Genomic DNA, 56,826 nt, shown 5'->3' on the forward strand with positions numbered 1-56,826 from the left:
GCAGGGGGGACCCTGTGGGAGAGTAGGACACCGCCGGACTTCTTCGATGAAATGGCCACCCCAACGCAGGGGTGGCCATTTCGCGTTAACACGGTCGCCGAGCATCCGGTGCCGTCCTTCTGCCAGCTAAGCGATGCCGAGATCTACAGCAGCCTGCGCTCGAACGTCAGGTGAGTGACACCGCTGGGCGCCGACACCACCTCGACGTCGTAGTCGGCCTCGAGCCCCTCAAGCCCTTCCCACACGCGCACACCCCGGCCCAGCACGATCGGCACCTGAACCAGGTGCAGGTGGTCGACGAGGCCCGCCGCGAGGAAGTCCCGCACCACCGTCGGACCACCCCCGATACGGATGTCGCGGCCGTTCGCGTACTCGCGGGCGGCGGCCAGCGCATCCGCCGGCGACGCCTCCACGAAGTGGAAAGTCGTGCCACCCTCCATCTCGATCGGCGGCCGTGGGCGGTGAGTCAGCACGATTGTGGGGGTGTGGAAGGGTGGGTTCGAGCCCCACCAGCCCCGCCAGTCGGGATCGTCCTGCCACCCGGGCGGGCCGAACTTGCCCGCGCCCATGATCTCCGCCCCGATGCCCGGCTCGTGCTGCTGGGCGAAGGAGTTGTCGACGCCCGAGGTGCCGTCATTGCGCCCCATGATGGGCGCACCGAAACGGGTGGCGATCATCCACTCGTGCAGACGGTGGCCGGCATGGCCGAACGGCTGCTCGAGCGACAGCCCCTCTCCCGTGCCGAAACCGTCAAGGGAGATCGAGAAGTTGTGGACGCGGGTGCGGCTCACGTCACCGCTCCGCCCACACGCCCAGCTCGTTGCCGCTCGGGTCGGCGAAGTGCAGGCGGCGGCCGCCCGGGAACTCATACGGGCCCTGCGTGATGTGGCCGCCCGCTTCCGTGATCGCCTGCGCCGTGGCATCCAAGTCGTCGGAGAACAGGATGACGAACGGTCCGCCGGCGGGGCGCGGCTCGGTGGCCGGAGCCAGTCCGCCTGCCTCGCCCACGCCGTCGGCGGCGACGATGCCCGCGTACTCGGGACCATAGTCGTTGAAAGACCAACCGAACGCCGACGAATAGAACGCCTTGGCGGCACCCAAATCGGTGACGGTCAGCTCGATGTAATTGATGGAATGGTGCAGCGGCTGCGGCGACATGGGAGCACGGTAGCAGCGGCATCCGACAGTGGCTAGAGGTGGGGCCAGACACTGTTGCGTTCCGATGTCGGATGCCGCCGCTAGCCTTCTTCTAGGCGTCACACGAGGCGCCAAAGAGAGATACGGATGTTCCTGACCACCGCCCCCGACGGCCACACGGTCGTCTACACGAGCGCGAGCGACCTCACCGCTGCATCGAAGTGCGAGTTCGCCTTCGTGCGTGCGCTCGACGCCCGGCTGGGGCGCATCGAGGAGCTCGACGTCGAGCCAGACGCGATGCTCGAGCGCACGAGCACGCTCGGTGACCAGCATGAGGCGCGCGTGCTCGCCGCCTACAAAGAGGAGCGCGAGGTCGTCGAGATCGCGCGGGTCAACGCACGCTCCGCTGAGGAACTGGATGCCGCGGCATCCGCCACTCTGGGCGCCTTCCAGGGCGGCGCTGACGTTGTCTTCCAGGCGACGTTCCACGAGCGCGGGACGCCTGTCGAGGGTGTCGAGATCGCCTTCCTCGGGTTTGCGGACTTCATCGTGCGCGGCGAGGACGGCCGCTACATCGTGCAAGACACCAAGCTCGCCCGCAGCGCGAAAGTGACCGCCCTGCTCCAGCTCGCCGCCTACGCGGAGCAGATGGCGCGCATCGGCGTGCCCGTGAGCGACACGGTTGAGCTCATCCTCGGCGACGGGCGCGTCAGCCCGCACAGCGTCGCCGACATCGCCCCCGTGTATCGGAGGCGGCGGGAGCGGCTGCACAGGATCATCCGAGAGCGGATGGCCGCAGCATCCGCCGTCGAATGGGGTGACCCCGAGTACACGATCTGCGGGCGCTGCGACGTGTGCGACGCCGAAGTGCAGGCGAGCCGCGACGTGCTTCTCGTCGCGAACCTTCGCGTCACGCAGCACGTGCGCCTCGCGGAAGCCGGCATCCGCACGATCGACGAGCTCGCCGCCAGCACGGGTTCCGTCGAAGGAATCGCCGACAGCACGCTGGCAGGGCTTCGTGCGCAAGCGCAGCTGCAGCTGCAGGCGATGGACGACATAGCCGAACACGCGGCCCCGCCGTTTAAGGTCGTCGACCCCGCAGCCCTCTCGGCGCTCCCCGCTCCCGACCCCGGCGACATCTTCTTCGACTTCGAAGGCGACCCCCTCTACACGGAGGGCGACAGCAGCCGGTGGGGGCTCGACTACCTCTTCGGCTACGTCGACAGCGCGGGCGAATTCACCGCCTACTGGGCGCACGACTTCGCGGAAGAGAAGCAGGCGCTGCGGGCCTTCCTCGAAGACGTAGCTGAGCGCCGCCGCCGGAACCCGGGCATGCACATCTACCACTACGCGTCCTATGAGCGCACGCACCTCGCCCAACTCGCCGCGCGCCACGGCAGCGGGGAAGACGAGGTCGACCAACTCCTGCGCGAGCACGTGCTCGTCGACCTGTACCCGATCGTCAGCCGTGCCCTCCGCGTCGGCAGCCGCTCCTACTCCATCAAAAAGCTCGAACCGCTCTACATGGGTTCGGAGTTGCGTGACTCAGAGGGGGTCACCAACGCGGCCGACTCAATCGTCGAATACGCTGCGGCCGTCAAACTTCGCGACGCGGGCGACGACGCGGGATTCGCACGCAAGCTCGAGGACATCGCCGACTACAACCGCTACGACTGTGTCTCCACCCTCCGCCTGCGCGACTGGCTGCTCGGGCTCGCCGACGAGGAACACATCGAGCCAACAGTGGATGCCGCCACCCCCGAACTCCTCGAGCTTGAGCCCTCCCCGCTCCACGACGCCCTCATGCGCCTCGCCGGTGACGGCCACCACGAGCGCACGGCGGACGAGCGAGCCGCCGCGTTCGCCGCCGCCGCGATCGACTACCACCGCCGCGAACAGAAGACCTTCTGGTGGGGCCACTTCAGCCGTCTTGTCGCCCCCATCCAGGAGTGGGCTGACACCCGAGACGTCTTCATCGTCGACCGGGGGAGCGTCGAGACGGACTGGTACCGCGAAGGGCGGCAGCGCACCGACCGCCGCGTCGTCCGCCTCCACGGCACGTGGGGCCCCGGCTCGAGCGTCAAGCCGGGTGGGATGAGCGGACCCTTCGCCCTCTACGAGCAACCCGCCCCCTTCACCGACCCCCGGGCCGAACCGGGCGCCCGCAGCGCCAAGCAGGTGACCGTGCTCGAGGTTGACGACGACAGCGCGCTAATCCAAGAAACCCTCCGCGCGGACTGCCCCCGGTACGACGTGCTCCCCGTCGCCCTCACACCCGGCACGCCGCCGCCCGCAGGCCAACAGAGACCAGCGATCGAGGAGTGGGCGCAAGCGATCGTCGACTCGCGCGGCACCGACGGCGACGGGCCCTGGCCCAAAGACGCGGCTGTCGACATCCTGCGCCGCACCCCGCCCCGCACGGTCGCGGGCACGCTGCCCGACGCGAGTGACGAAGACTACATCCGCGCCGTCACCGCCGCCTGCCTCGACCTCGACGACTCCTACCTCGCGGTGCAGGGCCCGCCGGGCACGGGCAAGACCTATCTCGCCTCCCACGTCATCGCGGAACTCGTAGAGAAGCACGGCTGGAAGATCGGCGTCGTCGCCCAATCCCACGCCGTCGTCGAGAACGTGCTCAGCGCCGTCGTCTCAAAAGCCGGCCTCGACGCCTCCCGCGTCGGCAAAGTCACCGAACGCGAGGACTGCCCCTTCACGGCCCTAGCCAAAGAGGGCCACCTGCTCTTCGCCGCGAGCAACCCCCGCGGGTACGTCATCGGCGGTACCGCCTGGGATCTCGCCAACCCGGCCCGCATCCCGCGCCGCTCCCTCGACCTGCTCGTCATCGACGAGGCCGGCCAATTCTCGCTCGCCTCGACCATTGCCGCCAGTGTCGCCGCACACAACCTGCTCCTCCTCGGCGACCCGCAGCAGCTGCCGCAGGTCAGCCAGGGCACCCACCCCGAACCGATCGATGGCTCAGCCCTCGGCTGGATCAGCGACGGCCACGACGTGCTCCCCGCCGAGCTCGGCTACTTCCTCGCCGCCAGCCGCCGCATGCACCCCGCCGTCACCGCCCCCGTCTCCACGCTCTCCTACGCGGGAGCGCTCCACTCCCACCCGGATGCCGCGGCTCGCCACCTCGACGGAATCGAGGCAGGCCTCCACCCCGTGCCCGTCGACCACTGGGGCAACGCGGTCGAGTCGGGGGAGGAAGCATCCGAAGTCCTGCGCATCGTGGAACACGTGCTCGGCCGCACCTGGGCGGACGGTGACCCGCGCCCGCTCACGCAGGACGACGTCATCGTGGTGTCGCCCTACAACGCGCAGGTCGCACTCGTGCACGGGGTGCTCGCGCGGGCAGGCTACGGCGACGTGCGGGTCGGCACAGTCGACAAGTTCCAAGGCCAGGAGGCGGTCATCGCGATCGTCACCCTCGCGGCATCCTCACCGGTCGAGGCCCCGCGCGGCATGGCGTTCCTGCTCATGCGCAACCGCCTCAACGTCGCCATCTCGCGCGCACAATGGGCGGCCTACCTCGTGCACTCACCGCACCTCACCGAATACCTGCCGGCCACCCCCCACGGGGTCGCCGAGTTGAGCGCGTTCATCACGCTCGTGGAATGACCCCTCGCTCCCGCACAAGCCCCACAGGCGACAACAGCTCCGCCGAGGAGACCCGCCTTTTCCGTATGCCACTTGCGGCTTGCAGAGATTCTCTGCAAGGTGACCCAGCCGGTGCTCTGTTGCCACCTGTCACACTGGGAACACCATGAAGACCATCCTGAACGTGATCTGGCTGCTGCTCTCGGGTCTCTGGCTGTTCCTCGGCTACGCCCTCGCGGCCGTGATCATGTGCGTGCTCATCGTCACCATCCCGTGGGGGATCGCCTCCTGGCGAATCGGCGTCTACTCCCTGTGGCCCTTCGGCAAGACAGTCATCGACAAGCCGACCGCCGGTCTCGGCTCCCTGCTCGGAAACATCGTGTGGGTCATCCTTGCGGGCATCTGGATCGCCATCGGCCACATCGCAAGCGGAATTGCTCTCTGCCTGACCATCATCGGGATCCCCTTCGGAATCGCGAACTTCAAGATGGTTCCCGTCGCCCTCATGCCGCTCGGCAAAGCCATTGTCGACCGGTAGAGAAGCGTCAGCCGCACACTGACACGGAGCCAGCCGACGGCCAAAAAACCGTCCGCATAAGGAATATCCAAGCGTCCCTGGCGTTGACTTGAGTCGAAGGCACTCAACCCCAGCCAGGAGGAAACCTTGCCTACGTACTTCGGAGGACCTGTCGACAGTGACTCGTTCAACGAGTTCCTTGCCGCATACCTGAACGGCCAGCGCGCCAACGCCGGTCGCCCCATAGACATCACCCGCCTGCTCAGTCGACGCACGAGCGAGCTGCTCACGCGGGCCACCGGATTCGCAGGCAAGCACGGTCACCGTGAGCTGGACGCCCTGCACATCCTGCGCGCCCTTGCTGACGAACCCGCCATTCAAGAGGCATTCCACGCCGTTGGAGCGAGCAGCATCGACATCGTCGACACGCTCGAGCAGCGCCTCCCCGCCGACGGGCCCGCCATCACCCCGGCGGATGCCCCGACCCTGACGCCGTCCGCCCAGCGGGCGCTCCTCGAAGCCCACCAGGCCGCCCGCGCCTTCGGCTCCACCTACATCGACCCCGAACACCTCTTCTTCGTCATGGTCGCCGCCCAGGACGCGGCCGCCGGCCAAGTGCTCGCCCGGAACGGCGTCACCCCGCAGTCGCTGCGGGAGACCGCCGCAGCATCCGAAAGCCACACGGCGAGGCAGACCGCGCCGAAGACTGCGGCGAACAACGCTACGGAGAGCGCCACGCCCACGCTCGACGAGTACTCGATCGACCTCACCGAGCGCGCCCGCATGGGCGGCCTCGACCCGGTCATCGGCCGCGCCGACGAGATCGAGCAGGTCATCGAGATCCTCTCCCGCCGCACAAAGAACAACCCCGTGCTGATCGGGGAGGCAGGGGTCGGCAAGACGGCGATCGTCGACGGGCTCGCCCAAGCCATCGTCGACGGTGGCGTTCCCGAGCAGCTTCGCGACCGTCGCGTCGTCAGCCTCGACCTCGCAGGCATGCTCTCCGGCACCCGCTACCGCGGCGACTTCGAGGAGCGGCTCACGAAGATCATGGACGAGATCACCGCCAACCCCGACCTGATCGTCTTCATCGACGAGTTGCACACGGTCGTCGGCGCGGGTGGCAGCGGCGACGCCGGGGGAATGGATGCGGGCAACATCCTCAAGCCCCGCCTCGCCCGCGGGGACCTGCACATGATCGGTGCGACGACGCTCAGCGAATACCGCCGCATCGAGAAGGACCCGGCCCTCGCCCGCCGCTTCCAGCCCGTCCACGTCGGCGAGCCGAGCGTCGAGGATGCCGAGCAGATCCTCCTTGGCCTGCGCGGGCGCTACGAGGACCACCACGGACTGAGGTACACGGATGCCGCAATCCGCGCCGCCGTCGAACTCTCGCACCGCTACCTCACCGAACGGCAGCTGCCCGACAAGGCGATCGACCTGATCGACCAGGCGGGGGCACGGCTGCGGCTGCGCAGCGGGGCGCTCCCCGCGGAGACGCTCGGCGAACTGGAGGCAGCCAAGGACGCTGCCGTCGAGGAGGAACGCTATGAGGAGGCATCCGCTCTTCGCGACCGGATCGCCGAACTTCGCGACGCCCCCGAGCCGGTGGTGACGGAGACCGAGATCGCGGAGGTCATCGCCCGCGCAACGGGCATCCCCGCGTCCCGCCTGACCGAGAGCGACCGCGGCCGCCTCGCCCGCCTCGAGGAGGAGCTGCACGAGCGTGTCGTGGGCCAGGATGATGCGGTCGCCGCGATCGCCCGCGCGATCCGCCGTAGCCGCACCGGCATGGGCGACCCGAACCGGCCGGTGGGCAGCTTCCTGTTCCTCGGCCCGACCGGTGTGGGCAAGACGGAGCTTGCCAAGTCGCTTGCTGCGTCGCTGTTCGGTGACGAGTCGCGCATGCTGCGCTACGACATGAGCGAGTTCGGTGAGCGGCACACCGTCTCCCGCCTCGTCGGCGCCCCTCCCGGCTATGTCGGCTACGACGAGGCCGGCCAGCTCACGGAACACGTGCGCCGCAACCCGTACTCGGTCGTGCTTCTCGACGAGATCGAGAAGGCACACCCCGACGTCTTCAACCTGCTGCTGCAGGTGCTCGACGACGGACGCCTCACCGACGGGCAGGGTCGCACGGTCGACTTCCGCAACACGGTCATCGTAATGACCTCGAACCTCGGCTCCGAGTTCCTTGCCTCCCGTTCGGGAACGATCGGCTTCGCCGCCCCTGGGGAGGAGTCGATGGATGTCAGGGCTCGCGTCATGGGCAAGGTTCGCGAGGCGATGCGCCCCGAGTTCATCAACCGCATCGACGAGATCGTGCTGTTCCAGAAGCTCAGCCGGGAGCAGCTGCACGAGATCGTGCGATTGCAGCTCCAGGCGACGGATGCTCGGCTCGCCGCGCAGGGCATCGAGCTGTCGGTCGCGCCCGACGCCGTCGACTGGATCGCCGACACCGGCTACGAGCCGGAGTACGGTGCGCGGCCGTTGCGCCGCGTCATCCAGCGCGAGGTGGAGGACCGCATCGCCGAGCTGCTCGTCGCGGGCACCCTCAGCGAGGGCGACACAGCGACGGTCGGCCTCGACGACGGGCAGCTCATCGTCACGGGGGAGCGCGCACCCGTCGCCGCCTAGTCGCACCCGTCCGCGTGACACGGCCCTTCCCGGCTCCCGGGGAGGGCCGTTTCGCGTCCGCCGAAGATCGTCCGTATGCAGAGAAACTGCACGCCAGAAGAACGTTCCGGAGAATGCTTGCGTAGACCCTCCGACATCCGCTAATCTCGTGCTTCGCGTCGCCTAAAGCGAGCGCAGCACAATCATCCACGTCGCGAAGCCGGCCATTCCCCGTGGTCGCACGAGAAGAGAGAAAGGAGGGGAAGCACATGTTTATCGAAGCGAAGATCTGTGCCCGACGACCCCTCCCCACAACTCCTTCCCCCCGCTAGACGCGCGCCTCATCAGGCGCCGCAGCCGCCACGAACGATGAGGTAACAGATTGTCCAGCCAGCACGTCTCCAATGAGACCAGCCTTCCCATGACCGGGTGGAGCGCCGACCAGCTTCCGCCCTTCAGCATTCCCGCCCGGGTGCTCCGCGTCGACGGCGCGATCCTTCGTGTCATTACCGCAGAGGGGCCCCGCACCATCCGCAACCGCAGCGGTGCCGCCATCGCGGTCGGCGACTGGCTCGCGCTCGACGCGGGCTACCCGCACATCATCCGGGGCACGCTCCCGGCCCGGGACGACCGCTACGAGGTCGCGCTCGACGCCGAGCTGGAGCGGGTCCGCGCCGAGGTGGAACGCCTCCGGGGCGAACTCGATCTCGTGCAGGGTCTCGTGCACAGCCTCGTTGCGCAGCTCGGCGCAGAACCGGTCGACGCGCGCTGAGCGTGGGTGGCACCGCTCCGCCGGGGCGGCGCCACCCACGCGGGTGGTCTCGCTCCGTCACAGCGGTGCCATCCACGCGGGCGGCGCCACCCGCGCAAGCAGGGCGTTCCCGTCAGTTCCCGCGGGCCGACGACCAGTTCGTCAGGGCGGCCGCGACGCTGTCCGTGAGGCGGGTGAAGCTCTGCTCCACGTTGACGGGGAGTTCGAACGCCCCGCCCGTCTCGAGCGCGACGAAACCGTGCAGTGCCGAGCGGAGGAAACGCGTAGCATCCACCGCATCATCCTCACGCAGCCCGTAGCCGGCGAGCACCGCGAACACGACCTCGAGGATCGCGGATGACACGGCCGCGTCGTCCTCGTCGCCGGGCCGGGGCGCCCGCACCGTCAGCGGGTACTGGCCGGGGTGCGCGAGCGCCCACTGTCGGTAGGCGCCAGCCAACTCCCGCACGGCGTCATCGCGAGAGAGGCCCACTGTGGCGCGGCCGAGCTCCTGCGCGAGTTCCTCCTTGGCGCGCAGCATGATGGCCCGGCGCAGGGCGGGCAGTCCGTCGACGTGGCGGTAGAGCGAGGGCGGCCGCACACCGAAGCTTTCCGCGACGGAGGCGAGGCTCAGCTCTCCCGCGCCTGGGTCGTCGAGCATCTGGGCAGCCCGCTCGACGACCGTCGCAGTATTCAATCCGGCCCTAGGCACGCTGACCTGCCAGCGTGCGGAGGAAGCCGAGAACCGCGGATGCGACCCGCTCCGGTTGCTGTGCGTGCGGGTAGTGCCCCGCCTCCGGCGCCATCGCGACCTCACCCCGCAGGGCTGCCGCAACCCACTCGGCTTCGGCCCGCGGGTTGGGAAAGTCAGGATCCTTCTCACCCATCACAACGAGGGTCGGCGCGCTCACGGCGGGCAGCTTCGCTTCCGCCGTGGCGTGCTCGGTGCGGGTGGTGAGGCTGAATGCGCGCGCGTAGCCGGGGCGACGCATGCTGGCCACGACCGCGTCGCGATATTCGTCGAAGTCCGCAGGCTGTGCCCCCGCGTAGAGGGTGGGCAGGTAGGCCTTCCAGGCGGCGACCGCCCACGGGCGCGCCATCAGCAGCCGGAAGAGCAGCGTCTTGACCACACCGACGCCGGGGTCGCGCACGAAGGGGCCGACGAGCACGAGGCCGCTGACCAGTTCCGGATGCTCGGCCGCCGCGATCACGGCCGCCCCTGCCGCCATCGAGTTGCCGACGACGACGGCGGGCCCGCCGAGCTCGCGGATCAGGTCGGCAATGTCAGACGCGGTGGCGATGTCCCCATAGGCGGGGAAGTGTGCCTCGCTGTCGCCGTGCCCGCGCAGGTCGGTCGTCGCGACTCGATAGCCGGCGGCGACGAGCACGGGGGCGAGGAAGCGATAGGTGCCGCGTAGGTCGCCCATGCCGGGCACCAGCAGGAGGAGGGGGCCCTCGCCCTGCACGTCGTAGGCGAGCGCGCCGAGTCCGTCCCGGCGCAGATGCTGTGTCTCAGTCGTCATGGAAACTAAGCTACATAGCGAATCAGCTAAGCACAATAGTTTTATTCCATCAGCCACCGAATGTCCTCCGCCGTCAGCCGGTCGGAGAAGGCCTCTCCCGCATCCACGACCGAGTCGAAGAGCGCCGCCTTGCGTCGCGAGAGCGCGAGCACCTTCTCCTCGATCGTGTCGGCGGCGATCATCCGATACACCATGACATTGCGGCGCTGCCCGATGCGGTGTGCCCGGTCGATCGCCTGGTTCTCCGCCGCCGGATTCCACCACGGGTCGAGCAGGAACACATAGTCCGCCTCCGTGAGCGTCAGCCCGAAACCGCCCGCCTTGAGGCTGATGAGGAACACGGATGCGTCGCCCTCGCGAAACCCGTCGACCACCTCGCCGCGGCGGCGCGTCGCCCCGTCCAGGTACGAGTGGCGGATGCCCGCAGCATCCAGCCGGGCGGCGACGATGCCGAGGTAGGAGGTGAACTGGCTGAAGACGAGCACGCGGTGCCCCTCGGCCGTCGCCTCCTGCAACTGCTCGAGCATGACCTCGAGTTTGCTCGACGGGATTCCCGCGTGAGCGGGGTCGATGAGGGTGGCGTCGAGCGCGAGCATCCGCAACAGTGTCAGGGAGCGGAAGATGATCATGCGGTTGCGGTCGACGTCGTCGATGAGCCCGAAGAGCTTCTGCCGCTCACGCTGCAGCACGGTGTCATAGAGGTGGCGGTGCTCGGGTTGCAGCTCGACCGTGAGCACCTGCTCCTGCTTCTCGGGCAGGTCGGCGGCGACGAGGTCCTTCGTACGGCGCAGCATGAGGGGGCGGATGCGGCGGCGCAGGCGCTCGAGTCGCTCCCGCTCTCCGCTCGCGATCGGCCGCACGTACTCTTCCGCGAAGCGCCGCGCCGAGGGGAACAGCCCTGGCGCAACGATCGCGAAGAGCGCCCGCAACTCCATGAGGTTGTTCTCGAGCGGGGTGCCCGTGATGGCGAGCTTGAAGGGAGCGACGAGGTCGCGCGCGCAGCGGTGCACGAGGGCGGCGTGATTCTTGACGAACTGGGCTTCGTCGAGCACGAGGCCCGCCCACGTCACGGAGCGGTAGGTGAGGAAGTCCATGCGGAAGAGCGCATACGAGGTCACGACGATGTCGGCATCACCGAATGACGCGCCCGTCGAGTCGACCGCCTGCACGCGTAGACCCGGGGCGAAGCGCGCCGCCTCGGCGACCCAGGTCGACACGACCGAGGTCGGAGCAACCACGAGGAACGGGCCGTCGCCCCGGGCGTGCTCGAACAGGGCCAGCGTCTGGAGCGTCTTGCCGAGACCCATGTCGTCGGCCAGCACGCCGCCCATTCCATGCCCGTAGAGGAATGCGAGCCAGTCGAGCCCCTCCTGCTGGTAAGGGCGCAGCTCCGCCTTGACGCGTGGTTCGACGCGCGGGATGGCCTCCGCATCGAGGAGACCGCGGGCGGCGGCCCGCCACTCGACCGCCTCCTCCGTCTCGTCCGCGAGATCCTCGAAGTCCGACCAGAGGCTCGCCTGGTAGCGGCTGATGCGCGGGGCGACTTCCCACTCCGCGACATCCTGCGCCTCGCCGATGAGCTCGCGCAGGCGGTCGAAGACGGGCAGACGCAGGTTGAGGTGCGTGCCGTCGACGAGCTTGTACTTCGTCTGCCCCTTCGCGAGGGCCTTGAAGAGCGGCCCGAACGGAATGTCGTACTCGCCCACCCGCACGATGATGCCGAGGTCAAACCAGTCGGGCTGGTCGGTCGGCACTGTCTTGACGATGAGCTGCGGCGGCTCAGGGTTCTCGCGTTCGCCCGTGACCCGCACAGGCTCGGCCGGCGCCGGCACGGGCACCGTCGCATCCGTGCTCGTCACCCCAACCCGCCGCTGCAGCTCGGGCAGGTAGTCGGCGATCGACCCCGCGGATGCCGCGGGCACGACGATCACGTCCTGCCCCAGCAGCGCCTTCCGCTCGGGGGTCAGCAGCCGGTCGAGGGGCGCGAGCTCGAACCGTGGCGGCGACAGCTCGTAGCGGTAGAGACCATGGTCGCCCACCGTGCCGATGCTCGAGGCCTCCACCTCGACGCCGTCGAAGTCGACGCGGGGCCGCAGGCTCAGGCCCCCGTCGGGCCCGGCGGAGGCGTCGAGTGCGAGTGAGCACGAGCCGTCGAGGTGGACCTCGGCGCCCCGGCTGCCGCCAGAACTGCCCACAAAAGCGATGCCGAGAGCCGCGGCATCCGCTAGCAGGTGCCAGAGGAGGGGGCTTTGGAAGTCGTCGAGGTGCAGCCAGTCCCCGTCGCGGCCCGTGTAGACCTCGCGGACGGGCCGGTGCAGGGCGGCGAACTGCGAGAACCAGGCGTGGTGCGCCTCGTCGAGGTTGGCGGCGCTCGCCTTGAACGGCAGGTTGCTCCACGAGAGCTCGGCGCGCGTCCAGTTGCCGCTCGTGCTGCGGGCGACGGGCCGCACCGCGAGGCGAACCTCGCCCACGATGGCCGCGTCTTTCGTCACGGTGCGCGCGGTGGCACCGCCCCAGCGGCGCACGGCAGGAGGGATGATTTCGCGCAGCTCGAACTGCAACGCCATGGCGCGACCCTCCTCGGGGGCGGCGGCACCGAGGAGTGCCTCAAGGCGGTCTCGCCAGGCGTCGTCAGGCGAGGTCAGCGGGGGCACTCCCCGAGTCTGTCACGAGCATCCGACGCCAGGGTTCAGGCGTCTGCCGCTCCGTCACCACAACACGATGATGGGACCCGGGGGCAATCTGTTCGAACAGTGCTCACCTCGCCGTCGCCTCGGGTGCCCGCCGCGCCGATAGAGTGCGAGCATGAAACGCATCGACTACTACGGCCGCTCCTTCACGGTCTCCGACCGCTACGCGGAGGCCTTCATCGGCTACGTGAACCACCTGGTGGAGTCGGGCCGCCCCTTCGGCGAGTTCTTCACGGTGCGCTGCTACACGAACGACCCCGAGATGCTCGTCGATGTGAGCATCCAGCTGGTCGCTGGTGTGCCCGTGCTGGTCTACCCGGCGGGGCCGGAATATGTCGACGCGGTCGAGCCCTACGATGACGCGAGTGTCATCGAGCACCTGAACCGGCGCGACTGAGGTGGCGGGGGTAGCGGCCGTCCTCATCCTGGTCATCCTCGCGGCGCTCGCCGTGTTCCAGCTCGCCCTCATCGCGGGCGCACCCCTCGGGCGCTTCGCGTGGGGCGGCCAGTACCGCGTGCTGCCGACGAAGCTCCGCGTGGGCAGTGTCGTCTCGATCGTGCTCTACGTGCTCTTCGCGGGGGTCGTGCTCGACAAGGTGGGCGTGATCGATGTGTTCGCCGATGCAGTGGCGGATGTCGCGATGTGGGTGCTCTTCGCCTACTTCACTCTCGGCATCCTGATGAACGCCATCTCACGCTCGAAGCCCGAGCGCTACGTCATGACGCCCGTCTGCGTCGTGCTGGCCGCGGCGTCTCTCGTCATCGCGCTGTCGTAGCGTCCGCAGCATCCGGGGTCTCGCGCTTCGTCCACCAGCGCGTCGCGAAGTAGAGCACAACACCGACCCCCAGCAGGATGAGTGAGCGCAGCCACACCTCGCCGCTCTGCTGCGTCATGAGCCCGATGCACGAGAGCACGGCGAGCACGGGGATGACGCGCCACACGGTGAAATGCTTGTGCTCAACCTTGTCGCGGCGCAGCACGAGTACCGCGACGTTGGTGCTGAGGAACACGAAGAGCAGAAGTAGCACGACCGTGTTGGCGAGGGTCGACAGGTCACCGGTGAACGTCAGCGCCATCGCGACGATCGTCGTGACGATGATCGAGACCCAGGGCGTGCCGCGACGGGGGAGCACCCTGCCGAGCGGGGCCGGAAGCAGGTGCTGCTTGGCCATGCCGTAGGTGAGGCGGCTCGCCATGATCATCGTGAGGAGGCATCCGTTGGCGACCGCGATGAGGGCGATCGCGCTGAACAGCCACGAAGGCATCGCGACCCCCGTCTCCTCAACGACCGCGAGGAGCGGGCCCGTGGAGTCGGCAAGCTCCTCGGGGGCGAGCGTGATGGTGGATGCCGCGGCCACGAGCATATACAGCACACCGGCGGTGATCAGCGCCGCGAAGAGGGTGCGGGGGTACACGCGGGCGGGGTCGCGAATCTCCTCCACAATGTTCGCCGAGGTCTCGAATCCCACATAGGAGTAGTAGGCGAGCAGGGCGCCGGCCATGACGGCCAAGAATGGCGTGGTGTTGGGGTTGAACTCCGTGAGTCGGCCGGGATCGCCGTTGCCGCCGCCCACGAAGACCGCGACGCAGATCAGCACGATCAACAGGCCCGTGAGCTCGATCGCGGTCATGACAAAGTTCGCCTGCATCGACTCCTTGATGCCGCGGAGGTTCACGAGGGCGACCAGCACGAGAAAGAGAATGGCGCCGAGCACGGGAGGGATCTGGATGAAGACGCTCAGATAGTCGCCCGCGAAGGCGAGCGCGAGGGCGGCGGCGCTCACGACGCCCGCCGAGAGCATCGAGAAGCCGACGAGGAAGGAGACGAGGGGAGTGCGGAACGCGCGCTCCGCGAAGACGGCCGAACCGCCGGCGCGCGGGTACTTGGTGACGAGTTCCGCGTAGGAGCCTGCGGTGAGGAGCGCCAGCACGAGGGCGATGCCGAGCGGCACCCAGATGGCGCCGCCCGTCTCGCCGGCCATCACCCCGACGAGGGCGTAGATCCCCGCCCCGAGCACGTCGCCGAGGATGAAGAGAAAGAGGAACAGGCCGGAGATGTTGCGCTTGAGGCCCGCGCTCGCGGGCGGCGTGGCGACTCCAGAGGGTGAGGTCATACGGCAGACGCTAGGCCCGACCGGGTGACTCGGCAATGGTGTCTAGATCAGGCTGCGGAGCAGCTCCTCGGGTGTGATGCCCCGGTCGCGCGCGCGACGGTGGAGGCGCTCGTGTTCGTCCTCCGTGAGCGACACGGTGAACGGATGCCACGTGGGCTCGTCGAGCGTGAAGAGCGCGTCGTCCTCCGCCGAGAGCGCGGGGTCGCGTGCGGGGTCGACTTCGGGTTCGGCGTCCCGCGAGAGCGCCGCCGGCACCTCGGGCGTGATGACCGGGCGGGGCCTGCTCACCGTGTGCCCCGCCGTGAAGCCGGGCCCGGTGGGAATGGCGGTGCCGCGGCGGTACGCCTCCGCGACGGCGCGGGCACGAGCATCCGCTGCCTCGTTGAGTTCGTGCCCGACGTGTCCCTTGACCCACTCGAAGACGTAGTCGCGGCCGTTGAGGGCCTCGTCGAGTTCCTTGAGTAGCTCGACGTTCATGACGGGGGAGCCGTCGGCCTTGCGCCAGCCCTTGCGCTTCCAGCCGGGCATCCACTTGGTGACGGAGTTGATGACGTACTGGCTGTCGCACAGCACGAGCAGATCGTCGTCGAGGTGGGCGGTGGCGCGGAAGAGCTCGAGCACGGCCTTCAGCTCGCCCTGGTTGTTCGTCGCGTGCTTCCAGCCGCCGGCATCCCAGCATCCGTCGTCGACATACCAGGCCCAGCCCGCCGGGCCGGGGTTGCCGAGGGCCGAGCCGTCTGCGGCGGCGATGATCGTCATGGAGCAATGGTAGCCGCGGGCCTTGACATGCAAGTGTTCACTTGCCTATTGTCGTGCCATGACCGACGTCTACAAGGCCCTCGCCGACGAGACGCGGAGGCTCCTCCTCGACGAGCTGATGCAGCGCGACGAACAGACACTCTTCGAACTGTGCACCAAGCTCGCCATGAACCACGACCTGACACCGACCCGCCAGGCCGTGTCGCAGCACCTCGGCGTGCTCGAATCCGCCGGACTCGTGCGGGTCGAGCGCCGCGGGCGCTACAAACTCCACACCATCAACACCGCCCCGCTGGCGGAGATCGCCGAGCGGTGGCCCCTCCGAAAGGCGCAGCAATGAAACTTCAGACCGTCAGCATTTTCGTCGACGACCAGCAGAGGGCGCTCGACTTCTACACGGGCGTGCTCGGCTTCGCGGTCGCCGCGGATGTCCCCCTCGGGGAGCACCGCTGGCTCACCGTCGTCGAGGCAGACCGCCCCGACGGCACGCAGGTCTCCCTCGAGCCCAAGGGTCACCCGGCGGTCGTGCCCTTCACGGACGCCCTCGTGGCCGACGGCATTCCCTTCTGCGTGCTCGGGGTCGACGACATCCAGGCCGAGTACGAGCGCCTCGTCGCGGCGGGGGTGACCTTCACACAGCCACCCACCGACATGGGCCCCGTCACGGTCGCCGTCTTCGACGACACGTGCGGCAACCTCCTCCAGCTCGCGCAGTTCACGGGCTGACGAGCTCGTGGGTCGCGAGACTGCGCATACGGGCCATCGAGCGCGGAAGACGGCCCCTTGCGCAGTCCCGCCGGCTCAGTCGCGCGGCAGCACGGTGAGCGCTCGCCGGATGAACTCGTAGAAGGAGTTCATGTAGCCGCGCAGGAACTCCTCCGTCGACTCCACCGTCACCTTGCCCTCGTCGGTGATGAGCCCCGGCGTCAGGTGAATGTAGGCCTCTGGTGCGTTCATCTGCGGCGAGTTGCAGTAACTCAGGATGCTGCGCAGGTCCTGCTGCGCGACGGCCGTGCCGATCGCCCCCACTGACGCCCCGATGACGGCGGAGGGTTTGCGAGTGAAGGAGTTCTGCCCGTAGGGGCGGCTCGCCCAGTCGATCGCGTTCTTGAGCACCCCGGGGATCGCTCTGTTGTATTCGGGGGTGACGAAGAGCACGGCGTCGATCTCCGCGAGCGCCTCTTTGAGCGCCCGGCCCTCCGGCGGGTAGTTGTCGTCGTAGTCCCAGCTGTAGTGGGGCAGGTTCGCGATCGGGATCTCGGTGAACTCCAACTGCTGCGGTGCGAGTCGGATGAGCGCCTTCGACAGGGTGCGGTTGATGGATGCCGTCGCAAGACTGCCGACGAAGTAGCCGACCGTGTAGGGCGGTTCGTGGTGGTGGATCTCGGGCATCTCAGCCATGGTGCTGCCTCCTCAGTGGGTTCTCGTGTGCCTGACGCCACGGTAGGTCCGCTTCCTGCGCGTTCTGACAGAGTGCGGGCGTGAGAGCAGTGTCGGATGCTGCTGCGAGACTGTGCTCGTGAGTCATCCGTTCGAGCGCGTCGTGCAGGAGCACGGCGCGACCGTGTTGCGCGTGTGCCGCGCCGTGCTGGGCGTGCAGGATGCGGATGACGCGTGGTCGGAGACGTTTCTCGCGGCGCTGCGGGCGTACCCTTCCCTGCCGGCGGACGCCGACGTCGCAGCCTGGCTTGTGACGATCGCCCACCGCAAGGCGATCGACGTGTTGCGGGCCCGTGCCCGCGACCCGCTGCCGGTCGCGGCCGTGCCGGAGACTGAGTCCTCCACAGGCGTGCCGGGCGCGGACGATTCCGAGCTGTGGGCGCTCGTCGCGACGCTTCCGCCCAAACAGCGGCAGGCTGTCGCCTACCACTTCTTCGCGGGCCTGCCGCACGTCGAGGTCGCATCGATCATGGGGGTGAGCGCGGATGCTGCGCGTCGCGCCTCCTCCGATGGTGTTGCCGCGCTTCGCACGCTCCGAAAGAAGTGGAGCGACTGACCTCACACTTTCGCGGTCGCCACCGTTTACAGGGAGAACGCACTCACCGAAGGAGCCAGCAATGACCGACCTGCTCACATCTCTCGACCAGTCAGGGGAAGCCGACGCGCTCACCCGCCTTCATGAGCGACTTGAAACGGATGCCGCATCCGCCGGCCTTCTCGACGTGGCGTACCGCACCGTCGACACCCCCGTCGGGGCGTTGCTCCTCGCCGCGACGGAGGAGGGCCTCGTGCGCCTCGCCTTCGAGCGTGAGGACTTCGACACCGTGCTCGAGGCGCTCGCCGATGCCGTCAGCCCGCGGGTGCTCGCCTCGCCGTCCCGGCTCGATGACGCCGCCCGGCAGGTCGAGGAGTACTTCGCGGGGGAGCGGTGCCGCTTCGAGCTGCCACTCGACTGGCGGCTCTCACGCGGCTTCCGCCGCACCGTGCTCGAGCATCTGGTGGGCATCGGCTACGGCGCAACCGAGAGCTACACGCAGGTCGCGGCGGCGGCGGGCAGCCCGCGCGCCGTCCGCGCGGTCGGCACCGCGTGCGCGACCAACCCGTTGCCGATCGTCGTGCCGTGCCACCGGGTGCTGCGCTCCGACGGTTCCCTCGGCGGGTACCTGGGCGGGCTCGACACCAAGCGGGCACTTCTCGGCATGGAGGCGGCGGCGTGAGCGCGGAGCAGGCGGGGGCGGTCGAGCCGCTCAGCCCGGCTCCCGGCGAGCATCTGCTCACTGCTGCCGCTGAAGTGGGCGGCTCGGCCCTCGTTGTCGGCGACGACGGGCTGGCCCGGCCGGTGTGGGCGTCGCGAGACCCGCTGCTGCGCGAGTACTACGACACCGAGTGGGGCATGCCGGTGCGCGACGAGCGCGGCGTCTTCGAGCGGTTGAGCCTGGAGGCGTTCCAGTCGGGGCTCTCGTGGGCGACGATCCTGCGCAAGCGGCCGGCGTTCCGGTCGGCCTTCGCGGACTTCGACCCTGACGCGGTTGCCGCCTTCGGCGAGACGGATGTCGCGCGCCTCCTCTCCGACGCCGGGATCGTGCGCAACCGGCTCAAGGTCGCCGCCACCATCACGAACGCGAAGGCGACCGTCGCCCTGCGCGAAGAGGGCGGGCTCGCCGAGTTCGTGTGGTCGTTCCAGCCGGAGGAGACGCCCCAGCCCGCCACCTATGCCGACGTGCCGAGCAGCTCGCCCGAGTCCGTCGCGCTCTCGAAGGCCCTCAAGAAGAAGGGCTTCACCTTCGTCGGGCCGACGACGATGTTCGCCCTCATGGAGGCGATCGGCATCGTCGACACGCATCTCCTGGGCAGTCACCGGCGCGGAACTTCGGGGGTGTGGGCTGCGTAGGCCGACGTGAGGGTGGCGGGCCGGCGGCCTACAGCTCACGCTGGTTGCGGTCGGCTTCGGCTCCACTCGGCGCTGCCGAGGTCACTCTCGGTATGGCGCCCGCATCCCGAAATGCTCGCCGAGCGCGACATCCGCCGCATACCAGCCGTTCATGCCGTGCACGGCGGGGCCGGGGGCCGTCGAGGCTGAGCACAGGTAGAGGCCGTCGACGGGGGTGCGCCACGGAACCCGCGAAACCACGGGCCGCTTCACAAGCTGCACAAGGTCGAGCGCCCCCGCGAAAATGTCGCCCCCGATGTAGTTGGCGTTGTGCTGCTCGAACTCGACGGCGGAGATCGTGTTGCTTGCGACGATCAGGTCGCGGAACCCCGGCGCGAACCGCTCGATCTGCCGGATGACCGCCTCCGTGACATCCGCCGTGCTGCCGTTGGGCACGTGGGTGTACGTCCACAACACGTGGTGGCCCTCGGGTGCCCGCGAAGGGTCGACGACGGAGGGCTGCACCGCGAGCACGTAGGGCCGCTCGTGGACGCGCCCCTGCTCGACCGCATGCTCGGCGGCCACGATCTCCTCCCGGGAGCCGCCCACGTGCACGGTCGGTGAGAGGTGCACCTGCGCGTTCGTCCACGGCACCGGTCCCGAGAGGGCGAAGTCGACCTTCGCTGCGGCCTGCCCGTAACGAAAGCGGCCGAGCGCCCGCCGGTAGCGCGCCGGCAGCTCCGTGAACCGGGCGAGCATCTGCGGGGTCGTGTCGAGGAGGGTGATGCGGGAGGGTTCGAGGTCGGCGGCAGTCCGCACGGTCGTGCCAGTGCGGATGCGGCCGCCCATCGCCTCGAAGTCGCGCACCATCGCATCCGCAATCGACTGCGAGCCGCCCATCGGCACCGCCCAGCCACCCGCGTGCGCATGGGCGGCGAGAAGGATGCCCGCGCCCGAGGTCGTAAGGGAGGGCTGCGGGTGGTTCGTGTGGGCGGCGACGCCCGTGATCATGGCGCGGGCCGCCTCGCCGTCGAAGCGGCGGTTCCAGGTGGAGCCGAGCCCCTGCTCAAGCGTCCGCAACCCGTAGAGAACGGCGGCGGGGATCGAGCGGGGCACACGCAGCAGTTGCGAGCCCGTGAAGTCGACCAGGCCGTCAATGCGTTTCACGAGCGGGGCGAAGAAGCGCCGCCACTCGCGTCCGTCGCGTCCGAGATCGTCGACCGTGCGGTCAAGCGAATGCCAGGCGATGCCCGCCCGGCCGCCGTCGAGCGGATGCGCGTACGAGACCTCAGGAGTGACGAGGTCAACGCGGTTCTCGAGCCCCCACGCCCGGAAGAACGGTGACGCAACCGCCGCCGGGTGCACGGCCGAGCACACGTCGTGCAGATAGCCGGGCCCCGTCAGCTCCCGCGTCTGCAGGCCACCGCCCACCACATCGGACGCCTCCGTCAGCACGACGTCGAGCCCCGCCTTCGCGAGGGTCAGCGCGGCGGCGAGCCCGTTGGGCCCGGAGCCCACTACGTTCGCGTCAACCACGGGCACCATCCTGCCCGGTTCCCGGCTCGCCCGCGTCGTTGTCGACATCGACCGCGTTGGCCTCGTCGGGGTCGACGTCGGGTTGCGCGGCGGGCGCCTTCGCGCCGCCGCCGACGGATGAGGCGTTTTTGGCGCGCAGCGGATGCGACGGCCCCAGCTGCACGGGGCCCGCAAGTTCGTCCACCTCATGGCGAACCCACCACAGGCCGCGCTCGCGGCGTTCCTCGTGCGTCGCGAAACGGTAGAGGAAGATGCGGGCGCGCACCCACTCGGGCGGGGCGTCCGGGAACGGGTTGTGCCGCAGCATCCGCAGCACGCCCCTGTCGCCTTCCAGCAGCCGCACCAGCAGCACGCTGAACCAGCGCTCCTGCCGCCCCAGCGCGAGGAACCACATGAGCCAGTCGAGCCGCAGGTGGTAGGGGGCGAACTGTCGAGGAACCCGCGTGGGGTCGCCCGGCTTGCCCTTGAACTCGTACTCACGCCAGCCCTCGCTCGGCACGGGGGACGCGGTGCCCTCGACGATGACCTCGTAGCGTTCCTTCGTCACGGTGCCGAATGCGCCGTAGGCGTTGACGAGGTGGTAGCGGTTGAAGCTCGCGTTCATGAGCTGGTTGCTCGAGAACAGGTTGAGCAGGGGCCGCCAGCTGAGCACCAGCAGCAGCACGGATGCCGCGATCACGACCACCCCGAACCACACGGGCCCGGGTGCCCCCTCCTCCCCGAGCATCCACAGGTCGGGCACGGCGGAGAAGGCGAGCACGATCGTCAACCAGTTGAGCCACGCGAAGTTGCCCGTCACGACAAGCCAGCTCTGCGTGAGGATGACGATCGCGGCGGCGCAGGCGCCCACCACCTGCGCGACCGGGTGCGGGATGAGCGCCGCGAAGAGGAACCACGGCACAACGAGCTGGGCGAAGTGGGAGCCGACAACCTCGAGCTTGTCGAACCACGCCGGCAGCAGGTGGGCGAAGCGGCTGAGGGGCCCCGGCATCGGTTGCGTCTCGTGGTGATACATGAGGGCGGTGAAGTCGCGCCACTCGCTTCCGCCGCGCATCTTGATCATGCCCGCGCCGAACTCGAGGCGGAACACGAGCCACCAGCACGCGACGATGATCGGCAGCGGGGGCGGCGACTGGCTCGAGCCCAGGAAGGCGACGATGAAACCCGCCTCCAGCAGCAGGCTCTCCCAGCCGAAGCCGTAGAAGGTCTGCCCCACGTTCACGATCGACAGGTAGAGCGCCCACATGAGGAGGAACACGAGCAGGGGCACCCAGGGCGGCCCGAGTTGGGGGAGCCCGACGACGACGGATGCCGCGGCGAGAGCACCGACGAGGCAGACGAGCCGCAGCATCCGGTCGCTGTAGCGCCAGTGGAAGATGCTGGGCGACTGCCGGAAGGAGATGAAGCGGAGGAAGGTGGGGGCGGGGGAGAGGCCGCGCTCGCCGAGGAGGGCGGGAAACTGGTTCAGGGTCGAGAGGAAGGCGACGAGGAAGACGGCGGCGACGCCGCGCTGCAGCACCTCGCGCGCGAACTCGTAGTCGTGCGCCCAGAGCCAGTCGACGCCAAGCCAATCCATGCGCTCGACGCTAGGAGCGGGCGTGCCCGGTCGCTCTCACCCAGCACCCAGCCGCGCGCGCAGCTCTCATGGACGAGGGGGCAGCACGAGCCCGCGCGTCGTCGGGCGGCGCGCGACCTGAACGACTACGGCGTCGGCTCGAGCGCGTCGTAGTGCCGGAAGCTGGGGGTGATCCGCAGGCACAGGGCGATGAGCGCGATGATGAGGATGCCGCCGAGCAGGGGCGGGAACCACAGCCCGGCCACGACCGCGACGGCGCCGACATAGAAGTCGCCGATGCGCGGGCCGCCCGTGACGACGACGATGAAGATGCCCTGCAGTCGCCCCCGCATGTTGTCGGGAACAGCCGTCTGCAGCATGGTCGAGCGGAAGATCGCGCTAACATTGTCGGATGCTCCGGTGCCGGCCATCATGAGGGCGGCGAGCCCCAGCGCGACGAGGTTCGCCTCGCTGATGTCCTCGGTTTCGGCCGCGAACCCGCCCAGCTGCACTACCGCGATGACGACGCCGAAGCCCGCGACGAAGACGCCGTAGGCGGCGATCGACCACCCGATCGCGACGCCGTGGCGCCGCACCGTGCCGAGCTGCCCCGACAGCAGGCTGCACAGCAGCGTGCCGACGGCACCGGCCGCCGTGAGGATGCCGACCGTGACCGCCCCGCCGCCGATCAGGAGCGCGCCGATCGCGGGGAAGAGGGCGTGCGGCCGTCCGAAGGTCATCGCGATGATGTCGACGACGAACGACATGCGGATGTTCGGCGCGCGCCGCAGGAAGGCGAGCCCCTTCGTGATCGACTCGAGGCCGGGCCGGTGCAGCTCGCCCTCCGGCCGGATGGCGGGGAGCGTGATGATGCCGAGGAACGCGGCCGAGAAGAGCACGACGTCGATCGAGTAGGTCCAGGCGAAGCCGAAGCTCGCGACGAAGATGCCCGCGAGTGCCGGCCCCACCGTGATGGCGGTGCCCATGCTCATGCCACCGAGGGCGGATGCCGCGGGTAGCAGTTCCCGCGGAAGCAGCCGGGGTGTGATCGCCGTCCGGGTGGCGCTGAGGATCGTCGCCGCGACGGAGTTCAGGGTCGTCAGCGCGTAGAGGTGCCATAGGTCGTGGCTGTCGAACCAGGTGACGGCGGCGAGGGTCGCGATGGAACCCCATGCGACGACCGCCGCGATGAGGGCGACGCGCCGACGGTCGAACGCGTCGGCGAGCATCCCTCCGTAGAGGCCCGCGATGATCATGGGCACGAGGGCGATCGTGCCCACCATGGCGACCGCGAAGGTGGAGCCGGTGATGTCGTAGACGTGCAGGCCCACCGCGACGACGGTCATCTGGCTGCCGATGCTCGCGACGGCGGTGCCGATCCACAGGCGGGCGAATGCGGGGCTGTGGCGGAGCGGGCTGAGGTCGATCAGGTGGCCGCGACCCCGGCGTCTCGTTGCGGGTTCGGGGGCGGGCACCAGAGGATTCTACGCCTGCTCCTCCGCGCCGATGGCGTCCGCAGCGGCCGGCTGGTCGCGTCGTCGCCGCCGCCTCACGAGCATCCACACGACCAGCAGAGCGATCGCCGGCAGCACGAGCCACGGCAGCACAACGCCCAGCGCCACGAGCAGGAACGAGACGAATGCGACGAGCGCCTCCCACCCGGCCACGAGACCCGTCACAAAGGTGTCGGGTTCGTCGACGGGCGCATCCGCCTCCGAGCCGAGGTGCAGCGTGATGGTGGAGAAGTCGACCTGCTGGGCGAGCGAGCGGCGCTGCGACTGCAGTGACTCCAGCTCGGCCTGCCGCTCCGCGAGCTCTGACTCGATCGTGATGAGGTCGCCTGCCGTGGTCGCGTCCGCCATAAGGGCGAGCAGGCGGGCGACGGATGCTTCGAGCGCCGTGATGCGCGCGTCGAGGTCTTTGGCGACGGTCGTGACATCCTGCGTGTAGGTGTTTGTCTCCTCGACCTCGCCGAGTTCCTCGATGCGGTCCACCGTCTCGCTGAGCTCGGAGGAGGGGATGCGCACAGTCAGTTCGGCGCGGCCGGGGTCGTCATCGCGGGGTGCCGTCTCGGAGCGGTTGTCGACGTAGCCGCCCGCCGACTCGACAATGCGCACTGCCTCGTCGGCGGCCTCCCGTGGCTCCTCGACCGTGAGCCACATGGTGCCGGTGACGATCACCTGGCGGTCGTCCGTCGGGTCGATGACCTCGCGCGGCCCCTCGACGTCGGGGAGGGACTCGCCTCCCGCGGAGCCGTCCGTCATCTCATAGGAGCCGGACTCGGAGCTCGCGGTGTCCATGGCGCTCGAGCATCCGGCCAGTCCGAGCATCGCCGCGAGCAGTGTCGCGGGCAGCAGCAGTCGTCGCCTCATGCGGTCAGGCTAACGGCCCGCCATGGGCCACGACCACCCAACGATTGCAACGATTCGGACGTCAGTCGGTCGTGCGCTCGGGGAGCGCGATCCACCGCACGCCCAGCCCGCACCGCGATAATCGAGGCATGACCTCACTCCGCGGCATCCTCGGCTCTCTCGGCCTCGCGCCGAGACCCGTGCTGCATGTTGCGAGCGATGTGGGGGAGGGGCCTGCCGTCGTGCTCGTGCACGGTATCGCATCGTCGTCGGTGACGTTCCAGAATCTCGTGCCACTGCTCGAGAAGGACCACCGCGTCATCTCGATCGACATCCTCGGTCACGGCGGCTCGCCCGCCCCCGCGAGGGCCGAGTACACGATCGAGGAGCACGTCAGGTGGTTGCAGCGCACCGTCAGGAGCCTGCACATCCGGGGTCCGATCACGATCGTGGGGCACTCGCTGGGGGCGCTCATCGTCTCGCGCTACGCCCGAGTGTCGCCCCACGACCTGGAGAAGGTCGTGCTTGTCAGCCCACCCATCTATCTGCACCCCGACGCGATCGGCGACCCCGTCGATCGGATGGCGGTCGGCGCCTACCTTCGGGCATACGAGTATCTGCGCAAGCACAAGGAGTTCACCCTCAAGCGGGCCGCGACGATCGGCCGTCTGCTACCCATCCGCAATGTTTTCGAGATCACGGAGGCGAACTGGCGCCCCTTCGTGCTCTCGCTCGAGAACTGCATCGAGTCGCAGACGACCGTCACCGACATTGCGGCGATCCCGGCTCCCGTCGAGATCGTCTACGGAGCATTGGATCAGTTCATCGTGCCGGGCAGCATGAAGTTCATCCGCAACATGCGCAATGTCACGGTGCGTCGCGTCGACATCAGCGATCACATCGTGCGGCGCCGTCTCGCGCGCGAGGTGGCCGCCGCGATCCGGGGGGAACAGGCGGATGCTGCGGCCGAGAGCCCACCGCAGGCGCCGGGCCGCGCCGCCCCCTCTCGGGCGCCCGTGGAGGCGGGGTAGCGTCGAGGTATGGACACTCGCATTCTCGGCCGCACGGGCCGCACCGTCTCGGCAATCGGTCTCGGAACCTGGCAGCTCGGCGCCGACTGGGGTGATGTGAGCGAGGCGGATGCCACGGCCGTCCTCGATGCGGCCGTGCAGTCCGGCGTGACCTTCTTCGACACCGCCGACGTGTACGGCGACGGTCGCAGCGAGAGCATCATCGGGCGGTACCTCGCCGACAACCCCGGGGTGGACCTCACGGTTGCCACCAAGATGGGGCGCCGCGAGGAGCAGGACCCGGCGAACTTCACGCTCGAGAAGTTCCGCGAGTGGACCGACCGCTCCCGGCGCAACCTCGGGGTCGAGACCATTGACCTGGTGCAGCTCCACTGCCCGCCCACCCCCGTCTTCTCGAGCGACGCCGTCCACGACGCGCTCGACACCCTCGTCGAGGAGGGCGCGATCGCGAACTACGGGGTCAGCGTCGAGACGACCGAGCAGGCACTCACGGCGATCGCCCGCCCCGGCATCGCGAGTGTGCAGATCATCCTCAACGCCTTCCGTCTGAAGCCGCTGGACGCCGTGCTGCCCGCCGCGATCGACGCTGGCGTCGGCATCATCGCCCGCGTGCCGCTCGCTTCGGGACTCCTGAGCGGCAAGTACACGAGCGACACGACCTTCGCGCCCAACGACCACCGCAGCTTCAACCGCGGCGGCGAGGCCTTCGACGTGGGGGAGACCTTCTCGGGGGTCGACTTCGAGACGGGTGTGGCGGCAGCTCAGGATTTCGCGGCACTGATCGCGGCTGAGCCTTACATCTCCGGGTACTCGACGGCGCAGGTGGCGCTCGCCTGGGTGGCTCAACTCGAGGGCGTGAGCAGCGTCATCCCGGGCGCCCGCAACGTCGAGCAGGCGCAGGCGAACGCCGCGGCGGGCGAGGTCCCCGCGCTCAGCGAAGGCTTCACGGCGGGCGTGCGCGAGATCTACAACCGCTATTTCCGCGAGGCGGTGCACCCGCGCTGGTAGCGCTTGCTTCGCGGGCGGTGCGCTGCACCCGCGCTGGTGCTGCCCCGCGCTGGTGCTGCCCCCGCGGTGGTGCTGCACCCGCGGTGGTGCTGCACCCGCGCTGGTGCTGCACCCGCGCTGGTGCTGCACCCCCAGGCCCCGCCCGGCAGTTCCGGAGGAGATTTTGCGCGACACGCGGGTGACGGATGCCGCGGCGCGGCGTGTCAACGAAAATCTCCTCCGCATTCGGCGCGGGGAGCCGGGCGCGGGGAGCCGGGCGCGGGGCGCGGGGCGCGGGGCGCCGGGCGCGGGGCGCGGGGCGCGGGGCGCCGGGTGCGGGGCGCCGGCCGGCGCGGACCGCCGGCGGGCGGCCGCACGCCTACACCTTGAGCGTCAGCACCGGTTCCGTGTCGGGGATGGGACTCGCGTCGCGGCCGCGCAGGTCGGGGCTTGCGCCGCGGAAGACGATCGCGACGATGACGCCGAGGAAGGCAAAGGCCGCCGCGATCCAGTAGGCGCCGGGGGCGTCGAAGCCGTCGATGAAGAAGCCGGCGAGGGCTGAGCCGATCGCGGCACCGATGAGCTGGCCCGTGCCGATCCATCCGTAGGCCTCGGCGGTCTCGCTGAACTTGACGCTCGCCGACGTGATCGTGAACATCGCCGCGAGGGCGGGCGCGATGCCGATGCCCGCGATGAAGAGGGCGAGCGAGATCCACCACAGCTCGAGGATGAGCACGGCGATCGCGAGCCCCACGAAGACGATGGCCATGCGGCGGGCGAGCGCCCACGGGTCGATCTGGCGATGCCCGAAGGTGAGCCCGCCCGCGAGCGAGCCGACCGCGAAGATCGCCAGAGCGATGCCGGCGCTCGCGTCGCCGTGGCCGAAGGTCGCGACGACGCCCGCCTCGATCGCGGCGCACGCGGCGACGAGGAGGAAGCCGACGGCCGTCGCGAGCATGACGGGAGGCCGCAGCAGCACGACGCCGATGCGGCGCCGCGAGCGCGGGATGCGCACCTGGCTCACCTCGGGCGAGAGCACGAACCAGGCGGTGCCGGCGACGAGGAAGACGAGGGCGAGCAGGATCGCCTGACGGGTGCCGACCTGTGTCGCGACGAAGGTCGTGACGACGGGGCCGACCACCCAGATGAGCTCCTGGGCTGAGGCGTCGAGCGAGAAGAGGGGGGTGAGCTGCCGCGAGTTGACGAGCTTGGGGTAGATGGTGCGAACGGCGGGCTGGATGGGTGGGTTCGAGATGCCGCCGACGAAGCCGACGACCATGTAGAGCACGACGGGCATGTCGACGAGGGCGATCGCCGCGATCGCGGCGGCGCACACGGATGCCGTGAGCACAATGACGGGACGCATGCCCCAGTGCCCCATCCAGCGGGTCGTGACGGGCCCTGCGATGGCCTGGCCGATGCTCGTGGCGGCGAGCACGAGGCCTGCCGCACCGTAGGACTCGTGCACCTGCTCGACATGCAGGAGAAAGGCGAGCGAGAGCATCCCTCCCGGGAATCTCGCGACGAGCTGGGCCGCCATGATGCGCCCGACTCCTCGCGTGCCGAGGAGCTGCAGATACCGTCTCACAAGAGATCGAGTCTATGCCGTCGCAATGTCGGTGGTACCCGCCAGAATCAGTGCACATGCTGTGGAGAAATCGGCAGAAGTTATGCACATCTGTGGATGACACGCCCCAAGATATGGGATGTAGCATCCGGTTCGACCCCGCTATATAGTGGTCGAGCACTGAACGGGCACTAGAGGGGAGAACAGTGGGAATCACGGTGGTCAAGCGCGACGGCACGCGGGAGCCGTACGACGCGAACAAGATCAATCTTGCGATCGAGGAGGCCAGCAAGGGCCTCGACGAGAACATCACCTGGGTCACCCAGATCGCGAGCGAGCTCGAGCTCACGCTCTTCGACGGCATCACGACCCAGCAGCTCGACGAGGCCGTCATCCAGGTCGCCCTGCAGAACGTCAAGGACGACCCTGCATTCGACACGGTCGCGGCCCGGCTGCTCCTCAAGACCATCTACAAGCGCGTGCTGGGCGACTACGAGTCTGACGAGGACCTCCGCCGACTGCACGTTGAGCACTTCGCCCCCAATGTGCGCCGCGGGGTCGAGGAGGGGCTCCTCGACCCGCGTCTCACCGAGCTCTTCGACCTCGACCGGCTCGCGGCCGCCCTCGACCACACGCACGACGGGCTGCTGAAGTACATCGGTGTCGTCACGCTCAACAACCGCTACGGCATCAAGGGTCGCAACGGCGACGCCCTCGAGGTCCCCCAGTACTTCTGGATGCGCATCGCGATGGGTCTCTCCCTCAACGAGCCCGACCCGGATGCCACGGCCATCGCCTTCTACGACAAGATGTCGAAGCTCGAATACCTCGCGGCAGGGTCGACCCTCGTCAACGCCGGCACCATCTACCCGCAGCTCGCGAACTGCTTCGTCATGGAGATGCAGGACGACATGGAGCACATCGCCAAGACGACGCGCGATGTCATGTGGCTCACGAAGGGCACGGGCGGCATCGGCCTCTCCGTCACGAAGCTGCGCGCGCAGGGCTCGCCCATCCGCTCCAACAACACGACCTCGACGGGCCCCATCCCGTTCATGCACACGATCGACTCGATCCTGCGCGCCGTGAGCCGCGGAGGCAAGAAGTTCGGTGCGCTCTGCTTCTACATGGAGAACTGGCACCTGGACTTCCCCGAGTTCATCGACCTGCGCCAGAACTCGGGCGACCCCTACCGTCGCACCCGCACGGCCAACACGGCCGTGTGGATCAGCGACGAGTTCATGAAGCGCGTGCAGCACGACGACGACTGGTACCTCTTCGACCCGCTTGAGGTTGCCGACCTCAACGAGCTCTACGGCGCCGCCTTCTCCGCTCGCTACAACGAGTACATCGAGATGGCGAAGAACGGCGAGCTGCGCATGCACAAGGTCGTGAAGGCCCGCGAGCAGTTCAAGGCGATCCTGATCTCACTCCAGGGCTCGAGCCACCCGTGGCTCACCTGGAAGGACACGATCAACAACCGCGCCCTCAACAACAACACGGGCACGATCCACCTCTCCAACCTCTGCACGGAGATCACGCTTCCGCAGGATGAGGACAACGTCTCCGTCTGCAACCTCGCGTCGATCAACCTCAGCCGCCACCTCCTGGTCGACGAGGCGACCGGCAAGGTCTCGATGGACTACGCCAAGATCGAGGAGAGCGCCCGCATCGCCGTGCGCCAGCTCGACAACCTCATCGACATCACGCGCTCCTCCGTCAAGGAGGCCGACTTCTCCAACCAGCAGAACCGCGCCGTCGGCCTCGGTGTCATGGGCTTCACCGACATCGTCGAGAAGCACGGCTACAGCTACGAGAGCGAAGAGGCCTACGACCTGATCGACGAGATCATGGAGCACGTCTCCTACGCGGCGATCGACGAGAGCGCCGACCTCGCCCAGGTGCGCGGCGCCTACCCCAACTTCGAGGGCTCGCGCTGGTCGCAGGGCCTTGTGCCGCTCGACAGTGTCGCGCTGACCGAGCAGGACCGCGGCGTCGAGATCAAGGTCAACCGCAAGACCCGCCTCGACTGGGACGCCATGCGGGAGAAGGTCAAGGGGGGAATGCGCAACGCGACCCTCATGGCGATCGCGCCCACGGCATCCATCGGTCTCGTCGCGGGCACCACGCCGGGTCTCGACCCGCAGTTCTCGCAGATCTTCAGCCGCTCCACCTCCAACGGCAAGTTCCTCGAGGTCAACCGCAACCTCGTCGCCGACCTGCAGAAGCTCGGGATGTGGGAGACGGTGCGCGAGGACATCCTGCGCAGTCAGGGTGACATCTCGCGCGTTGCATCGATTCCGGAGCACCTCAAGGAGGTCTACAAGACCAGCTTCCAGCTCTCGCCCTACGCCTTCCTCGAGGTCGCGGCGCGCGCGCAGAAGTGGATCGACCAGGCCATCAGCCGCAACATGTACCTCGAGACGCGCGACCTCGGCGAGATGATGGACATCTACTACGGGGCGTGGGAGCGCGGCGTCAAGACGACGTACTACCTGCACATGAAGCCGCGCCACCAGGCGGAGCAGTCGACCGTCAAGGTCAACAAGTCGGCGGAGATCTCGGGCGGCGCACGGCGCGGCTTCGGGGCATCCTCGGCGCCCGCGGCGACGACGCAGGCGGCTCCCGCAGGCGAGGCGGCGCCCGTCAGCGCCGAACCCGCCGCCGAGCCCGCCGTCTCGGCACCCGCCCGTCGCGGCTTCGGCAGCGTTGCCCCCAAGGAAGGTGCCTGAGCATGGCCGGACGCGAAATGGGCGGATACGCCGACGAGTACTACGTGCCGGTCGACCCCATGGACGACCTGCAGTGCGACAGCTGCCAGTAGAGCGCTGACCAGCACACCTGACACGACATCACCAGCATCAGAAAGAAGACGAACGAGACGATGGGAATTCTCGGCACCGGCATCCAGGAGGGCCTCCTCCTCAAGCCGATCAAGTACCAGTGGGCGATGGACCTGTACGACCAGGCCGTGGCCAACACGTGGTTCCCCAACGAGATCCAGCTCGGCGAGGACATCGCCGACTTCAAGAAGATGACGGATGAAGAGCGGCACGCTGTGACGTTCCTCATGAGCTACTTCAACCCCAACGAGCTGCTCGTCAACAAGGCGCTCGCCTTCGGCGTGTACCCCTACATCAACTCGGCGGAGGCGCACCTCTACCTTGCCAAGCAGATGTGGGAGGAGGCCAACCACTGCATGTCCTTCGAGTACGTGCTCGAAACCTTCCCCATCAACCGGGAGGAGGCCTACGCGGCCCACGTCGACATCCCGTCGATGGCGCGCAAGGAGGAGTTCGAGGTCAAGTTCATCAAGCGCATGACCGAGCAGACCCTCGACATCTCCACCGTCGAGGGCAAACAGGACTTCGTGCGCAACCTCGTCGCCTACAACGTCATCCTCGAGGGCATCTGGTTCTACTCGGGCTTCATGGTGGCGCTGTCGTTCCGCCAACGGAACCTGCTGCGCAACTTCGGCTCGCTCATGGACTGGGTCGTGCGCGACGAGAGCCTGCACCTCAAGTTCGGCATCAACCTGATCCTCACGGTGCTGGAGGAGAACCCCGAGCTGCAGACGGCCGAGTTCGCGGAGGAGATCCGCCAGATGATCCTCGACGCGGTCGAGATGGAGGAGCAGTACAACCACGACCTGCTCCCCGGCGGCATCCTCGGGCTCAACGCCAACTACATCAACCAGTACGTCAAGTACCTGGCCGACCGCCGCCTCGAAGAGCTCGGCTTCGAGCCCCACTACAAGGTGTCGAACCCGGCCAAGTGGATGGCGACCGCCAACGACACCCTCGAGCTGGTCAACTTCTTCGAGTCGACCAACACCTCCTACGAGGTCAACGCGAAGACGGCGGCTGCCGCCAAGTAGCACCTAGCACCTAGCACCTAGCACCGGCTCGGCAACGAGCACCGTTCCGCTTACCCACGACGAAGGCGCGCCTCACCCCGGGGCGCGCCTTCTGGCGCATGGTGGTTAGCGGGCGGCGAGGGCCTTCTGGATGCGCTGCACCGAGACGGGTCCGCTCGTGCCGAGGTGCTGCGCGAAGAGGCTGATGCGCAGCTCCTCAAGCATCCACCGCACGCGCACGAGATGGGCTAGCTCCGGGTCGTCGACCAGTTCCCGCGTGAGAGGCAGGGCGCCGCCCGCCTTCGTGTAGAGCTCTGTCGCGCTCTGCACCTCCGACATCCAGACGCGGTCGCGCCCCAGATTCTCGGCGAGGCGCTCGACCCGATGCGTGATGCCCGCAAGGTAGAGCGGGACGCGGTGAAGGCGCTCGACGCCGGCGATTCCGATGAAGCCGGGGTGCACGAGCGCCTCCAGTTGGCTGCGGGCATCCGCGAGCGGCGCGATGAGGGCCATGCTTGTGGCGGCCTTGATCGCGCGTTCGGCATCGCGGGCCGCCGCGAGGGAGCGTGCCGCGAGAGAGACGGTCGTGAAGAGGCCGTCGACGATGCGGGCGGAGGCGCGGTCGCGGAGTGCCTCGAAGTCGGCACGCGTCCACGGGAGCGCTGCAGCATCCGTCGGGAAGCCGAGCACGTCGTCGAGCGTCGCCGCCATCGCGTCGTCGAAGAGCGCCCGCGTCGAGGGGTAGGGGCTCGCCCCAAGGCTCAGCTTCTCCGCTGCGGTGAGGTGCTCCTGCACGTAGGCGGTGGGGGCGGGGATCGCGAGCTGCAGCATCCGTCGCACACCGCGCCGGTGCTCGCGCAACTGCTCCGCGGGGGTGCTCATGAGACGGATGCCCACGCTCGCGCCTTCGTCGACAAGGGCGGGGTAGCCGCGCACGACGTTGCCGGCAACCCTCGTATCGCGGATGCGTGGGAGTTCGTCAAAGTCCCACGCCGTGAGCCCGCCGCGCTCGATGCTCGGCTGCGGTGAAGCGGAGGAGGTGGGCGACCCCGGCTTTGCGGCAGCTGGCCTCGCGTGGGCCCGCGCGACGCTCTCGCGTGCCCGCTCGCGCAGCTTGGCCTGTAGGGCAGTGAGGTCCTTTGAGCGGGCGAGTTCGCGCCCGTGCTCGTTCACGACAGCGAATGTCACGAGCAGATGCTCGGGCACACGGTCGAGCTCGAAGTCCTCGACGTCAACGGGCGTGTAGGTGCGGCGCTGGATCTCGCGGGCAATGTATTCCGTGAGCGGCATCTCCGTAGTGTCCAGATCGTCGGGGAGGCCCTCAAGGAGCTTGCGCGCCCAATCTCCCGCCGGCACGACGTTGCGCCGGATCGCCTTCGGCAGCGCCTTGATGAGGGCTGCGACGAGGTCGGCCCGCAGGCCGGGCACCTGCCAGTCGAAGCCCGCGGGGGAGAGTCGGGCGAGCAGCGCGAGCGGCACATGCACCGTGACGCCGTCATCCTTTGCGCCCGGCTCGAAACGGTAGGTGACTTTGAGGCGCTGGTCGCCCTGTCGCCACCACTTCGGGTAGTCCGCCTCAAGCAGTTCGGGCGCAGCATCCGGCTCGTCGATCAGGTCCTCGCGCGTCATCGTGAGCAGCTCGGGGCTCTCGGGGCGGCTGCGCTTCCACCAGGCCTCGAAGTCGCGCTGGGTTGCGACATCCGCGGGCAGCCGGCGGTCGTAGAACTCGAAGACGGCCTCGTCGTCGAGGAGGATGTCGCGGCGGCGGGTGCGCTCCTCGACCTCGGCGAGCTGCCTGCGCAGGGCGCGGTTGGCGCGATCGAACGCGGTCAGCCGCTTGTCGAGCCTCGTGACATCCCATTCGCCCTCGACGAGGGCGTGCCGGATGAAGAGTTCGCGGGCGAGGGCGGGGTCGATGCGCGAGAGCTGCACGCGGCGGCGGGCGACGATCGGCACACCGTAGAGGGTCACGCGCTCGTAGGCGACTGCAGCCCCCTGGCGCTTCTCCCAGTGGGGCTCGCCGTACTGGCGCTTGACGAGGTCACCCGCGAGGGGTTCGGCCCAGGCAAGGTCGACGGCGGCGTTCATGCGCGCGAAGAGGCGGCTCGTCTCGACAAGCTCGGCCGACATGATTTCGGCGGGCGGCTTCTTGGCGAGCGCCGAGCCGGGGAAGACGGAGAAGCGGACCTGGCGCGCCCCGAGGTAGTCACCCTTCTTGTTGCGAGGGCGATCGCGGTCCTTGCTCGCCTTGCCCTGGGGCGCGACGGTGTCGTCGCGGATGCCGAGCTGGCTCAGCAACCCGGCCATGAGGGAACGGTGGATGCCGCTGCCATCCGTGCTGGGGTCGCCAATCGTGAGGCCCAGCGGCTTCGCCATCCGCTCGAGCTGTCGGTAGACATCCGCCCATTCCCGCACTCGCAGGTAGTTGAGGTACTCCGCCTTGCACAGGCGGCGGAACTGATTGCCGCTGAGGGCCTGCTCCTGCTCCTTGAGGTAGTTCCAGAGGTTCAGGAGGGTGAGGAAGTCGCTCGTCTTGTCGACGAAGCGCGCGTGCAGCTGGTCGGCCTGCGGGCGCTTGTCGAGGGGGCGCTCGCGGGGATCCTGGATGCTGAGCCCCGCGACGATCGCCATGACCTCCCGGGTGACTCCGTGTCGCTTCGACTCGATGACCATGCGCGCGAGTCGGGGGTCGATCGGCAGCTGCGAGAGCTGGCGACCGATCTTGGTGATCTCCTGCTTGCCGCCGGTTGCGCCGCCGCCGGCCCCGCCCGTCGAAACCGCGCCCAGCTCCCGCAGCAGGTCGAGGCCGTCCTTGATGCCGCGCGAGTCGGGCGGCTGCAGGAAGGGGAACTTCTCGATCGCGCCCAGCCCGAGCGAGATCATCTGCAGGATGACGGCCGCAAGATTGGTGCGCAGGATCTCCGGGTCGGTGAATTCGGGCCTTTTCTCGAAGTCCTCCTGCGAGTACAGGCGGATCGCGATGCCCTCGCTCGTGCGCCCCGAACGGCCCGAGCGCTGATTGGCGGATGCCTGCGAGATGGGCTCGATCGGCAGCCGCTGGATCTTCGCGCGCGCGCTGTAGCGGCTGATACGCGCCGTGCCGGCGTCGATCACGTACTTGATGCCGGGCACCGTGAGCGAGGTCTCGGCGACGTTGGTCGCGAGCACGATACGGCGACGGATGCCCGGGGTCGAGGTTCGCTGGAACACCCGGTGCTGGTCGGCCGCACTCAGCCGCCCGTAGAGCGGGAGGACCTCCACGCCGGGCAGGTTTCGCGCCCGGATCGCGTCCTCGGCATCCCGAATCTCGTTCTCGCCGCTGAGGAAGACGAGAATGTCGCCGCTGCCCTCGCGCCCGAGCTCGTCGATCGCGGAGTTGATACCGTCGAAGAGGTCGATGGGTTCGCCGACGGCGCTCGCCGGGACGTCGTCGTCGTCGACATCGTCGGTCGTAGCATCCGGAGCCAACGGTCGGTAGCGAATCTCGACGGGGTAGGTGCGCCCGCTGACCTCGACGATGGGGGCGGGCCCGGCGGGGGAGGCAAAGTGAGCGGCGAAGCGTTCCGGGTCGATCGTCGCCGAGGTGATGATGACCTTGAGGTCGGGCCGCTTGGGCAGCAACTGCTTGAGGTAGCCGAGAAGGAAGTCGATTGTGAGGCTGCGCTCGTGCGCCTCGTCGATGATGATGGCGTCGTACTTGCGGAGCATCCGGTCGCGGTGGATCTCGTTCAGTAGGATGCCGTCGGTCATGAGCTTGATGCGCGTGCCCTTGGCGGTGCGGTCGGTGAAGCGCACCTGGTAGCCGACGAGGCCGCCGACCTCCTGCCCGAGCTCCTCCGCGATGCGTTCCGCGATCGTGCGGGCGGCGATACGACGGGGCTGTGTGTGGCCGATGGACTCGTAGCCGAGCTCGAGCAGCATCTTGGGCAGCTGCGTTGTCTTACCCGAACCGGTCGCCCCCGCCACGATGACGACCTGATGGTCGCGGATGGCGGCCATGATGTCGTCGCGTCGCCCGCTGACGGGCAGGTCGGGGGGATAGGCGATGGCGGGGATCATGAGCCCTCCATCCTACGTCGAGCCGGAGGGTGCGGGTCGGTGCGGACAAAGTGATTGACTAGGCAAAGCACTTTGCAATACAAAGTAGATATGACGCACAGCGACGACGACACACCGCTCGACCCGGCAGAGATGCTCGCGCTGCTGGAGCGGCAGAAGCGGCAGGTGACACTCTCCTATGTCAGGCCGGTCGCATGGCTCTACTTCGTCTGGGGCTTCGCCTGGCTCCTGGGGTTCGTGCTGCTCTGGCTGGCGCGCGTCGTCGACTGGTTGCCACTGGGGGTCGCCGGCACAGCATTCGGCGTGCTGCTCATCGCCTCCATCGTGACCTCGGCGATTGTCGGCACGCGCATCGGACGGGGTGTGCAGGGCGCCTCCAACTTCCAGGGAGCTGTCTACGGCATCTCCTGGAGCCTCTCGGGCGCGGCCTTCGCTGCCGTCGGCATGGGGCTCATTCACAACGGGCTCTCGCCCGAACTCGCCTCCCTCTACTTCCCCTCCGCCTACGCGCTCATGGCCGGGATCATGTACCTCGCGGGGGCTGCGCTCTGGGGCGAGCGAAGCCAGCTCGTGCTCGGAGTGCTGCTGCTGGTGGTGGGGTCGATCTCCCCCTTCTTCGGGTCGCCCGCCAACAATCTCGTCATGGCGGTCGGTGGCGGTGGCGGCTTCCTCGTCGGCGGCCTGTACTTCGTTCTCTTCATGCGGAGGGGGCAGCGCGGTGGAGCTTGACCCGGTTATCCATGCGGCCGCCCGCTTGCGCATCACCGCGACCCTCGCGACGTTGCCTACCGGCGACAGAATGTCGTTCCCGCGCTTGCAGGAGCTGCTCGATATGACGGCGGGCAATCTGTCGACTCACCTCCGCAAGCTTGAGGAAGCGGAATACGTCGAGGTCACCAAAACCCACCAGGGCCGCATGCCTGTCACCTACCTAGCACTGTCGAAGCGCGGCCGTCGCGCCTTCGAGGACTACACCGACGCCCTCCGAGATCTGTTGGGAGCATCCGAATGACCGCCCTCGCCCGCCTTGATCGCGTGACGCGTCGTTTCGGCGACGTCACGGCGCTCGACGACGTTTCGCTCGCAATCGAGCCTGGCCGCATCGTCGGCCTCCTGGGCCCCAACGGCGCAGGCAAGAGCACTCTCCTCTCGCTGCTCCAGGGCCTGCGCCGACCGACGAGTGGTTCGGTTGAGCTGCTCGGCGGTGACCCGTCGGACTACAGGAACCGGCGGATGCTCGGCAGCACGCCCCAGGAGACGGCCCTGCCGCCCACCCTGCGCGTGGGGGAGGTGATCGATTTTGTGGCCTCTCATTTCGAGGATCCCGTGCCGAAGGGGGAGCTCGCGGAGGAGTTCGGTTTCACCGAGTTGCTTCGCCGCCAGACGGGCTCGCTCTCAGGCGGGCAGAAGCGCCGGGTGAGTGTCGCACTCGCTTTCGTCGCGCGCCCTCGGCTGGTGCTGCTCGATGAGCCGACGACGGGGCTTGATGTCGACGCCCGCCGCACCCTGTGGGATGCGGTCCGCCGTCAGCATGATGGGGGTGCCACGGTCGTGGTCACGAGCCACTACCTGGAGGAGATCGAGGCTCTCGCCGAGCGCGTCGTTGTGATCGGGGAGGGCCGTGTGCTCGCCGACGACGATCTCGCTGCCGTGCTCGACCGTGTGGGGCTGCGGATGCTGCGGCTCTCGACCCCGCGACCGGAGGCCGTCGCGGCGCTCGCGGGCGTGGTGGAGTCCCGCGATGCGGGCGACGGCTCGCACACCTTTTTCGTGCGGGACGCCGACGCGGCGGTCGTCGAGCTGGTGCGCGCAGGCATCCCCTTCTCGGGCTTGGCGGTGCGCGGCGCGACGCTCGAGGAGGCGTTCCTCGCTCTCACCTCTCATCCTTCGACCCTGGAGTCTGCATCATGACCGTCATCCGGCTCGCCGGCATACACGCCAAGTACGCGCTTCTGGAGACGATGCGGGTGCCGATCGCCGTGATCGGTTCGCTCGTCTTTCCCGCCCTGGCCCTCTTGTTCTTCGTGGTGCCGCAGGAGGTTGTGGCCGCGGACCCCTTCTTTGCGACCCAGGCGGTCATCTCGCTCTCGGTCTTCGCGGTCATGTCGAACTCGCTCTTCAGTTTCGGCCTGACGATCTCGGAGGACCGGGAGAAGCCGTGGGACCCGTACCTGCGGACCCTCCCCGTCCCTGGCATGGCGCGCGTGCTCTCGCACGTCTTCTCGATCGGCCTGATGGGTCTCGTGGCAATTGTGCCGGTGATCATCATCGGCGGTCTGTTCACGGCAGCCGAAGCATCCGTGGGCCGGATACTTTTCGGGCTCCTCGCGCTCGCGGTGTCGGCCCTGCCGTTCATGCTGATCGGCGTGTGTGTGGGCTATTCGATGCCATCGAAGGCGGCTATCGCGGTGGTGCAGATCGTCATGTTCGGCTTTGCGTTTGCTGGCGGGCTCTTCCTGCCGCCCATGATGTTCGCGCCGTGGCTCAACACGCTTTCGACGTTCTTCCCGTCGCGGCAGGCGCGCGAGCTGGTGATCTGGGCGGTGCAGGGTGGGGAGTTGGCGCCGTGGGTGTGGTTGGGCATCCTCGGCTGGATCGCCGTGACGCTCGTGCTTGCGCTGGTGTTGTTCCGACGGGATGAGGGGCGTCGCTTCCGCTGATGCTCAGAGTGTGGAGTCGGATGTCGCGAGACGGGTGGGAAGTGCGACCCGGCTACAACTAACGCCGGGTTCCCACAGCTCCGACACCCCTGTGTATACATAGGCCGCTGTGAACGGCCAAATCTCTCGCTTCTCGTTGCGAAGCGCCGATCTTCTGCATACAGTGGCGCTTGGCGGCTTTGGGAACGGAGGAGTGGGTGCGAGCATCCGATCGGGCCTATTCGACCCTCCGAAGCGAGATCGTCGAATGGATGCTCCCTCCCGGAACCGTGCTCGGCGAAGTCGAGCAGGCCGAGCGCCTCGGGGTCAGTCGCACGCCCCTCCGTGAAGCCCTCTCCCGGCTCGTCGCCGACGGGCTCGTTGCGCCGCAAGCCGGCCGCGGCCTCGTCGTGACCGACATCTCGATCGACAACATTCGCGAGCTCTTCGAAGTGCGCCGAGCCCTCGAAGAACAGGCGGCCCGCCTCGCCGCAGAGCGAGCCGATCGCGCGCTCTTCGCCACCCTCGAGGAGGAGTTCCACGCCGCCCCTGCGCTCCTCACCGGCGATGACCCTAAGCGACGCGACTACTACGACCTCGTCGCCCGCTTCGATGACGCCATCGACGCATCCGTCGCCAACCCCTACCTCGTGACCGCCCTCCGCTCCCTGCGCACACACCTTGTGCGCATTCGCAGGTTGTCGCGCGACGATGCCGAAAGACTTCGAGCCGCGGCATCCGAACACCTCCTGATCGTGCATGCGATCCGCCTCGGGGACCCCGACCTCGCCGCCCACGCCACCCACGTCCACCTCCACCATGCGCTCACCAGCGCGCTCGCCTCCGCCCGAGGCGTGCTCCGACCTGCAGAAGCCGAAAGGATCGCCCCGTGAAGAATCACGCCGTACGCGTTCACCCCAGCTCCGACGTGCTGGCGCGAGAAGACCAGCTCGCCTGGAAGCTCGCCGAGGTCGCTGCCGAGCGCATCGACGTCACCCCTGAGGTCACTGACATGGTCATCAACCGCGTCATCGACAACGCCGCCGTCGCCGCCGCCAGCCTCACCCGGGCACCCGTCGTCTCCGCTCGCGAACAGGCCGAACGGCACGGTCGCGTCGAGCCCGGCTCGACCGTGTTCGGCACGACGACGCGGGTCAGCCCCGAGTGGGCAGCATGGGCCAACGGAGTCGCCGTTCGCGAACTCGACTACCATGACACCTTCCTCGCCGCCGACTACTCCCACCCCGGTGACAACATCCCGGCGATCCTCGCCGTCGCCCAGCACACCCGCCGGAACGGCGGCGACCTGCTCCGCGGCATCGTGACCGGCTACGAGATCCAGATCGACCTCGTCAAGGCCATCAGCCTGCACCGACACAAGATCGACCACGTCGCCCACCTGGGACCAAGCGCCGCCGCCGGCATCGGCACCCTGCTCGGACTCGACACGGAAACGATCTTCCAAGCGATCGGGCAGGCCCTCCACACCACGACGGCCACCCGGCAGTCCCGCAAGGGCGAAATCTCCACCTGGAAAGCCCACGCCCCCGCCTTCGCGGGCAAGATGGCCGTCGAAGCCGTCGACCGGGCGATGCGCGGCCAGACCAGCCCCACCCCCATCTACGAGGGCGAGGATGGCGTCATCGCCTGGCTGCTCGACGGCCCTGACGCACGGTACGAGGTGCCCCTCCCCGAGCGTGGAGAGGTGCGCCGCGCCATCCTCGACAGCTACACCAAGGAGCACTCGGCCGAGTACCAGGCGCAGGCGTGGATCGACCTCGCCCGCAAGCTCGGCACCGAGCATCCGGAACTTCGCGACCCCCACAACGTCGCCGCCGTCGTGCTCCACACCTCCCACCACACGCACTACGTGATCGGCTCGGGCGCGGGCGACCCGCAGAAGTACGACCCCAACGCGAGCCGCGAAACGCTCGACCACTCGATCCCGTACATCTTCACCGTCGCCCTGCAGGACGGCCGCTGGCACCACGTCGACTCCTACGCACCCGAGCGGGCCCGGCGTGCCGACACGGTCGCACTTTGGAAGAAGGTGACAACCCTCGAAGATGCCGAGTGGACGCGCCGCTACCACTCGAACGACATCGCCGAGAAGGCCTTCGGCGGCCGCGTCGAGATCGAACTCACGGATGGCACGCGCATCGTCGACGAGATCGCCGTCGCCGACGCACACCCGCTCGGCGCCCGGCCCTTCGCGCGCGAGCAGTACGTGGGGAAGTTCCGCGCGCTCGCTGACGGCGTGCTCGCGCCGGAAGAGATCGAACGCTTCCTCGAGGTCGCCCAGCGGCTGCCCGAACTCACCGCCGATGAACTCTGCGGGCTCACGATCGACGCGGAACTCCCGCGCGCCACCACGACAGGGATCTTCTGATGCTGTACTCCACCACGACCCCCGCCGATAAGCGGAGCGGGCTGCGCAAGCGCCTCGCCACAGGGGAGCTTCTGCGATTCCCCGGTTCCTTCACGCCGCTGAGCACGCGGCTCATCCAGGAGAAGGGCTTCGAGGGCGTCTACATCTCCGGCGCCGTCCTCAGCAATGAGCTCGGGCTGCCCGATATCGGCCTCACGACGCTCAGCGAGGTCGCACAACGCGCGGGCCAGATCAGCCGGATGACCGACCTGCCCACCCTCGTCGATGTCGACACGGGCTTCGGCGAGCCCATGAACGTGGCCCGCACCATCCACGAGCTCGAGGATGCCGGCGTCGCGGGCGTGCACATTGAGGACCAGGTCAACCCCAAGCGCTGCGGGCACCTTGACGGCAAAGCCGTTGTCGACGAAGAGACGGCGCTCAAACGCATCCGTGCCGCCGTGAGCGCCCGCCGTGACCCCAACCTGCTCATCATGGCGCGCACCGACATCCGCGGCGTCGCCGGGTTGCCGGCCGCGATCGACCGTGCGAAGGCGCTCGTGGATGCCGGTGCCGACGCGATCTTCCCCGAGGCGATGGCCGACCTCTCCGAGTTCGAGGCGGTGCGCGCGGCGGTCGACGTGCCGATCCTCGCCAACATGACCGAGTTCGGCAAGAGCGCGCTCTTCACGACCGAGCAGCTGCGGGATGTCGGCGTCAACATCGTCATCTACCCCGTCACGCTGCTGCGCGCCGCCATGGGGGCCGCCGAGCGCGTGCTCGACACGCTTCTCGCGGAGGGCACTCAGGAGGCGGCGGTCCCCGACATGCTCACGCGGGCCCGGCTCTACGAGCTCGTCGACTACGCCGGCTACAACTCCTTCGACGAAGGGGTGTTCAACTTCACCGTGCCCGGGCGACACTGAGACGGGCATCCGCGACTAGAAGGAGCGTCATGACAGAAGAGATCCGCAAGGGACTCGCCGGTGTTGTCGTCGACACGACGGCGATCTCGAAGGTGAACCCCGAGAGCAACTCGCTGCTCTACCGCGGCTACCCCGTGCAGGAGCTTGCGGCGCAGTGCACCTTCGAGGAGGTCGCCTACCTGCTCTGGCACGGAGAGCTGCCGACACCCGGGCAGTTGGAGGAGTTCCAGGAGCTTGAGCGCCGGCTGCGACCCCTCGACCACCGCACGAAGCGGGTGATCGACGAGCTGCCCACGACCGCGCATCCCATGGATGTCGTGCGCACCGCGGTGAGCGTCATCGGGGCGACCGACCCCACTCTGCTGGAGCCGAACGGCATCGCCGACCGCAAGTACAACGAGGGCCGCGCCGTGTACCTGCTCGCGCAGTTGCCCGCCATTGTCGCGTACGACCAGCGCCGCCGCCGCGGCGAGGAACTCGTCGAACCGCGGGACGACCTCGGCTACTCCGCGAACTTTCTCCACATGACCTTCGGCGAGGTGCCCGAGGCGGTTGTCGTCGAGGCCTTCGACGTGTCGATGATCCTCTACGCCGAGCACTCCTTCAACGCGTCGACCTTCACCGCTCGCGTCATCACGAGCACCCTGAGCGAGCTCTACAGTGCGGTTGTGGGGGCGATCGGCGCGCTCAAGGGTCCGCTGCACGGCGGCGCCAACGAGGCCGTCATGCACGTCTTCGAGGAGATCGTCATCCCCGAGAGGGTGGAGGACTGGCTTGAGGAGGCCCTCGCCGCGAAGCGCAAGATCATGGGCTTCGGTCACCGGGTCTACAAGAACGGCGACTCGCGCGTGCCCACCATGAAGGCCGCGCTCGACACCCTCATCCAGCACTACGACCGGCCGGAGATGGCGGAGCTCTACGATCGCCTCGAGGCGGCGATGGATGCTCGCAAGGGCATCAAGCCCAACCTCGACTACCCGAGCGGGCCGGCGTATCACCTCATGGGTTTCGACACCGAGATGTTCACCCCGCTCTTCGTCGCGGCCCGCGTCGCAGGCTGGACGGCGCACATCATGGAGCAGATGGAGTCGAACGCGCTCATCCGGCCGCTCAGCGCCTACAGCGGGCCCGACGAGCGCCACGTGTGACGAGCCCCTGAATCTCGGAGGCAAACGGTGGCACGATGAAGAGATGACGATCCCCACCATCTCCCTCAACTCAGGCCGCGACATCCCCCAGCTTGGCTTCGGCGTCTTCCAGGTCGACCCGGCTGAGACGGAGCGCATCGTCAGTGAGGCGCTTGAGGCCGGCTACCGCCACATCGACACGGCGGCGATCTACGGCAATGAGGAGGGCGTGGGGCGCGCGATCGCGAAGTCCGGCATCCCGCGCGAGGAGCTCTTCATCACGACGAAGCAGTGGATCACGGAGCAGTCCGCTGACCGCTCGCGCGCCGCGATCGAGTCGAGCCTCGAGAAGCTCGGTCTCGAGAGCGTCGACCTCTACCTCATCCACTGGCCGGCGCCCGCCCACGGGCTCTACGTGGAGTCCTGGCGAGCGCTCGAGCAGTTCCAGTCCGAGGGGCTGACCGCTTCCATCGGCGTCTCCAACTTCCTCGTCCCCCACCTAGAGAAACTGCTCGACGAGACGGATGTCACACCAGCCGTCAACCAGATCGAGTTGCACCCGGCGTACCAGCAGCCCGGCGTCGTGGCGTTCTGCCGCGAGCAGGGGATCGCGGTCGAAGCATGGGCGCCGCTCGGCCAGGGCAAGTACCCGCTCTTCGAGGAGGCAGCCGTTGCGGATGCTGCGGAAGCTCACGGCAAGACCCCAGCGCAGGTCGTCATCCGCTGGCACCTGCAGAGCGGACACATCGTCTTTCCCAAGTCGAACCACGCGGAGCGCATGGCCGAGAACTTCGACGTCGTCGACTTCGAATTGAGCGAGGGTGAGGTCTCGGCCATCACCGCCCTCGAGCGTGACGGTCGCGTGGGCAGCCACCCCGAAGACTTCAACTAGAGTTCTCTTCAGCACCATCCCCTCCGATTGGCGGCCGATGTCGGCCCCGAGCCGAAAGCCCGCATGCCCACTCGCCCCACGAGCATCCTGTTCCTCTCCCTCATCGGTCTCCTCGCGGGATTCTTCTCGGGCCTCTTCGGTGTCGGCGGTGGCGTCATCATCGTGCCGCTGCTCGTCATGCTGCTGAACTTCCAGCAGCGCCGGGCAAGCGGAACCTCTCTCACGGCGATCCTGCCGACCGCGATCGCCGGCTCGATCGGCTACGCCGTCAACGGCGACGTGGACTGGGTCGTTGCGGGGTGCCTCGCGTTCGGCGCCATCTTCGGCTCGATCATTGGAACGTCGCTCCTCGCGCGCATCCCGCAACTGTGGTTGCGCTGGGGCTTCATCGGCTTCCTCGCGGTCATGGCGGTGAGCCTCTTTGTGACGGTGCCCGATCGCGGTGGCAACGTCGAATACACGGTCGTGACGATCCTCGGTCTCATCGGGGTCGGTCTCTTCACAGGCATCCTGTCGGGCCTTCTCGGCGTGGGCGGCGGTGTAGTCGTCGTGCCCATCATGATCTTGGTGTTCGGCATGGGCGACCTGGTGGCGAAGGGGTCCTCGCTGCTCATGATGATCCCGACATCAATCACAGGCACTCTCAACAACGTGCGCAACGGCAACAGCGACCTACGGGCGGCAGCCGTCATCGGGCTCTTCGCGATCCCCGCATCGTTCGGCGGCATCGCGGTTGCGGGGCTCGTGCCGCCGCAGGTCGCGAGTATCCTTTTCGGTCTGTTCCTCGTATTCACTGCAGTGCAGTTGGCGATGCGGGCGATACGCCAGGCTCGAGAGAACCGCTCCTAGGGCTGAAGTCGCTCGTGCGACCAACCGTCGTCGCTGCGCGCGTAGCGCAGGCGCCGGTGCAGGCGATGCGCGGTGCCGTGCCAGAACTCGATGACATCGGGCTCCAGACGGTAGCCGAACCAGCCTTCCGGGCGCGGCAGCGGGGTTGCGGATGCCGCGAGCTCCGCCGCCCGCACCACGAGGTCGGTCGGGTCGTCGAGCGGTTCGCTCTGGCGGGACGCGATCGCGGAGGCCTGTGAGGCGATAGGGCGCACGGCGAAGAGCGCGTCGGATTCCTCCACGCTGAGCCGCCGCACGGCGCCCTCAAGGCGGAGCTGCTGTTGCGTTTCCCGCCAGTAGATGCTCATCGCCCCGCGCGGCCTGGCCGCGAGCTCGCGCCCCTTGCGGCTTGTGCTCGTCGTCGTGAACGTCACCCCGCCCGCGTCAACCCGCTTGAGCAGCACCATGCGGTTGGAGGGCGACCCCGAGGCATCCGTCGTCGCGAGGGCGGCGGCGAGGTACTCGGGGATTCCGAGCCGCTCGGCGCGCTCGAACCACTCGAGCAGGAGAGGGCCGGGGTCGAGTGGCGGCAGGTCGAACTCGGGGAGAGTGAGGTCGGGTTCGCCTGGGGCGGGGGCGGGCACATCGCTCATGCGCCCATGCTAGGTCGGGCGTAGCGTGGACAGCATGGCGAATCGACTGGCGAATGCTGTGAGCCCCTACCTGCGCGGCCACGCCGACAATCCCGTGGACTGGTGGCCGTGGGGCGACGAGCCCTTCGCGGAGGCCCGGCGGCGCGACGTGCCCGTCATGGTGTCGATCGGCTACGCGACCTGCCACTGGTGTCATGTGATGGCGCGCGAGAGTTTCAGCGATCCGGAGATCGCCGCCGTACTCGCGGAGCGTTTCGTCTCGGTCAAGGTCGACCGGGAGGAGCATCCGGATGTCGACGCCTCGCACCTTGCGGCGGCGAGCGCCTTCACGCAGCAGCTGGGCTGGCCGCTCACGGTCTTCGTCACGCCGGAGGGGCGCGCCTTCTATGCGGGCACCTATTTTCCGCCCCGACCGGTGCAGGGGCATCCGTCGTTCCGGCAGATCCTCGACGCCGTGCACGATGCGTGGGTGAACCGGAGGGCGGAGGTTGAGCAGAATGCCGCGGCCGTCGCGCAGGCGATCGCCGCGTCATCCGCCGTCGAGCCGGGCGAAATCCCCACCGACTTGGCCCCCGTCGTCGCGAATCTCGCCCAGCACGAGGATGCCGAGTTCGGCGGCTTCGGCGCGGCCCCCAAGTTCCCCGTCGCGCCCGTGCTCAACTTTCTGCTCTCGACCCCAGCGGGCGAAGAGCTAGGGCGTCGCACTCTGGAACTCATCGCCGCCTCGCCCCTGCGCGACCCGGTCGAGGGCGGCTTCTTCCGCTACGGCACGATGCGCGACTGGTCGGATCCGCACTACGAGCGCATGCTCTACGACAACGCGCAGCTGCTCGACGCCTACACTCGCACGGGCGACCTGGAGACGGCGAGCGGCATCGTCGGGTTCCTCACGAGCGTCATGCAGCTGCCGAGCGGGGGGTTCGCCTCGGCGCAGGACAGTGAGAGCGTGATCGACGGGCAGCGCTCCGAGGGTGGCTACTACCGGGCGGATGCCGCGGCTCGCGCCTCCCTCCAGCCGCCCGCCCTCGATGAGAAGGTGCTCGCCGGCTGGAACGGACTCACGATTGGCGCCCTCGCTCACGCAGCCTTCGTCTTCGACCGGCCCGAATGGGCGGATGCCGCGTGCCGCGCCGCCGACCACCTGCTCGACTTCCACGTGCTCGGTGCCGATTCGTCGAGTGGCCGCCTCGTGCGCGCGTCGATCGAGGGTCGCCGTTCCGACGCGGCCGCCACGCTCGAGGACTACGGCATGCTCGCGGGCGGACTCCTGCGCCTCGCCCTCACGACGGGCGAGGCGCGCTACGCGAGCGCCGGGCGACGCCTGCTCGACGCGACGCTGGGCGCGGGCGGTTTCACGGTGCCCGGCGGGGTTGACCCGACCCTTCGCGCCCACGGGCTCGACGTTGCGGGGGACCCCTCGGAGGGCGCCTACCCGTCGGGAGTGAGCGCCTGCGCGCATGCGGCGCTGACCCTCCACGAGCTGACGGGGGAGGCGCGGTACCGCGAGGCGGCTGCGGCCGCGGCATCCGCCGTCGTCGGATACGCGCAGGCCAACCCCGTGGCCTTCGGCGCCAGCTGGGAACTCATGGCACGGCTCGCGGGAGCGCACGAGCAGCTCATCGTGGTGACGCCGTCACGTCCCGACGCGTCAGAACTCACCGCAGCTGCCCGCCGGCACCCTGCCGCGCTGGCCGCCGTCGTGACGGAGGGGGAGGCATCCGCGCTGGCCGAAGCGGGCTTCGCGCTGTTCGAGGCCCGCACGACGATCGAGGGCCGGGCGACCGCCTACCTGTGCCGGGACCTCGTCTGCCGGCTGCCCGTGACGGATGCCGCGGCCCTCGCAGACGCGTGAGGCCGCTACTTGACGCTTCCGCTTGTGAGCCCCTCGACTAGCCACCGCTGCATGACCGTCGCGAGCGCGAAGAGCGGCAGGATGCCGATGACCGCGGCCGCCGCGATCTTGCCCGTGTGGGCGAGGCGCTCGCCGAGAAAGAGCGAGAGCACGACGGTGAGCGTCTGCGAGTCGGCGCTCTGCGTGAGGAAGGTCGCGAGCAGGAACTCGTGATAGTTGAGGATCGCGACGATGATGCCGACCGCGACGAGGGCCGGGGCGACGAGCGGCGTGACGATCGACAGCAGCACGCGCCAGGAGCCGGCGCCGTCGAGCTGCGCCGCCTCATCGATTTCGATCGGCAACTTGCGGATGAAGCCCTCGAGCAGCCACACGGCGACCGGAATGTTGACGAGAGCGTAGACGATCGTGAGACCGGCGAGGGTGTTGGCGAGGTCGAGGGTGCGCAGGAGGGTCATGATGGGGATGACCGCGACGATGGGCGGGAGCAGCCACGGGCTCATGAGCGTGGCGGCCAGAGTGCGGCCGCCCGTGCGGTAGCGCACGATCGCCCAGGCGCCCGGGAGAGCGAACGCAAGTGTCAGGGCGGCGCCCAGCACGGCGGCGATGAACGAGTTGAGGATGGCGCGCGGGATGGGGGAGCCCGCGAGGACATCGGCCCAGTTCTGCCACTTCGGGTCAGCGCTCACGACGATGCCCGAGGTGATCTCGGCCCTGTCCATGAGCGACACCGACACGAGGTAGAGGAGCGGCACGAGCGTGAAGACGAGGCCGACGGCGAGCGTCGCGGTGGCCAGGCCAGAGCGACTGTTAACGGCACTCTGACGGGCGATGCGGGCGAGAGTCACTGCTGGAGCCTCCGGGTGATGACGGCGACCGGGATCGTGACGAGCGTCACAACGAGGGCGAAGAGGAGGGTGATGGCGGCCGCGCGGCCCACGTCGAACTGCTGCAGCGCGGCCTGGTAGATCAGGTAGGAGGGGGTGGTGGTCGACTGGCCGGGACCGCCCGAGGTCATGAGCACGATGAGGTCAAAGGCCTTGAATGCGATGACGAGCCTGATGAAGAACACCGCCCCGATGACGCCGCGGATCGCCGGGAGGGTCACGTGGGCGAAGAGGCGGATGCCGTGAGCCCCGTCGAGGGCGGCGGCCTCGCGCACCTCGGGGTCCATGCCGAGGAGCGCCGCGAAGACGAGGAGGGTCACGAGGGGAGTCCACTCCCACACGTCGGCGATCGCGATCGCCGGCAACGCCCAGTCGGTCGACGACAGGAGCGAAAGAGGAGGACCTGAGTAGCCGAAGAAGCGCGTGACGGTGTCGAGCAGGCCCCCCGAGGGGTTGAAGATGAGCTTCCAAACAATGCCGACGACGACGGGCGGGGTGATGAGCGGCAGCAGGAGGAGAGTGCGCACGACCGAGCCCGCGCCCACCGTCCGGTGGAGCGCAACGGCCACGGCGACGCCCAGGGTCACGCTTACGACCGTGACACCCGCGGCATAGACGCTGCTTCGCACGAGGGAGGCGACGACATCCGTGTCGGCGATCGCCCGTGTGATGTTGTCTGCGCCTACCCATTCTTGGAACGGTCTGCCCAGACTCGACTCACTCAGGGCGGCGGCGATGATGAAGAGGAGCGGGAAGGCACCGAGCACGAGCAGCGAGAGCACGCTCGGGGAGACGAAGATGCGATGCGCCCAGGCGCTCCGCCGCCGCGACGAAGGACGTCGCGACGGCGGAACCTCAGCGGTGCGGGGTGCAGCCGGCGGCGGGGCCGCCGGGCTGTGTTCCGCGGGCCGCGAGAGGGTGGAGCTGTCAGCCAAGGAGCTCTTCCCATTCGCTCTGCACGCGGTCGAGGGTCTCCTTGGCGGTGCCGTCGCCCGCGAGGTACTTGGCGAGCTCGTCGACGAGCACCTGGGCGGCCTGGCCTGCGTTCTCTCCCGTGGGCCACGCGAGAGCACCGCTCAGGGTCGCGCGGTTGACCTCCTGCAGCTCGGGGTACTGCTCGCCGTAGCTGTCGCTCTCGAGCGAGCTCACGCGGTTGGGGTCGATGCCCGTTGGCGGCAGGGAGGTGAGGAGCGCCTCGTTGACCTCCGACGACGAGGCCCACTTGATGAAGTCCTTGGCGAGCTCGGTCTTGTCGGTGTTTCCCGCGATCACCCAGGTGAAGCCGGCGACGAGCGATGCGCGGGACTCAACGGATGCGTCGCCGACGGGGAGCGTCACGACACCCCACTTGTCCGCCACGAGCGAGCCCGTGTTGGGGTCCTGCGAGCCGACGCCGAGGTCTGTCCAGTTCTCGATGAAGGCGACCTTGCCGTTGAACCAGGCCGCGTTGCCCTCGCCGAATGCCGTCTCGGCCGGCGTCGGGAGAGCGTGCTCCGAGATGTCGCGCAGCGACTCGGCGGCCGCGATCGCCTCGGGAGAGTTGATGGAGGGCTTGCCGTCGGCGCCGACGAACTCCCCGCCGAAGCCGGCCAGTCGATTGGCGAAGCTGGCGCCGAGGATGAGCGGCGACTTCTGGCCGAACACGGCCGCGCCATAGACGCCGTTCGCGCTCTCGTTCTCGGTGATGGCCTTCGCCTGGGCGACGTATTCGTCCCACGTGGCAGGCGGCTCGGTGAAGCCGTTCCGCTCGAGGATCTCCTTGTTGTAGAAGAGCACATGGGTGTCGCCGTCGAAGGGGAGGCCATAGCGCTTGCCCGCGACGAGCGTGTACGGGTCGTAGATGTCGGGGATGAAGTCTTCGGTGTCGATCTCGTCGTCGGACTCGATCCACTCGCTGAGGTCCTGGATCGAGCCGTCCGCCGCGAGGTCGCCGATCGAGACATACCAGGGGGCGGCGACGTCGATCGTGTTGGCGCCCGACTGCTGGTCGAGGCTCAGCTTGGCCCCGATCTCGTCGTAGGGCACGATGACGGGGTTGATGCTCACGCCCGTCTTCTTCTCGTACTCATCCTTCAGCCACTGCGAGGCGCCCTCGTGCGAGGAGATGAGCAGCACAGTGAGTTCCTCATCGCCAGCTCCCGTCTCTCCCGATGCGGGCGAGGTGCACGCGGAGAGCGCGAGCGCGCCGACGGCGGCGAAGGTGAGGGCTGTCCACGTGGCGGGACGGGGTGATCGTGACATCGGTGCTCCTGTATCGGGTCGGACGCTGTGAGAAGTGACCACACGCTATTCGGCTGCGCATCCGGTCCGTTCCTGTGTGTCGCAGCGTGACCTTCTGTTGCGTTGCGTGACGCCGTGTTGCGCCACTGTTACGTGCAGTGCGGACCGAGCAGGGCGGCGGCGGTAGCGTCCTGCCACCGGCGCACATCGGCGCCCCGATCACCACCTTGAGCACCAGGAGTCACCGTGTCTTCGCGCATCATCCTCAACGCCTTCGACATGGCCTGTGTCACGCACCAGGCGCCCGGCCTGTGGCGGCACCCCGACAATCGCGCCCACACCTACACCTCGATCGAGTACTGGACGGAGCTTGCTCAGCTGCTCGAGCGCGGGCGCTTCGACGCACTCTTCCTCGCCGACGTGCTGGGCACCTACGACGTCTACCGCGGTTCCGCCGCGGCGGCATTGCGTGACGCCGCCCAGGTGCCGCTCTCCGACCCTCTCCTCGCCGTCTCGGCGATGGCAGCCGTGACTAAGAATCTGGGATTCGGCGTGACGGTCGCCCTCACCTACGAGCAGCCCTACCTCCTCGCCCGGCGCTTCTCCACGCTCGACCACCTCACACGGGGCCGCATCGGCTGGAACGTCGTCACGTCGTACCTCGAGAGCGCTGCCCGCAACCTCGGGCTCAAGAAGCAGATCGCCCACGACGACCGATACGCGCTCGGCGACGAGTTTCTCGATGTCACCTACAAGCTGTGGGAGGCGTCGTGGGAGGACGGTGCCGTCATTCGCGACCGGGAGCGAGGCATCTACACCGACCCGAGCAGGGTGCACCCCATCGGGCACTCCGGCGAGTTCTTCGATGTGCCGGGCATCCATCTCTCCGAGCCGTCGCCGCAGCGCACGCCCGTCATCTTCCAGGCCGGCGCATCGCCGAAGGGTCAGGAGTTCGCGGCCAAGCACGGCGAGGCGATCTTCATCAACGGCATCCGCCCCGAGCTCACGCGCAAGACGACCGACAAGATCCGCGACCGCGCCGAGGCGCTCGGCCGCCCCCGCGACTCCGTCAAGATTCTCACCCTCGTGACCGTGATCGTCGCCGAGACGGATGCGGAGGCCCAGCGCAAGCATGCCGAGTACCGCGACTACGTCAGCCCAGAGGGCGCCCTTGCGCTCTACGGCGGCTGGTCGGGGCTCGACCTGTCGCAGTACGGCGAGGACGAGGCGCTCGCCTACGTTGACACGGATGCCGCGCGCTCGGCGCTCTCCATCTTCACGACGGCGGACCCCGACAGCAGGTGGACCCCCGCAGACATCGCGCACTACGTCGGTATCGGCGGCATCGGCCCCGTCATCGTCGGCAGCCCCTCGACGGTCGCGGATGAGCTCGAGCGCTGGGTCGATGTCGGGGGCGTTGACGGCTTCAACCTCGCCTACGTCGTCTCGCCCGGTTCCTTCGAGGAGTTCGTCGAACTGGTCGTGCCCGAGCTGCGCAAGCGTGGCCGCACCTGGGACGACTACGAGGGTTCGACACTGCGCGAGCGCCTCAGCGGCTCTCCCGTCGTGCCCGAGTGGCATCCCGCGCACCGTTACCGCGGCTCGCTCGTCGGCGGGCCGACGGCGGACGACACGACGCTCCCGGCCGCACGCATCCCCGCCGCCCTCTGATCCACGCCCCGGCACCTCAAGGAGACATTCATGACTGACACGACCGTGACGCCCACCCGCGAGCTCGCCAGGAACTACTACACGGGCACCGCGAGCGCCGAGGAACTCGAGCGCTGGAGCGCTATCGCGCAGGCGGCCGCCGACGAGCTCGCCGTAGACGCGCTCGAGCGGGACCGCGCCAACGTCGACCCGCGCCGTGAACTCGCACGGCTCAAGGAGCTCGGCCTCGTCAACCTGCTGCACCCCGCCGAGTTCGGCGGCGGGGGAGCGCACTGGGAGACGGCGTTCAAGGTCGTGCGCATCCTCTCCCGCGTCGACTCCTCCGTCGCCCAGGTGCTCGCATACCACTACATCAACTCGAGCAACATCGGGTTCCAGGCGCCCGCCTCTGTGCAGGCGGACTGGTTCCGGCGCACGGTTGAGGGCGACTGGGTGTGGGGCGACTCCGTCAACCCCGTCGACCCCGATGTCGCGCTCGTGCGGGAGGGTGACCACTACGTCCTGCGCGGCTTCAAGCGTTTCTCGACCGGCTCGACCGCGGGGGAGGTGCTTCTCGTCAGCGCCGTCATCGAGGGAGGCGAGCTCGACGGTGACGCCGTGCTCCTCGTGCTGGAGAGCGGCCGTGAGGGCATCGAGTATGCGGGCGACTGGGACTTCCTCGGCCAGCGGCTCTCGGCAAGTGGTTCCGTGCGCTTCAACGACGTGCGCGTCGATGACGGTGACCTTCTCGCCGTCCAAACGCTCGAACCGTTCGCCAATCTCATCACCCCGGGCATCCAGCTCTTCTTCGGCAACATCTACCTCGGCCTCGCCGAGGGCGCTCTCGCCCGCGGCCGCGAGCTCACCCTCGCGCGTCGCAACTCCTGGTTCCTGAGCCAGGCCGAGACCTATGCGCGCGACCCCTTCGTGCAGCGGCTCTACGGCGAGTTCGACTCGCAGGCCGCGGCTGTCGAGGCGCTCGCCGATCGGGTGGGCCGCCAGTTCGACGAGGTCGTAGGTCTCGGCACGGCGGCCCAGCCGAAGCACCGCGGCGCGATCGAGATCGCCGTCGCCCGACTCAAGGTCGTCTCCTCCGAGCTCGGCACCGACCTCACCAATCGCATCTTCGAAGCGACCGGATCGAGCTCGGCGAAGTCGAGCATCGGCTTCGACCTCTACTGGCGCAACATCCGCACCCACTCACTCCACGACCCGGTCGACTACAAGAAGCTCGAGGTCGGGGCCCACTACCTGCTCGGCGAACTGCAGCCGATCTCGCTCTACACCTGAGGCAAACGATCGTGACCGAGACGAACACCACCAGCCCTCAGGCCACGACGCTCCTCGAGCGTTTCCGGCCGCTCTTCGAACGCATCGCGCGGGGAACCGTCGAGCGCGAGCAGAGCCGCACGCTCCCGCGAGATCAGGTCGCGTGGCTCGCGGCGGCGGGCTTTGGCGCGGTGCGCCTGCCTGTCCATGCTGGCGGAGCTGGCGCAACCGTCGTCGAGCTCGCTGAGCTGCTCACGGAACTCGCGCGGGCCGATTCCAACCTTTCGCAAATCTTCCGCGGCCACTTCGCGTTCGTGGAGGACCGCCTCGTCGCCCCGCCGAGCGCGTCGCGGGACGAGTGGCTCGCGCGCTTCGCGGCGGGCGAGATCGTCGGCAATGCCTGGAGCGAGACGGGCCCGGCGACCGTCGGCACGCTCGGCACGCGACTCCTGCAGCGCGACGGCGCCTGGCGGCTCTCCGGCACCAAGTTCTACACGACGGGAAGCATCTTCGCCGACTGGATCGACGCGACCGCGACGCGCGAGGACGGCGTCGACGTGACAGTACTCGTGCGAACGGCTGCGCCGGGCGTCGAGATCAGCGACGACTGGGACGGCATCGGCCAGCCACTCACGGGCACCGGCACGATCGTCTTCGCTGACGTCGAGGTGGATCCTTCGCGTGTCTTCCTCTTCGAGGATCGATTCCGCTATCAGACGGCCCTCTACCAGCTTGTGCTCCTCACGGTGCTGGCGGGAATCGCCCGAGCGGCTGCGGATGACACGGCGCAACTCGTCTCGACCCGGTCACGCGTGTACAGCCACGGCGCCGCCTCGCTCGCGCGCGAAGATCCGCAGATCCTCGCTCTCGTCGGTGAGGTCGCATCCGCCGCTTTTGTCGCGCAGGCCACCGTCACCCGCGTCGCCGCCGCGATCGACGCAGCCCACGCGACCGCCGCCGACCGTGACTCCGAGGCAGACCGAGCCGCGAACATCGAGGGCGTCAGCGCAGGGTCAGGTCGTGCTCACACGCCTCGTGACGGAGGCGAGCAGCAAGGCCTTCGATGCGCTCGGAGCATCCGCACTTCGTCGGAGCCTCTCGTTCGACAGGCACTGGCGAAACGCGCGGGCTGTGTCTTCGCACAACCCGACCGCGTATAAGGCGCGTATCGTCGGAGACTGGGAGGTCAACTCCACACCGCCGCCCTTCATTTGGGCAATCGGCGCCTCGACGGCACACGCGAAAGAACCAGAGTGAACACAACAGTTTCCTTCGATCAGTCCACTTCCGACGTCCACCGGCCCTACACAGCGGCCGACGACCGCTACACGCGATTCCCCTACCGCCGAGTGGGGGAGAGCGGCCTCCTGTTGCCGCCCATCTCCCTGGGGCTTTGGTACAACTTCGGCGACAACCGCCCCTTCGATGTGCAACGCGAGATCCTCCGCCACGCCTTCGACCGCGGCATCACGCATTTCGACCTCGCCAACAACTACGGCCCTCCCGCGGGCTCGGCCGAGGAGAACTTCGGTCGGATGCTGCGGCGCGACTTCAAGCCCTACCGACACGAGCTCATCGTCTCGTCAAAGGCGGGCTGGGCGCAGTGGCCGGGGCCGTACGGCAATTTCGGATCGCGCAAATACTTGCTCGCGAGCCTCGAGGAGTCGCTCGAGCGACTCGGCACCGACTACGTCGACATCTTCTATTCGCACCGTGTCGACGATGCGACCCCGCTCGAGGAGACGATCGGCGCTCTCGACGCCGCCGTGCGGCAGGGCAAGGCCCTCTACGTCGGCATCTCGTCGTACTCGGCCGAGCGCACGCGACGGGCCCAGGAGATCGCGCGCTCCCTCGGCACGCCCCTCGTCATCCATCAACCCGCCTATTCGATGCTCAACCGCTGGGTCGAGCCCGAGTTGCTTCCGGCCCTGCGCGAGCTCGGCATGGGGTCGATCGTGTTCACGCCGCTCGCCCAGGGGCTGCTCACGGGCAAGTTCCTCGCCGACCCTGAGGCCGGTCACGCGACGAAACGCCCCTCATTCAACAATGCCCAGGTCACCGACGACATGCTGCGCCGGCTTCGGGGGCTCAACGAGATCGCGGAGCGCCGAGGCCAGACGCTTGCGCAGCTCGCGCTCGCATGGCTCCTGCATGACGGGCGCGTCACCTCCGCCCTCATCGGGGCGTCGTCCGTCGCCCAGCTCGACGAGAACCTCGGCGCTCTCGACAAGCTGGAGTTCAGCCAGGAGGAGCTGCGCGAGATCGACACCTTCGCGGTCGACGAGCGCCGCATCGACATCTGGGCGCAGTCTTCGACGCTGTGACGGGTGGGCGGGCATGGTCGCCCTCGGTGTGGCTCAGCCGGCTCATAGCTCGCCGTCTCTAGGCTGGCACGACACAGTTCTGAGAGGGTGACCATGCACTGTCCCGTTGATTCTGCCGTCCTTGTCATGTCGGAGCGCAGCGGCGTCGAGATCGACTACTGCCCGCAGTGCCGTGGGGTATGGCTCGACCGCGGCGAACTCGATAAGATCCTCGACCGCGCCGCAGGCCAGCCCGCGCCCGGCCAGTCCGCACCCGCCCAGGCCCCCGCGCCCCAGCAGCGCGGTGGCTTCCCCATCCCGGGCATGAACCCGGGCTACGACCGGGGCTACGGACACGACGGCTACAAGCGCCGCAAGAAGGAGTCCTGGCTCAGCGAGCTCTTCGACTAAACCGCGCCGTCACCAGCCCCGGGCACGCCACTCCTCGAGGTGGGGGCGTTCGGCGCCGAGCGTCGTGCCCAGCCCGTGCCCAGGATGCACGAGCGTTGCGTCGTCGTACACCGCGAAGAGCCGTTCCGTGACGTCGCCCAGGAGTGAGGCGAAGCGCTCTGGGTCGCCCTGCGTGTTGCCGACACCGCCGGGGAACAGGCTGTCTCCCGTGAAGAGGTGCGTCGGCCCCGCCGGGTCGCCGTAGGCGAGCGCGATTGAGCCGGGAGTGTGCCCGCGCAGGGGGATGGCGGTGAGCGACAGGCCGTCGAGCTCGGCGGCGTCGCCATGGTCGAGGCGTATATCGATGCCGGTGCCCGTCGCATCCTCAATCGCATCAGCATCCTCGGACCCCGCCGCGGTGAGCGCACCCGTCGCGGCGGCGAGCTCGGCGAGGGCGCGCGTGTGGTCGGCGTGCCGGTGCGTCGTGATGATGAGGGAGAGCCGTGTGGGCTCGGGGGAGTCCCTGCGGGCCTCGCGAAGCATCCGTTCGATCGCGGACATGTCGTCGGCCGCATCGATCAGCAGCTGGGCGCCCGTCGCCTTCGCCGTGAGGAGGTACACGTTGTTGTCCATCTCCGAGACGGCGATGCGGCGAATGACGACGTGCTCGAGGTCGTGCAGAAGGGTCATGCCACCGAGACTACGACGATGGCCGCGCCGTCATGGCAGCACAGTCGCGCCGATGGGGCCCGGGTTGAACGCGACCTCCCAGCGGAAGCCGTCGGGGTCGGCGAAGTAGCCCGAGTAGCCGCCCCACTCCCTGCGTGCGGCCTCCGCGACGATGTGCGCCCCGGCGGCG

51 protein-coding genes and 1 pseudogene (1 of these 52 only partly in view) are annotated in these 56,826 nt (G+C 68.5%); 32 read left to right on the forward strand and 20 right to left on the reverse strand.

The features are described from left to right. Nucleotides 1-143: 143 nt before the first annotated feature. Entirely contained in the window at nt 144-791 is a 648-nt protein-coding gene (locus tag OH146_RS11200) for a dihydrofolate reductase family protein (protein WP_265160783.1), read from the reverse strand. A 1-nt stretch (nt 792) separates the two neighbouring features. Further along, entirely contained in the window at nt 793-1,158 is a 366-nt protein-coding gene (locus OH146_RS11205) for a VOC family protein (protein ID WP_265160785.1), read from the reverse strand. Nucleotides 1,159-1,284: 126 nt separating this feature from the next. Here OH146_RS11205 and OH146_RS11210 point away from each other — a divergent pair, with 126 nt between their 5' ends. The 4 genes from OH146_RS11210 to OH146_RS11225 all read left to right on the forward strand — a co-directional run bounded on the left by OH146_RS11210 (nt 1,285) and on the right by OH146_RS11225 (nt 8,645). Continuing rightward, nucleotides 1,285-4,761, forward strand: coding sequence for a TM0106 family RecB-like putative nuclease (locus tag OH146_RS11210; RefSeq protein ID WP_265160787.1), 3,477 nt, complete (start codon nt 1,285-1,287; stop codon nt 4,759-4,761). A gap of 145 nt (nt 4,762-4,906) precedes the next feature. Next, nucleotides 4,907-5,278: a YccF domain-containing protein gene (locus tag OH146_RS11215; RefSeq protein ID WP_265160789.1), complete on the forward strand. Its 372-nt coding sequence runs from the start codon at nt 4,907-4,909 to the stop codon at nt 5,276-5,278. Between the two features lie 126 nt (nt 5,279-5,404). After that, nucleotides 5,405-7,894 carry an ATP-dependent Clp protease ATP-binding subunit gene (locus tag OH146_RS11220; RefSeq protein WP_265160791.1) on the forward strand — a complete coding sequence of 830 codons (2,490 nt, stop codon included), beginning with the start codon at nt 5,405-5,407 and terminating at the stop codon, nt 7,892-7,894. A gap of 400 nt (nt 7,895-8,294) precedes the next feature. Beyond that, nucleotides 8,295-8,645, forward strand: coding sequence for a hypothetical protein (locus tag OH146_RS11225; RefSeq protein WP_265160793.1), 351 nt, complete (start codon nt 8,295-8,297; stop codon nt 8,643-8,645). Nucleotides 8,646-8,757: 112 nt separating this feature from the next. On the opposite strand, the gene OH146_RS11230 is transcribed toward OH146_RS11225, so the two are convergent. Genes OH146_RS11230 through OH146_RS11240 form a run of 3 tightly spaced genes read right to left on the reverse strand, consistent with a single transcriptional unit; the run spans nt 8,758 to nt 12,801 of the window. Continuing rightward, nucleotides 8,758-9,321 (reverse strand): TetR-like C-terminal domain-containing protein, encoded by a 564-nt coding sequence (locus OH146_RS11230; RefSeq protein ID WP_265160795.1) that lies wholly within the window; start codon nt 9,319-9,321, stop codon nt 8,758-8,760. Between the two features lie 7 nt (nt 9,322-9,328). Further along, the gene (locus OH146_RS11235) at nt 9,329-10,147 is read right to left on the reverse strand and encodes an alpha/beta fold hydrolase (RefSeq protein WP_265160797.1); all 819 of its coding nucleotides are present in this window, start codon (nt 10,145-10,147) and stop codon (nt 9,329-9,331) included. A 41-nt stretch (nt 10,148-10,188) separates the two neighbouring features. Beyond that, on the reverse strand, nt 10,189-12,801 hold the full coding sequence (locus tag OH146_RS11240) for a DEAD/DEAH box helicase (RefSeq protein ID WP_265160799.1): 2,613 nt from the start codon (nt 12,799-12,801) through the stop codon (nt 10,189-10,191). Between the two features lie 151 nt (nt 12,802-12,952). Here OH146_RS11240 and OH146_RS11245 point away from each other — a divergent pair, with 151 nt between their 5' ends. Both OH146_RS11245 and OH146_RS11250 read left to right on the forward strand, forming a co-directional pair. Next, complete coding sequence (locus OH146_RS11245) at nt 12,953-13,234, forward strand: hypothetical protein (RefSeq protein WP_265160801.1); 282 nt, start codon at nt 12,953-12,955, stop codon at nt 13,232-13,234. 1 nt (nt 13,235) lies between these two features. Continuing rightward, nucleotides 13,236-13,613, forward strand: a complete 378-nt coding sequence (locus OH146_RS11250; RefSeq protein ID WP_265160803.1) for a hypothetical protein — start codon at nt 13,236-13,238, stop codon at nt 13,611-13,613. On the opposite strand, the gene OH146_RS11255 is transcribed toward OH146_RS11250, so the two are convergent. Both OH146_RS11255 and OH146_RS14055 read right to left on the reverse strand, forming a co-directional pair. Further along, nucleotides 13,597-14,952, reverse strand: coding sequence for an APC family permease (locus OH146_RS11255; RefSeq protein WP_265160805.1), 1,356 nt, complete (start codon nt 14,950-14,952; stop codon nt 13,597-13,599). The genes OH146_RS11250 and OH146_RS11255 overlap by 17 nt on opposite strands. 42 nt (nt 14,953-14,994) lie before the next feature. Then, nucleotides 14,995-15,711, reverse strand: a complete 717-nt coding sequence (locus tag OH146_RS14055; protein WP_265160807.1) for an RNase H family protein — start codon at nt 15,709-15,711, stop codon at nt 14,995-14,997. Between the two features lie 58 nt (nt 15,712-15,769). On the opposite strand from OH146_RS14055, the gene OH146_RS11265 reads away from it, so the two are divergent. Both OH146_RS11265 and OH146_RS11270 read left to right on the forward strand, forming a co-directional pair. After that, nucleotides 15,770-16,051: an ArsR/SmtB family transcription factor gene (locus tag OH146_RS11265; RefSeq protein WP_265160810.1), complete on the forward strand. Its 282-nt coding sequence runs from the start codon at nt 15,770-15,772 to the stop codon at nt 16,049-16,051. Further along, a complete protein-coding gene (locus OH146_RS11270) occupies nt 16,048-16,437 on the forward strand; it encodes a VOC family protein (protein WP_265160812.1) in 390 nt (129 codons plus the stop codon). Before OH146_RS11265 ends, OH146_RS11270 begins: the two co-directional genes overlap by 4 nt. 75 nt (nt 16,438-16,512) lie before the next feature. On the opposite strand, the gene OH146_RS11275 is transcribed toward OH146_RS11270, so the two are convergent. Then, nucleotides 16,513-17,112 carry an NADPH-dependent FMN reductase gene (locus OH146_RS11275; RefSeq protein WP_265160814.1) on the reverse strand — a complete coding sequence of 200 codons (600 nt, stop codon included), beginning with the start codon at nt 17,110-17,112 and terminating at the stop codon, nt 16,513-16,515. Between the two features lie 118 nt (nt 17,113-17,230). Between OH146_RS11275 and OH146_RS11280 the strand changes: the two genes are divergently transcribed. The 3 genes from OH146_RS11280 to OH146_RS11290 all read left to right on the forward strand — a co-directional run bounded on the left by OH146_RS11280 (nt 17,231) and on the right by OH146_RS11290 (nt 19,042). Then, nucleotides 17,231-17,707, forward strand: a complete 477-nt coding sequence (locus OH146_RS11280; RefSeq protein WP_265160816.1) for an RNA polymerase sigma factor — start codon at nt 17,231-17,233, stop codon at nt 17,705-17,707. A gap of 61 nt (nt 17,708-17,768) precedes the next feature. Continuing rightward, a complete protein-coding gene (locus OH146_RS11285) occupies nt 17,769-18,368 on the forward strand; it encodes a methylated-DNA--[protein]-cysteine S-methyltransferase (RefSeq protein ID WP_265160818.1) in 600 nt (199 codons plus the stop codon). A 53-nt stretch (nt 18,369-18,421) separates the two neighbouring features. Then, nucleotides 18,422-19,042 (forward strand): DNA-3-methyladenine glycosylase I, encoded by a 621-nt coding sequence (locus tag OH146_RS11290; protein ID WP_279349030.1) that lies wholly within the window; start codon nt 18,422-18,424, stop codon nt 19,040-19,042. Between the two features lie 81 nt (nt 19,043-19,123). Here OH146_RS11290 and OH146_RS11295 read toward each other — a convergent pair whose 3' ends face one another. From OH146_RS11295 to OH146_RS11310, 4 genes are all read right to left on the reverse strand, one after another. Continuing rightward, nucleotides 19,124-20,557: a phytoene desaturase family protein gene (locus tag OH146_RS11295; protein ID WP_265160820.1), complete on the reverse strand. Its 1,434-nt coding sequence runs from the start codon at nt 20,555-20,557 to the stop codon at nt 19,124-19,126. Next, nucleotides 20,550-22,133 carry a lipase maturation factor family protein gene (locus OH146_RS11300; protein ID WP_265160821.1) on the reverse strand — a complete coding sequence of 528 codons (1,584 nt, stop codon included), beginning with the start codon at nt 22,131-22,133 and terminating at the stop codon, nt 20,550-20,552. The genes OH146_RS11295 and OH146_RS11300 overlap by 8 nt, the downstream gene beginning before the upstream one ends. A 125-nt stretch (nt 22,134-22,258) precedes the next feature. After that, nucleotides 22,259-23,590, reverse strand: a complete 1,332-nt coding sequence (locus OH146_RS11305) for an MFS transporter (RefSeq protein WP_372508505.1) — start codon at nt 23,588-23,590, stop codon at nt 22,259-22,261. A gap of 6 nt (nt 23,591-23,596) precedes the next feature. Then, a complete protein-coding gene (locus OH146_RS11310; protein WP_265160825.1) occupies nt 23,597-24,484 on the reverse strand; it encodes a DUF4349 domain-containing protein in 888 nt (295 codons plus the stop codon). A gap of 128 nt (nt 24,485-24,612) precedes the next feature. Between OH146_RS11310 and OH146_RS11315 the strand changes: the two genes are divergently transcribed. Continuing rightward, a complete protein-coding gene (locus OH146_RS11315; RefSeq protein ID WP_265160827.1) occupies nt 24,613-25,494 on the forward strand; it encodes an alpha/beta fold hydrolase in 882 nt (293 codons plus the stop codon). A gap of 9 nt (nt 25,495-25,503) precedes the next feature. Continuing rightward, nucleotides 25,504-26,502: an aldo/keto reductase gene (locus OH146_RS11320; protein WP_265160829.1), complete on the forward strand. Its 999-nt coding sequence runs from the start codon at nt 25,504-25,506 to the stop codon at nt 26,500-26,502. A 358-nt stretch (nt 26,503-26,860) separates the two neighbouring features. Here the strand turns inward: OH146_RS11320 and OH146_RS11325 are convergent, their stop codons facing one another. Further along, nucleotides 26,861-28,069 (reverse strand): MFS transporter, encoded by a 1,209-nt coding sequence (locus OH146_RS11325; RefSeq protein WP_265160831.1) that lies wholly within the window; start codon nt 28,067-28,069, stop codon nt 26,861-26,863. A gap of 185 nt (nt 28,070-28,254) precedes the next feature. On the opposite strand from OH146_RS11325, the gene OH146_RS11330 reads away from it, so the two are divergent. Together OH146_RS11330 and OH146_RS11335 are read left to right on the forward strand one after the other, a co-directional pair. Further along, the gene (locus OH146_RS11330) at nt 28,255-30,780 is read left to right on the forward strand and encodes a ribonucleoside-diphosphate reductase subunit alpha (RefSeq protein ID WP_265160833.1); all 2,526 of its coding nucleotides are present in this window, start codon (nt 28,255-28,257) and stop codon (nt 30,778-30,780) included. A 152-nt stretch (nt 30,781-30,932) separates the two neighbouring features. Continuing rightward, nucleotides 30,933-31,925 carry a ribonucleotide-diphosphate reductase subunit beta gene (locus tag OH146_RS11335; RefSeq protein WP_265160835.1) on the forward strand — a complete coding sequence of 331 codons (993 nt, stop codon included), beginning with the start codon at nt 30,933-30,935 and terminating at the stop codon, nt 31,923-31,925. A gap of 105 nt (nt 31,926-32,030) precedes the next feature. Here the strand turns inward: OH146_RS11335 and hrpA are convergent, their stop codons facing one another. Continuing rightward, nucleotides 32,031-35,963, reverse strand: coding sequence for an ATP-dependent RNA helicase HrpA (hrpA, locus tag OH146_RS11340; protein WP_265160837.1), 3,933 nt, complete (start codon nt 35,961-35,963; stop codon nt 32,031-32,033). A 90-nt stretch (nt 35,964-36,053) separates the two neighbouring features. Between hrpA and OH146_RS11345 the strand changes: the two genes are divergently transcribed. The 10 genes from OH146_RS11345 (at nt 36,054) to OH146_RS11390 (ending at nt 44,764) form a co-directional block, all read left to right on the forward strand. After that, complete coding sequence (locus OH146_RS11345; RefSeq protein WP_265160840.1) at nt 36,054-36,692, forward strand: hypothetical protein; 639 nt, start codon at nt 36,054-36,056, stop codon at nt 36,690-36,692. Continuing rightward, nucleotides 36,682-36,975, forward strand: a complete 294-nt coding sequence (locus OH146_RS11350; RefSeq protein ID WP_265160842.1) for a transcriptional regulator — start codon at nt 36,682-36,684, stop codon at nt 36,973-36,975. Before OH146_RS11345 ends, OH146_RS11350 begins: the two co-directional genes overlap by 11 nt. Further along, on the forward strand, nt 36,972-37,874 hold the full coding sequence (locus tag OH146_RS11355) for an ABC transporter ATP-binding protein (protein ID WP_265160845.1): 903 nt from the start codon (nt 36,972-36,974) through the stop codon (nt 37,872-37,874). Before OH146_RS11350 ends, OH146_RS11355 begins: the two co-directional genes overlap by 4 nt. Next, the gene (locus OH146_RS11360) at nt 37,871-38,623 is read left to right on the forward strand and encodes an ABC transporter permease (protein WP_265160848.1); all 753 of its coding nucleotides are present in this window, start codon (nt 37,871-37,873) and stop codon (nt 38,621-38,623) included. The genes OH146_RS11355 and OH146_RS11360 overlap by 4 nt, the downstream gene beginning before the upstream one ends. A 197-nt stretch (nt 38,624-38,820) precedes the next feature. Then, nucleotides 38,821-39,495 (forward strand): GntR family transcriptional regulator, encoded by a 675-nt coding sequence (locus OH146_RS11365; protein ID WP_265161664.1) that lies wholly within the window; start codon nt 38,821-38,823, stop codon nt 39,493-39,495. Then, nucleotides 39,492-40,991, forward strand: coding sequence for an MmgE/PrpD family protein (locus tag OH146_RS11370; RefSeq protein WP_265160851.1), 1,500 nt, complete (start codon nt 39,492-39,494; stop codon nt 40,989-40,991). The genes OH146_RS11365 and OH146_RS11370 overlap by 4 nt, the downstream gene beginning before the upstream one ends. Continuing rightward, on the forward strand, nt 40,991-41,896 hold the full coding sequence (gene prpB, locus OH146_RS11375) for a methylisocitrate lyase (protein ID WP_265160853.1): 906 nt from the start codon (nt 40,991-40,993) through the stop codon (nt 41,894-41,896). The genes OH146_RS11370 and prpB overlap by 1 nt, the downstream gene beginning before the upstream one ends. Before the next feature lie 29 nt (nt 41,897-41,925). Beyond that, on the forward strand, nt 41,926-43,044 hold the full coding sequence (locus tag OH146_RS11380) for a bifunctional 2-methylcitrate synthase/citrate synthase (RefSeq protein ID WP_265160855.1): 1,119 nt from the start codon (nt 41,926-41,928) through the stop codon (nt 43,042-43,044). Nucleotides 43,045-43,087: 43 nt separating this feature from the next. Next, the gene (locus OH146_RS11385; RefSeq protein WP_265160857.1) at nt 43,088-43,915 is read left to right on the forward strand and encodes an aldo/keto reductase; all 828 of its coding nucleotides are present in this window, start codon (nt 43,088-43,090) and stop codon (nt 43,913-43,915) included. 63 nt (nt 43,916-43,978) lie between these two features. Continuing rightward, nucleotides 43,979-44,764 (forward strand): sulfite exporter TauE/SafE family protein, encoded by a 786-nt coding sequence (locus tag OH146_RS11390; protein ID WP_265160859.1) that lies wholly within the window; start codon nt 43,979-43,981, stop codon nt 44,762-44,764. Here the strand turns inward: OH146_RS11390 and pdxH are convergent. Continuing rightward, the gene (gene pdxH, locus OH146_RS11395) at nt 44,761-45,396 is read right to left on the reverse strand and encodes a pyridoxamine 5'-phosphate oxidase (protein ID WP_265160862.1); all 636 of its coding nucleotides are present in this window, start codon (nt 45,394-45,396) and stop codon (nt 44,761-44,763) included. The genes OH146_RS11390 and pdxH overlap by 4 nt on opposite strands. A 34-nt stretch (nt 45,397-45,430) precedes the next feature. On the opposite strand from pdxH, the gene OH146_RS11400 reads away from it, so the two are divergent. Further along, a complete protein-coding gene (locus OH146_RS11400) occupies nt 45,431-47,248 on the forward strand; it encodes a thioredoxin domain-containing protein (RefSeq protein ID WP_265160865.1) in 1,818 nt (605 codons plus the stop codon). Between the two features lie 5 nt (nt 47,249-47,253). On the opposite strand, the gene OH146_RS11405 is transcribed toward OH146_RS11400, so the two are convergent. Genes OH146_RS11405 through OH146_RS11415 form a run of 3 tightly spaced genes read right to left on the reverse strand, consistent with a single transcriptional unit; the run spans nt 47,254 to nt 50,376 of the window. Then, a complete protein-coding gene (locus tag OH146_RS11405) occupies nt 47,254-48,096 on the reverse strand; it encodes a carbohydrate ABC transporter permease (RefSeq protein ID WP_265160866.1) in 843 nt (280 codons plus the stop codon). Further along, complete coding sequence (locus OH146_RS11410) at nt 48,093-49,070, reverse strand: carbohydrate ABC transporter permease (protein WP_265160869.1); 978 nt, start codon at nt 49,068-49,070, stop codon at nt 48,093-48,095. The genes OH146_RS11405 and OH146_RS11410 overlap by 4 nt, the downstream gene beginning before the upstream one ends. Then, entirely contained in the window at nt 49,063-50,376 is a 1,314-nt protein-coding gene (locus tag OH146_RS11415; RefSeq protein WP_265160871.1) for an ABC transporter substrate-binding protein, read from the reverse strand. Before OH146_RS11415 ends, OH146_RS11410 begins: the two co-directional genes overlap by 8 nt. Before the next feature lie 225 nt (nt 50,377-50,601). On the opposite strand from OH146_RS11415, the gene OH146_RS11420 reads away from it, so the two are divergent. From OH146_RS11420 to OH146_RS11440, 6 genes and pseudogenes are all read left to right on the forward strand, one after another. Continuing rightward, complete coding sequence (locus OH146_RS11420; protein WP_265160874.1) at nt 50,602-52,026, forward strand: LLM class flavin-dependent oxidoreductase; 1,425 nt, start codon at nt 50,602-50,604, stop codon at nt 52,024-52,026. 30 nt (nt 52,027-52,056) lie between these two features. Beyond that, a complete protein-coding gene (locus tag OH146_RS11425) occupies nt 52,057-53,295 on the forward strand; it encodes an acyl-CoA dehydrogenase family protein (RefSeq protein WP_265160877.1) in 1,239 nt (412 codons plus the stop codon). An 11-nt stretch (nt 53,296-53,306) separates the two neighbouring features. Further along, nucleotides 53,307-53,600: pseudogene (locus tag OH146_RS14020) on the forward strand (acyl-CoA dehydrogenase family protein); the annotation flags it as partial. Between the two features lie 451 nt (nt 53,601-54,051). Continuing rightward, complete coding sequence (locus OH146_RS14025; RefSeq protein ID WP_308214963.1) at nt 54,052-54,531, forward strand: hypothetical protein; 480 nt, start codon at nt 54,052-54,054, stop codon at nt 54,529-54,531. Next, the gene (locus OH146_RS11435; RefSeq protein ID WP_308214958.1) at nt 54,528-55,598 is read left to right on the forward strand and encodes an aldo/keto reductase; all 1,071 of its coding nucleotides are present in this window, start codon (nt 54,528-54,530) and stop codon (nt 55,596-55,598) included. Before OH146_RS14025 ends, OH146_RS11435 begins: the two co-directional genes overlap by 4 nt. A 93-nt stretch (nt 55,599-55,691) precedes the next feature. Beyond that, nucleotides 55,692-55,988, forward strand: coding sequence for a TFIIB-type zinc ribbon-containing protein (locus tag OH146_RS11440; protein WP_265160880.1), 297 nt, complete (start codon nt 55,692-55,694; stop codon nt 55,986-55,988). Nucleotides 55,989-55,997: 9 nt separating this feature from the next. Here the strand turns inward: OH146_RS11440 and OH146_RS11445 are convergent, their stop codons facing one another. Both OH146_RS11445 and OH146_RS11450 read right to left on the reverse strand, forming a co-directional pair. After that, on the reverse strand, nt 55,998-56,657 hold the full coding sequence (locus OH146_RS11445) for an MBL fold metallo-hydrolase (protein WP_265160882.1): 660 nt from the start codon (nt 56,655-56,657) through the stop codon (nt 55,998-56,000). A gap of 30 nt (nt 56,658-56,687) precedes the next feature. After that, nucleotides 56,688-56,826: the 3' portion of a VOC family protein gene (locus OH146_RS11450; protein WP_265160885.1), read on the reverse strand. 272 nt of this gene lie beyond the right edge of the window; the window shows 139 of its 411 coding nt (coding positions 273-411); its start codon lies off the right edge, out of view; its stop codon occupies nt 56,688-56,690.

Source organism: Homoserinimonas sedimenticola, assembly GCF_026094475.1.
In the GTDB taxonomy this organism is placed as follows: Bacteria; Actinomycetota; Actinomycetes; order Actinomycetales; family Microbacteriaceae; genus Homoserinimonas; species Homoserinimonas sedimenticola.

Excerpts from the sequence above, each read along its gene's own strand:
- OH146_RS11205 (WP_265160785.1), bottom strand. The coding sequence starts at position 1,158 with ATGTCGCCGCAGCCGCTGCACCATTCCATCAATTACATCGAGCTGACC.
- OH146_RS11210 (WP_265160787.1), top strand. The coding sequence starts at position 1,285 with ATGTTCCTGACCACCGCCCCCGACGGCCACACGGTCGTCTACACGAGC.
- OH146_RS11215 (WP_265160789.1), top strand. The coding sequence starts at position 4,907 with ATGAAGACCATCCTGAACGTGATCTGGCTGCTGCTCTCGGGTCTCTGG.
- OH146_RS11225 (WP_265160793.1), top strand. The coding sequence starts at position 8,295 with ATGACCGGGTGGAGCGCCGACCAGCTTCCGCCCTTCAGCATTCCCGCC.
- OH146_RS11235 (WP_265160797.1), bottom strand. The coding sequence starts at position 10,147 with ATGACGACTGAGACACAGCATCTGCGCCGGGACGGACTCGGCGCGCTC.
- OH146_RS11245 (WP_265160801.1), top strand. The coding sequence starts at position 12,953 with ATGAAACGCATCGACTACTACGGCCGCTCCTTCACGGTCTCCGACCGC.
- OH146_RS11255 (WP_265160805.1), bottom strand. The coding sequence starts at position 14,952 with ATGACCTCACCCTCTGGAGTCGCCACGCCGCCCGCGAGCGCGGGCCTC.
- OH146_RS14055 (WP_265160807.1), bottom strand. The coding sequence starts at position 15,711 with ATGACGATCATCGCCGCCGCAGACGGCTCGGCCCTCGGCAACCCCGGC.
- OH146_RS11265 (WP_265160810.1), top strand. The coding sequence starts at position 15,770 with ATGACCGACGTCTACAAGGCCCTCGCCGACGAGACGCGGAGGCTCCTC.
- OH146_RS11270 (WP_265160812.1), top strand. The coding sequence starts at position 16,048 with ATGAAACTTCAGACCGTCAGCATTTTCGTCGACGACCAGCAGAGGGCG.
- OH146_RS11275 (WP_265160814.1), bottom strand. The coding sequence starts at position 17,112 with ATGGCTGAGATGCCCGAGATCCACCACCACGAACCGCCCTACACGGTC.
- OH146_RS11285 (WP_265160818.1), top strand. The coding sequence starts at position 17,769 with ATGACCGACCTGCTCACATCTCTCGACCAGTCAGGGGAAGCCGACGCG.
- OH146_RS11300 (WP_265160821.1), bottom strand. The coding sequence starts at position 22,133 with ATGGATTGGCTTGGCGTCGACTGGCTCTGGGCGCACGACTACGAGTTC.
- OH146_RS11310 (WP_265160825.1), bottom strand. The coding sequence starts at position 24,484 with ATGAGGCGACGACTGCTGCTGCCCGCGACACTGCTCGCGGCGATGCTC.
- OH146_RS11315 (WP_265160827.1), top strand. The coding sequence starts at position 24,613 with ATGACCTCACTCCGCGGCATCCTCGGCTCTCTCGGCCTCGCGCCGAGA.
- OH146_RS11320 (WP_265160829.1), top strand. The coding sequence starts at position 25,504 with ATGGACACTCGCATTCTCGGCCGCACGGGCCGCACCGTCTCGGCAATC.
- OH146_RS11335 (WP_265160835.1), top strand. The coding sequence starts at position 30,933 with ATGGGAATTCTCGGCACCGGCATCCAGGAGGGCCTCCTCCTCAAGCCG.
- hrpA (WP_265160837.1), bottom strand. The coding sequence starts at position 35,963 with ATGATCCCCGCCATCGCCTATCCCCCCGACCTGCCCGTCAGCGGGCGA.
- OH146_RS11345 (WP_265160840.1), top strand. The coding sequence starts at position 36,054 with ATGACGCACAGCGACGACGACACACCGCTCGACCCGGCAGAGATGCTC.
- OH146_RS11355 (WP_265160845.1), top strand. The coding sequence starts at position 36,972 with ATGACCGCCCTCGCCCGCCTTGATCGCGTGACGCGTCGTTTCGGCGAC.
- OH146_RS11360 (WP_265160848.1), top strand. The coding sequence starts at position 37,871 with ATGACCGTCATCCGGCTCGCCGGCATACACGCCAAGTACGCGCTTCTG.
- prpB (WP_265160853.1), top strand. The coding sequence starts at position 40,991 with ATGCTGTACTCCACCACGACCCCCGCCGATAAGCGGAGCGGGCTGCGC.
- OH146_RS11380 (WP_265160855.1), top strand. The coding sequence starts at position 41,926 with ATGACAGAAGAGATCCGCAAGGGACTCGCCGGTGTTGTCGTCGACACG.
- OH146_RS11385 (WP_265160857.1), top strand. The coding sequence starts at position 43,088 with ATGACGATCCCCACCATCTCCCTCAACTCAGGCCGCGACATCCCCCAG.
- OH146_RS11390 (WP_265160859.1), top strand. The coding sequence starts at position 43,979 with ATGCCCACTCGCCCCACGAGCATCCTGTTCCTCTCCCTCATCGGTCTC.
- pdxH (WP_265160862.1), bottom strand. The coding sequence starts at position 45,396 with ATGAGCGATGTGCCCGCCCCCGCCCCAGGCGAACCCGACCTCACTCTC.
- OH146_RS11400 (WP_265160865.1), top strand. The coding sequence starts at position 45,431 with ATGGCGAATCGACTGGCGAATGCTGTGAGCCCCTACCTGCGCGGCCAC.
- OH146_RS11415 (WP_265160871.1), bottom strand. The coding sequence starts at position 50,376 with ATGTCACGATCACCCCGTCCCGCCACGTGGACAGCCCTCACCTTCGCC.
- OH146_RS11425 (WP_265160877.1), top strand. The coding sequence starts at position 52,057 with ATGACTGACACGACCGTGACGCCCACCCGCGAGCTCGCCAGGAACTAC.
- OH146_RS14025 (WP_308214963.1), top strand. The coding sequence starts at position 54,052 with ATGACACGGCGCAACTCGTCTCGACCCGGTCACGCGTGTACAGCCACG.
- OH146_RS11440 (WP_265160880.1), top strand. The coding sequence starts at position 55,692 with ATGCACTGTCCCGTTGATTCTGCCGTCCTTGTCATGTCGGAGCGCAGC.
- OH146_RS11445 (WP_265160882.1), bottom strand. The coding sequence starts at position 56,657 with ATGACCCTTCTGCACGACCTCGAGCACGTCGTCATTCGCCGCATCGCC.